Annotated in this window: 47 protein-coding genes and 1 tRNA gene (1 of these 48 only partly in view); 15 read left to right on the forward strand and 33 right to left on the reverse strand. The window is 66.9% G+C overall.

Annotation, left to right across the window (positions count from 1 at the left end; translation table 11 throughout):
* The 3 genes in view from ACOYJQ_RS01435 to ACOYJQ_RS01445 are tightly spaced (at most 3 nt apart) and all read left to right on the forward strand, a layout consistent with a single transcriptional unit that may run on beyond the window.
* Positions 1-827 carry the 3' portion of a flagellar motor protein MotA gene (locus ACOYJQ_RS01435; protein WP_433455806.1) on the forward strand. The gene continues 202 nt to the left of window position 1, outside the view, so only the last 827 of its 1029 coding nucleotides appear in the window; its start codon lies off the left edge, out of view; its stop codon occupies positions 825-827.
* A gap of 3 nt (positions 828-830) precedes the next feature.
* Positions 831-1862 (forward strand): peptidoglycan -binding protein, encoded by a 1032-nt coding sequence (locus ACOYJQ_RS01440; protein WP_433455807.1) that lies wholly within the window; start codon positions 831-833, stop codon positions 1860-1862.
* A gap of 2 nt (positions 1863-1864) precedes the next feature.
* The gene (locus ACOYJQ_RS01445; RefSeq protein ID WP_433455809.1) at positions 1865-2767 is read left to right on the forward strand and encodes an alpha/beta hydrolase; all 903 of its coding nucleotides are present in this window, start codon (positions 1865-1867) and stop codon (positions 2765-2767) included.
* A gap of 110 nt (positions 2768-2877) precedes the next feature.
* Here the strand turns inward: ACOYJQ_RS01445 and repB are convergent, their stop codons facing one another.
* From repB to ACOYJQ_RS01460, 3 genes are all read right to left on the reverse strand, one after another.
* On the reverse strand, positions 2878-3882 hold the full coding sequence (repB, locus tag ACOYJQ_RS01450) for a plasmid partitioning protein RepB (RefSeq protein ID WP_433455811.1): 1005 nt from the start codon (positions 3880-3882) through the stop codon (positions 2878-2880).
* A gap of 70 nt (positions 3883-3952) precedes the next feature.
* Complete coding sequence (gene repA, locus ACOYJQ_RS01455; protein ID WP_433455813.1) at positions 3953-5176, reverse strand: plasmid partitioning protein RepA; 1224 nt, start codon at positions 5174-5176, stop codon at positions 3953-3955.
* 259 nt (positions 5177-5435) lie between these two features.
* On the reverse strand, positions 5436-6428 hold the full coding sequence (locus tag ACOYJQ_RS01460; protein WP_433455815.1) for a hypothetical protein: 993 nt from the start codon (positions 6426-6428) through the stop codon (positions 5436-5438).
* 1295 nt (positions 6429-7723) lie between these two features.
* Between ACOYJQ_RS01460 and irrA the strand changes: the two genes are divergently transcribed.
* From irrA to ACOYJQ_RS01475, 3 genes are read left to right on the forward strand one after another with little or no spacing between them, the layout of a single operon-like run.
* A complete protein-coding gene (gene irrA, locus ACOYJQ_RS01465) occupies positions 7724-8275 on the forward strand; it encodes an iron response transcriptional regulator IrrA (RefSeq protein WP_433455817.1) in 552 nt (183 codons plus the stop codon).
* Positions 8272-8718 (forward strand): energy transducer TonB, encoded by a 447-nt coding sequence (locus tag ACOYJQ_RS01470; RefSeq protein WP_433455818.1) that lies wholly within the window; start codon positions 8272-8274, stop codon positions 8716-8718. Before irrA ends, ACOYJQ_RS01470 begins: the two co-directional genes overlap by 4 nt.
* A 19-nt stretch (positions 8719-8737) precedes the next feature.
* Complete coding sequence (locus ACOYJQ_RS01475) at positions 8738-9031, forward strand: hypothetical protein (protein ID WP_433455820.1); 294 nt, start codon at positions 8738-8740, stop codon at positions 9029-9031.
* 307 nt (positions 9032-9338) lie between these two features.
* Here ACOYJQ_RS01475 and ACOYJQ_RS01480 read toward each other — a convergent pair whose 3' ends face one another.
* The 10 genes from ACOYJQ_RS01480 to ACOYJQ_RS01525 all read right to left on the reverse strand — a co-directional run bounded on the left by ACOYJQ_RS01480 (position 9339) and on the right by ACOYJQ_RS01525 (position 21610).
* The gene (locus ACOYJQ_RS01480; protein WP_433455821.1) at positions 9339-9746 is read right to left on the reverse strand and encodes a PRC-barrel domain-containing protein; all 408 of its coding nucleotides are present in this window, start codon (positions 9744-9746) and stop codon (positions 9339-9341) included.
* A gap of 84 nt (positions 9747-9830) precedes the next feature.
* Entirely contained in the window at positions 9831-10610 is a 780-nt protein-coding gene (locus tag ACOYJQ_RS01485; RefSeq protein ID WP_433455823.1) for a 2,3-dihydro-2,3-dihydroxybenzoate dehydrogenase, read from the reverse strand.
* A gap of 12 nt (positions 10611-10622) precedes the next feature.
* Complete coding sequence (locus ACOYJQ_RS01490) at positions 10623-14567, reverse strand: amino acid adenylation domain-containing protein (RefSeq protein ID WP_433455825.1); 3945 nt, start codon at positions 14565-14567, stop codon at positions 10623-10625.
* Positions 14564-14803 carry a phosphopantetheine-binding protein gene (locus tag ACOYJQ_RS01495; protein ID WP_433455827.1) on the reverse strand — a complete coding sequence of 80 codons (240 nt, stop codon included), beginning with the start codon at positions 14801-14803 and terminating at the stop codon, positions 14564-14566. Before ACOYJQ_RS01495 ends, ACOYJQ_RS01490 begins: the two co-directional genes overlap by 4 nt.
* Positions 14804-14807: 4 nt before the next feature.
* Positions 14808-15440 (reverse strand): isochorismatase family protein, encoded by a 633-nt coding sequence (locus tag ACOYJQ_RS01500; protein ID WP_433455829.1) that lies wholly within the window; start codon positions 15438-15440, stop codon positions 14808-14810.
* A 3-nt stretch (positions 15441-15443) separates the two neighbouring features.
* Positions 15444-17114: a (2,3-dihydroxybenzoyl)adenylate synthase gene (locus ACOYJQ_RS01505; protein WP_433455831.1), complete on the reverse strand. Its 1671-nt coding sequence runs from the start codon at positions 17112-17114 to the stop codon at positions 15444-15446.
* Positions 17115-17224: 110 nt separating this feature from the next.
* On the reverse strand, positions 17225-18394 hold the full coding sequence (locus tag ACOYJQ_RS01510; RefSeq protein ID WP_433455833.1) for an isochorismate synthase: 1170 nt from the start codon (positions 18392-18394) through the stop codon (positions 17225-17227).
* A gap of 20 nt (positions 18395-18414) precedes the next feature.
* Positions 18415-19401, reverse strand: a complete 987-nt coding sequence (locus ACOYJQ_RS01515; protein WP_433455834.1) for an ABC transporter substrate-binding protein — start codon at positions 19399-19401, stop codon at positions 18415-18417.
* Between the two features lie 354 nt (positions 19402-19755).
* Positions 19756-20586, reverse strand: coding sequence for an aspartyl/asparaginyl beta-hydroxylase domain-containing protein (locus ACOYJQ_RS01520; RefSeq protein WP_433455836.1), 831 nt, complete (start codon positions 20584-20586; stop codon positions 19756-19758).
* Between the two features lie 289 nt (positions 20587-20875).
* Positions 20876-21610: a glycoside hydrolase family 25 protein gene (locus ACOYJQ_RS01525; RefSeq protein ID WP_433455837.1), complete on the reverse strand. Its 735-nt coding sequence runs from the start codon at positions 21608-21610 to the stop codon at positions 20876-20878.
* Between the two features lie 804 nt (positions 21611-22414).
* Between ACOYJQ_RS01525 and aqpZ the strand changes: the two genes are divergently transcribed.
* A complete protein-coding gene (gene aqpZ, locus ACOYJQ_RS01530) occupies positions 22415-23116 on the forward strand; it encodes an aquaporin Z (protein ID WP_433456399.1) in 702 nt (233 codons plus the stop codon).
* A 3-nt stretch (positions 23117-23119) separates the two neighbouring features.
* Here the strand turns inward: aqpZ and dgcA are convergent, their stop codons facing one another.
* The 6 genes from dgcA to ACOYJQ_RS01560 form a co-directional block, all read right to left on the reverse strand.
* Positions 23120-24088 carry an N-acetyl-D-Glu racemase DgcA gene (gene dgcA, locus ACOYJQ_RS01535; RefSeq protein ID WP_433456401.1) on the reverse strand — a complete coding sequence of 323 codons (969 nt, stop codon included), beginning with the start codon at positions 24086-24088 and terminating at the stop codon, positions 23120-23122.
* Positions 24088-25065, reverse strand: coding sequence for a pirin family protein (locus ACOYJQ_RS01540; RefSeq protein ID WP_433455839.1), 978 nt, complete (start codon positions 25063-25065; stop codon positions 24088-24090). Before ACOYJQ_RS01540 ends, dgcA begins: the two co-directional genes overlap by 1 nt.
* Before the next feature lie 103 nt (positions 25066-25168).
* Entirely contained in the window at positions 25169-26083 is a 915-nt protein-coding gene (mepA, locus tag ACOYJQ_RS01545; RefSeq protein WP_433455841.1) for a penicillin-insensitive murein endopeptidase, read from the reverse strand.
* Positions 26084-26409: 326 nt separating this feature from the next.
* Positions 26410-26486, reverse strand: a tRNA-His gene (locus ACOYJQ_RS01550).
* 237 nt (positions 26487-26723) lie between these two features.
* Positions 26724-27836 carry a phasin family protein gene (locus tag ACOYJQ_RS01555; RefSeq protein WP_433455843.1) on the reverse strand — a complete coding sequence of 371 codons (1113 nt, stop codon included), beginning with the start codon at positions 27834-27836 and terminating at the stop codon, positions 26724-26726.
* Positions 27837-28265: 429 nt separating this feature from the next.
* Positions 28266-28712 (reverse strand): phasin, encoded by a 447-nt coding sequence (locus ACOYJQ_RS01560; protein ID WP_433455845.1) that lies wholly within the window; start codon positions 28710-28712, stop codon positions 28266-28268.
* A 263-nt stretch (positions 28713-28975) separates the two neighbouring features.
* On the opposite strand from ACOYJQ_RS01560, the gene ACOYJQ_RS01565 reads away from it, so the two are divergent.
* Positions 28976-31825, forward strand: a complete 2850-nt coding sequence (locus ACOYJQ_RS01565; RefSeq protein WP_433455847.1) for an ATP-binding protein — start codon at positions 28976-28978, stop codon at positions 31823-31825.
* Here the strand turns inward: ACOYJQ_RS01565 and ACOYJQ_RS01570 are convergent.
* On the reverse strand, positions 31795-32703 hold the full coding sequence (locus ACOYJQ_RS01570; RefSeq protein WP_433455849.1) for a LysR family transcriptional regulator: 909 nt from the start codon (positions 32701-32703) through the stop codon (positions 31795-31797). The genes ACOYJQ_RS01565 and ACOYJQ_RS01570 overlap by 31 nt on opposite strands.
* 170 nt (positions 32704-32873) lie before the next feature.
* Here ACOYJQ_RS01570 and aceB point away from each other — a divergent pair, with 170 nt between their 5' ends.
* Positions 32874-34481, forward strand: coding sequence for a malate synthase A (gene aceB / locus ACOYJQ_RS01575; protein ID WP_433455851.1), 1608 nt, complete (start codon positions 32874-32876; stop codon positions 34479-34481).
* Between the two features lie 57 nt (positions 34482-34538).
* Here the strand turns inward: aceB and ACOYJQ_RS01580 are convergent, their stop codons facing one another.
* Positions 34539-34985: a nucleoside deaminase gene (locus ACOYJQ_RS01580; protein WP_433455853.1), complete on the reverse strand. Its 447-nt coding sequence runs from the start codon at positions 34983-34985 to the stop codon at positions 34539-34541.
* A gap of 99 nt (positions 34986-35084) precedes the next feature.
* Here ACOYJQ_RS01580 and ACOYJQ_RS01585 point away from each other — a divergent pair, with 99 nt between their 5' ends.
* A complete protein-coding gene (locus tag ACOYJQ_RS01585; RefSeq protein ID WP_433455855.1) occupies positions 35085-37484 on the forward strand; it encodes a pseudouridine synthase in 2400 nt (799 codons plus the stop codon).
* A gap of 25 nt (positions 37485-37509) precedes the next feature.
* Entirely contained in the window at positions 37510-38064 is a 555-nt protein-coding gene (gene rsmD, locus ACOYJQ_RS01590; protein ID WP_433455857.1) for a 16S rRNA (guanine(966)-N(2))-methyltransferase RsmD, read from the forward strand.
* Positions 38065-38136: 72 nt separating this feature from the next.
* On the opposite strand, the gene mutL is transcribed toward rsmD, so the two are convergent.
* The 9 genes from mutL to ACOYJQ_RS01635 form a co-directional block, all read right to left on the reverse strand.
* Complete coding sequence (gene mutL / locus ACOYJQ_RS01595; RefSeq protein WP_433455859.1) at positions 38137-40083, reverse strand: DNA mismatch repair endonuclease MutL; 1947 nt, start codon at positions 40081-40083, stop codon at positions 38137-38139.
* Positions 40084-40118: 35 nt separating this feature from the next.
* Positions 40119-41453, reverse strand: coding sequence for a glucose-6-phosphate isomerase (locus ACOYJQ_RS01600; RefSeq protein ID WP_433455860.1), 1335 nt, complete (start codon positions 41451-41453; stop codon positions 40119-40121).
* A gap of 226 nt (positions 41454-41679) precedes the next feature.
* On the reverse strand, positions 41680-42978 hold the full coding sequence (locus ACOYJQ_RS01605) for a M16 family metallopeptidase (protein ID WP_433455861.1): 1299 nt from the start codon (positions 42976-42978) through the stop codon (positions 41680-41682).
* Between the two features lie 34 nt (positions 42979-43012).
* Positions 43013-44356: a M16 family metallopeptidase gene (locus ACOYJQ_RS01610; protein ID WP_433455863.1), complete on the reverse strand. Its 1344-nt coding sequence runs from the start codon at positions 44354-44356 to the stop codon at positions 43013-43015.
* Positions 44357-44444: 88 nt separating this feature from the next.
* Positions 44445-45134, reverse strand: a complete 690-nt coding sequence (locus tag ACOYJQ_RS01615; protein WP_433455865.1) for a hypothetical protein — start codon at positions 45132-45134, stop codon at positions 44445-44447.
* A gap of 141 nt (positions 45135-45275) precedes the next feature.
* A complete protein-coding gene (gene lspA, locus ACOYJQ_RS01620) occupies positions 45276-45767 on the reverse strand; it encodes a signal peptidase II (RefSeq protein ID WP_433456403.1) in 492 nt (163 codons plus the stop codon).
* A 35-nt stretch (positions 45768-45802) separates the two neighbouring features.
* Positions 45803-48808, reverse strand: a complete 3006-nt coding sequence (ileS, locus tag ACOYJQ_RS01625) for an isoleucine--tRNA ligase (protein WP_433455867.1) — start codon at positions 48806-48808, stop codon at positions 45803-45805.
* 302 nt (positions 48809-49110) lie between these two features.
* Positions 49111-50103: a bifunctional riboflavin kinase/FAD synthetase gene (locus ACOYJQ_RS01630; RefSeq protein ID WP_433455869.1), complete on the reverse strand. Its 993-nt coding sequence runs from the start codon at positions 50101-50103 to the stop codon at positions 49111-49113.
* A gap of 46 nt (positions 50104-50149) precedes the next feature.
* Positions 50150-51052 carry a TIGR01459 family HAD-type hydrolase gene (locus tag ACOYJQ_RS01635; RefSeq protein WP_433455871.1) on the reverse strand — a complete coding sequence of 301 codons (903 nt, stop codon included), beginning with the start codon at positions 51050-51052 and terminating at the stop codon, positions 50150-50152.
* 274 nt (positions 51053-51326) lie between these two features.
* Between ACOYJQ_RS01635 and ACOYJQ_RS01640 the strand changes: the two genes are divergently transcribed.
* A complete protein-coding gene (locus ACOYJQ_RS01640; protein ID WP_433455873.1) occupies positions 51327-52064 on the forward strand; it encodes a DUF2076 domain-containing protein in 738 nt (245 codons plus the stop codon).
* Positions 52065-52191: 127 nt separating this feature from the next.
* Here ACOYJQ_RS01640 and ACOYJQ_RS01645 read toward each other — a convergent pair whose 3' ends face one another.
* Together ACOYJQ_RS01645 and ACOYJQ_RS01650 are read right to left on the reverse strand one after the other, a co-directional pair.
* Entirely contained in the window at positions 52192-53985 is a 1794-nt protein-coding gene (locus tag ACOYJQ_RS01645) for an ABC transporter ATP-binding protein/permease (protein ID WP_433455875.1), read from the reverse strand.
* Between the two features lie 47 nt (positions 53986-54032).
* Positions 54033-54269 carry an Lrp/AsnC ligand binding domain-containing protein gene (locus ACOYJQ_RS01650; protein ID WP_433455877.1) on the reverse strand — a complete coding sequence of 79 codons (237 nt, stop codon included), beginning with the start codon at positions 54267-54269 and terminating at the stop codon, positions 54033-54035.
* 329 nt (positions 54270-54598) lie between these two features.
* On the opposite strand from ACOYJQ_RS01650, the gene ACOYJQ_RS01655 reads away from it, so the two are divergent.
* Positions 54599-54862, forward strand: a complete 264-nt coding sequence (locus ACOYJQ_RS01655; protein ID WP_433455878.1) for a hypothetical protein — start codon at positions 54599-54601, stop codon at positions 54860-54862.
* A 169-nt stretch (positions 54863-55031) separates the two neighbouring features.
* Here the strand turns inward: ACOYJQ_RS01655 and ACOYJQ_RS01660 are convergent, their stop codons facing one another.
* A complete protein-coding gene (locus tag ACOYJQ_RS01660; protein ID WP_433455880.1) occupies positions 55032-55262 on the reverse strand; it encodes a YodC family protein in 231 nt (76 codons plus the stop codon).
* 430 nt (positions 55263-55692) lie between these two features.
* On the opposite strand from ACOYJQ_RS01660, the gene petA reads away from it, so the two are divergent.
* Positions 55693-56271, forward strand: a complete 579-nt coding sequence (gene petA, locus ACOYJQ_RS01665) for a ubiquinol-cytochrome c reductase iron-sulfur subunit (RefSeq protein ID WP_433455881.1) — start codon at positions 55693-55695, stop codon at positions 56269-56271.
* Positions 56272-56345: 74 nt separating this feature from the next.
* A complete protein-coding gene (locus ACOYJQ_RS01670) occupies positions 56346-57605 on the forward strand; it encodes a cytochrome b (protein WP_433455883.1) in 1260 nt (419 codons plus the stop codon).
* Positions 57606-57671: the final 66 nt, after the last annotated feature.

Below are 57671 nucleotides of genomic sequence, written 5' to 3' on the forward strand. Positions count from 1 at the left end.
TGTTCCGTGAGGTGAACTGGGTTAACGCCTCGCAACTCACAGGCGAGGGGGTGGCCATCGCAGCGCCTCCGGTGCTGCTTGCGCCGATGGCCGCCGTCTTCGGCGAGCGTCTGGAACGGGCCTCCGCGCCGGCGCTGACCGTGCGCGCCCTTCTCGATTCGCTGTCGGCACGTCTCGACGAAAGCCGCGAGATCGCCCGTTATCTTGCCGGGCTTCTCGTGTTTCTCGGCCTGCTCGGCACCTTCTGGGGCCTTCTGGAAACGGTCAGCTCCATCGGCGGCGTCATCGGCTCCCTGCGCACCGACGGCGATTCCGCGGTGCTGTTCGACGATCTGAAGACCGGGCTTTCCGCCCCGCTGGCCGGCATGGGCATTTCGTTTTCCTCCTCCCTGTTCGGCCTTGCGGGATCGCTGGTGCTGGGTTTTCTCGACCTGCAAACCGGCCAGGCCCATAACCGCTTCTACACCGAGCTTGAGGACGTGCTCGCCCGATCCGTCATCGACAGCCCGCCGCCGGCGCCTTTCCCCGTCGCGCCAGGCTCCGGTCGCGCCGTGTCAAACGCCGGCATGACGGGCGCCGCGACAGGCTCCATGGAGCTGTCGCAGGCGCTCGACCGCCTGTCGATGCTGGTCAGCGAGAATCAGGGCAATCGCGCCGCAACGCAAGCGCTCGCCAATCTCGCCGAGGGCATCCAGACGCTCGTGCAGCACATGCGCGGCGAGCAGCAGCTCATCCGCGACTGGGTGGAAGCGCAAGCCGAACAGCAGGGCGAGATCAAGCGGCTGCTCGAACGCCTGTCGGCCCCGCCCTCCAACCGGGTGGAGTAGGCCATGGCGCTGTCGCGCGGACGCCGGGAAAGCCGGCGCGTCGACTACTGGCCGGGCTTCGTCGACGCCCTGTCGACCCTCGTCCTCTCCATCGTATTCCTGCTGTCCGTCTTCGTGCTGGGGCAGTTCTACCTCTCGCAGGAGTTGACCGGCAAGGACGAGGCGCTGCGCCGCCTCAACCGGCAGATCGCCGAACTGACCGATCTGCTCGCGCTCGCGCGCTCTGAAAACAGGGACATGCAGGACAACCTTTCCGCGCTGCAATCGACGCTGAAAACGAGCGAGACCGAGCAATCGCGCTTGCAGGGATTGCTGAACGCCGGCACGGATGCCGGCACATCCGCCTCGGCCGAAATCGGGCGCCTTTCCTCGGCGCTGGCCGGTGAGCGGGAAGTTTCAGCGCGGGCGCTGGCGCAGGTGGAACTGCTCAACCAGCAACTGGCCGCCCTGCGCCGGCAACTCGGCGCACTCGAAGATGCGCTTGCCGCTTCCGAAGCGCGCGATCGGGAATCCCAGGCGCGGATCGCCGATCTCGGCAGCCGACTCAACGTCGCGCTGGCGCAGCGCGTCCAGGAACTCGCCCGCTATCGCTCCGACTTCTTCGGCCGGCTGCGGCAGATTCTGGGCGAACGGCAGGATATCCGCATCGTCGGCGACCGCTTCGTCTTCCAGTCTGAAGTGTTTTTCGAGACCGGCGCCGCCGACCTTCTGCCCGAGGGGCAAAGCGAACTCGACAAGGTGGCGCAGGCGCTGCTCGATCTCAACGAGGAAATTCCGCCCGACATCCCGTGGGTGTTGCGCGTGGACGGGCACACCGACCGCCGGCCGCTTTCCGGGACGGGCGCCTTTCGCTCCAACTGGGAACTGTCGTCGGCACGCGCCATCGCCGTCGTGCGCTATCTGCAATCGCGCGGCCTGCCGCCGCAGCGGCTGCTGGCGGCAGGCTTCGCCGAGTATCAGCCGCTGGACACGGGCGACGATGAGGAAGCCTACCGGCGCAACCGGCGCATCGAACTCAAGCTGACAGAACGATAACCTTGGCGACAATTTTGGATGAAACGCCCCGCCCGCTCATTCTCCCGCACGCCGGCACGCGCACCGTCCGCTCGCCCGCGGACGGTTTCGATTATCGCATCTACTGCGCTCTCCCCACGCAACCGCCGCCCGATGCCGGATATCCCGCGATATTCCTGCTCGACGCCAACGCCACCTTTCTCACCACCGTGGAAGCGATGCGCATGCGTGCCGCGCGCCAGGCCTCGACCGGCGTGTCGCCGGCCGTGGTCGTCGGCATCGGCTACGATACGGACGGCCCCTACGATCAAAACCGCCGCATCTACGATTTCAGCCTTCCCCATACGACCGACCGGCCGCGCGCCGGCGGCATGCCGCGCCCCACAGGCGGAGCGCTGGCGCTGGCGCAGTTCATCATCGGCACGGTTCGCCCGCTCATCGCACGCGAGATCCCGCTCGATGCGGAACGGCAGGCGCTGTTCGGACATTCGCTCGGCGCCTATTTCGTGCTGTCGCGGCTGTTGCTCGCTCCTCACGATTTCCAGACCTATGTCGCCATCAGCCCTTCCGTATGGTGGGATGAAGACTGGCTGCATGCCGGCACGCACGGTCTCGACGCCCGCATCGGCGCGGCGATATCGCCGCGCCGCCTGCTGATCGCGGTCGGCGAATATGAACAATGCCTCGCTCCCTGGCAGCAAACGCTGCCCGAACGGGACAGGGTTATCACCCTGCGGCGCGAGCGTGCCATGGTGGATCGCTCGCGGCATATCGCCCGCCGGATCGCAGAGCGCGGACGGGAACGGATCGCCGTGCGTTTCGAGGAGATGCCCGGCGAGGATCACTCTTCCGCCGCGCTGACGGGCATCAGCCGTGGGCTGCGGTTGGCCTTATGGCAGGACGCAGCGGTCCTTCGCAATCTATGAGCGGATCGGCGACGCATATCGCGGAGTTGCGGAAGCAATGGCCGAGATAGCTTCCGTTTGGAGAAGATATGGCTGAAATATCAATATCCTGATCTCGGATGGAAAGGAGATCAATCACCCTTCCCCGCCCGCTGTTGGCGATATCGCGCATAAAGATCGTCGAGTTCTTTTTCGAGAAAGGCGCCGAGTTCCGGCGCACTTGCCTCATCGATGACGAAAAGCGTGCGGTCCTTGCGCATCTCGATGCGGACGGTAGTCCGGCTATCCTGATCGCGCCAGACACGCTCGACCGGCTTGTCCGCCGCCTTCTTCTCGGCCAATGCGGCGAACACCTGCGCGAAACGGGTATTGCTGTCGGCTTCCCGAAACGCCTCGCTTTCCTGCACAGCCTTGAGCTTCCGGCCGGCGCCGGGCTGCTTGAGATTTTCGGCAAGCAGCAGCCACCGCGGACGCCCGACACGATCGGCCGGCCCGATCGCCTGCACGAGATCCTCCGGGACGAGACGCGCCACGGATATATAGCGGCTGAGATCGGCCTTGTCGGTCGCCAGCGCGGCGACGATGGTGGCACGATCGAAACCGGCGTCTTCCAGCCGGCGGGCGAAAAGCGCCTTCTCGATATAGGACAGGTCGCGGCGCTCGATATTCTCCTTGCCCTGCGCCACCACCATCTCAGCGTCGGTCAGCGACCGCACGATGGCTTTGACGGGGATGCCGAGCTGCCGCGCGGCGCGCAAACGCCGGTGGCCATAGGCCACCTGATAGCGGCGCGGCGTCTGGTCCAGCGGGCGCACCAGGATCGGCACCTGCTGACCGCTCTCGCGCATGCTCGCCACCAGCTCGTCGAAGGAGGGGTCGATATCCGTCCGGAGACGATCCGCCACCATGCTGCCGTCGACCAGCGAGGGATCGAGACTGACGACGACGGCGCCCTCGTCGATCTGCTCTTGCAGGCGCGCCGCGTTGCGCGCGCCTTCGGTGAGCTGCTGCAACGACGCGCCCATGGCGGAGATCGCGCCGCTCCTGATGCGGTCGGCATCCGGCGCGGGAGCGGGGGCGGGCGTGACGACCTTCTTCTGCGTGAACAGCGCGGCGATGGTATCCTTGCGGCTCATCGGCGTTCCTCCTTCCCGATTCCGTCATGCGGTGCGCGTTTCCGTTGGGAGCTCCCAACAGCGCCCGCCGTCATGCGCCCCGCCCCCACGCGGCGGCTATCAGCCGCTCGATTTCACCGTTCACCGCATCGAGCGATTCCATCGCCCGGTCATAAGTGGAACGCGTCAGATTTTCGCGACCGACTTCGTAAAGCGTCTGCTTCGTCAATCCCGCGTCGGAAACCGCGGCGGACTTCACCATCGGATTGGTCAGGACATGATCGCCGAACAGATTGCGCAACAGCGCCACCACCTTCGTCTGCGGGCCGTCCTGCGGTTCATAGCGCGTGATCAGATAACGCACGAAGTCGTAATCCAGCGAGGCCCCCACGCCACGCACCACCGTCAGCAGGTCGTGAGTCATCAGCAGAAACTGGCTCATGGACGCGATGTCGAGCATCTGCGGATGCACGGTGATGACCATCGCCGTCGCCGCGCAGAGACCGCTCAGCGTCAGAAATCCGAGATGCGGCGGGCAATCGAGCACCACGACATCGTAACGATCGGCGACATCGTCGAGCGCACGCGCGATACGCGTATAAAAAATGCCGTCCGCACCCTGCGTTCCAGCCGCCAGCGCGCGCGGCGTATCGTGCTCGAACTCCATCAGCTCCAGATTGCCCGGCACAAGATCGAGACCGTCGAAATGCGTGCTGCGCACGATCTCGCGCAAGGAACGGTTTTCACCGTCATAACGGATTGCCGCGTAAAGCGTGTCATTGGCCTTGACATCGAGTTCCGGCATGACGCCCATCAGCGCCGACAGACTGGCCTGCGGGTCGAGATCGATCGCCAGCACCCGGTAGCCGTGCAGGGCCAGATACTGCGCCAGATGCGCGGAGGTCGTCGTCTTGCCCGATCCGCCCTTGAAGTTGGTGACGGCCAGCACCTGCAAATGCTCACCCTCGCGGCGATGCGGCAGCAGCGCCAGCGTGTCCCGGCCGCGCATGCTTCCCGCCAGCAAGTGCCGCAATTCGTTGATCTGCGACAGGGAATACAGCCTGCGCCCATTACCGGAAATCTCCGGCGCAGGTCCCTCGTTCGCCAGGGACAATTTGCGCAGGGTGGAATCGGAAACACCGATCAGACGCGCAACCTCACCCGACGTGAACCGCCGCAACATCTTGCGGGAGGTGGGCGGAAACAATGCATCGCTCAGCGCCTGAAGCTGGCTGCTGAGCAACTCCGCATGCACGCCGATCGTCACGTCGACGGCTGTCCGCGCCGGCGCGGACAAAGGTTCTGTGGCTGTCATATCGATCCCCCGATCACGGATCATATTCAGTATCCGCGACACATCCGTGATGATATCAGATCAGCCGGATAACACAAGATATCGCATGCATCGACAGCAGCACCCCGCTTGCGCACCGGCAACAGCGCGCAAGGGAGGTATGATCCCGGACAAATCGGCATAAACTGCAAGCGCCTGTAACGCTCAAAAACGTGAAAACGCTATCTATGCGTCGCGCGAGGCGGCCTCCGAAAAACGCTCCACCGGGTGGAAGCCGCTGCTATACGGCGAGGGGAAACGGCAGCTCGATCTGCTCCTGCTCGATTCTGCGCGGCAGGGCGTGCTTATAATGGTAGCGGCGGATCTTGCGCTTGCCCGCGCCCAGCAATTCGATCGTCCATTCCTTGAGCCCGCCGGCGCGGATCATGTCATCGAAGGCCTGCCGGCAATCCTTGCGGAATTGGGAGCGGGTCGAGTCGGTCTCACGCTCACCGTAAACCTCGCGATCGACGAGGCTTGCCAGCATGGTTTCGTCGACGAACAGGTGAGTGGGCTTCGAATCGATATACGGCCAGAAGGATTTCGCGTAATCCGATTTCAGGGCGAACTGCACCTCGGCATTGAGGGAAACGAGATTTTTGGTGCGAAAAGCAGCCAGCACACCGCGCCCGAACCTGACCTTGACGCGGCTGTCGAGATTGACGCCATCCCATTCCACGGTGTCGATGATACCCGTGATCATACCGCGGCCACCGAGCCGGCCGCGATGCAGCTTCTCCATGATCTGGTCGGGATTTCCCTCGTAAATGGTGATCACCACCTGACGCAGATCCTGAAAAACCTGTTTCTGGGTGAGCAAATTGTTGACATGCTGCGTCAGGCCCTGCGCCTTGAGCAGTTCACGCCATGTCGTCACGACCTCGATGACCTCGAAATGGCTGGGCACACCATGCAACGTGCCGTTCTGCGGCGCATCGGGATTGGGAATGCGCAGCGTCGTCATCCGCTCCTTGAGACGAAAGAGGGCGTAAATGACATCGCGATGCAAACTGCCCAGTTCACCGCCTCGCACCTGAACCACGGATTGTCCGGGAACGTAAAAAATGCGCTCGATGTTCGAGTCGATAATGCCCCGGCGCTTCGGGGCGAAGGCCGACGTCCGTGTAAGCTTGGCCGGCACCGGCGCGGGATTGCGCCGGCCACGCCGATTCTGGCGAGTACGACGATCCCGTTCGAGCCGCTTGCGCTCAACTTCACTGAGTTCCTCGGCCATCCTGCCCTCCACGCACCGCGCCGCCAGATCACGCCGCGCCCTCAACCACCCAAAACCATTCCCAACCGCGTTCAGGTTTGGCGCTATCCGCCCCACCCGTCAAGCAAACGGGAATAGCGGTCACGGAAAGCCGGGTTTTCAACAGGCACGACAACCCGGAACAGCGGTCACGCCAACCGTAGCGGCAGCCCTGGAAACGGGAACAGCGGTCTCGAAAACGGGAGTCGCGGTCACGGCAAATGGGAACAGCGGTCACGACACCAGCTCATAACCCATTGAAAACATTAAAATCAGACAGAGCGACTCTTTTATAAGGATTCTTTTAAGGATAGCTTTAGAGACACAAGCATCAACGATCCTCCGCCTGAAAAGCACCAAACCACATTTCCCCAATGCGCCATCCACACTCAACCCGCTGCCAGAAAAAACGATCTCGCTCAACAACATCCAACGCCGCCGCAATATCAAACCGAAATAATAACACATTGAAATAACACATGATATTTCGGAATAGCGATCACGGAATCGCCAATGACCAACCGCCACGATTCGCATACAAGCGGAAAAACCAAAAATCGATCCATACTCATTATCACTTTAAATTCAATGACATAACAGGGAATAACAGCCCCGAGATGCATCCGATCAAACCATTCTGAAGAATCCTCGAACGAGCGATGAAGTTCGATATCCACTTCGTTAAAAAAACATTAACAGGATTCCCGAGAAAGCATCAACAAACTGATTTAAAATCATAATTTACGGAACGCCGGTCACGAGTATGGCATTTTCACCATTGGACAGACCCTGATATCCACAACCGCGCCTTGCCTCGGAACCAGAATCGCCCTCCTGTTGCGGACATCGAACACGTTCAACCGCAGCATCCACGGTATTCGACATAAACATACACGCTCATCGCAATTTACCCCCGACCATAACGAACTGCGGGAACGGCAGTCACGAAACCGCGCGCGCACGCATAGGAAAGAATCCGTCAACCGACTGGATTATAAGAATGATTCCGCCAGCTTACGCGGGAATGACGGTCACGAAACCGGCGTTTTGATCGGCAGGAAACAATCTGCGAGCGCGACTCGCGATCCGTTGTCCCACACGCCGACCATGGCATCCCCATAAGCAAACAGTCCTTCTGGGTCAGGAACAGAAAAGAATGGAATTATTATAATATAACAATAGCTTATTATTATTTACATTTTCCGCTTGAAGGCGCAATAGATATTGCTTGTTCCTGCTTTATGTGTCGCGAGACACCAGAATGTCGAGGATATGCCATGTCCAGTCCCTTCCGCGCCATGATGCTGCGCGGCGTTCCGGTTCAGACCGATCCGCGCGCTCTCGTGCAGAGTGTCAACAGTCCCGTCAAGACAGGTTGCGGTTTCCACGATGTACGTGAAATCCTGCGCTCGGCCGGTTTGCGGCCGACACGCCAGCGCATCATGCTCGGATGGCTGTTGTTCGGACGTGGGCATCGTCATTTGACGGCGGAAATTCTGTATGATGAGGCATGCGAGGCAAAGATCAGCGTTTCTCTCGCGACGGTCTATAATACACTGCATCAGTTTCGTGAGGCTGGCCTGCTGCGCCAACTCGCCGTCGATGGCACCAAGAGCTATTTCGACACCAACGTAACGGAACACCATCACTTCTTTATCGAGGAAGATCAGACTCTCGTGGACGTGCCCGAGGGGCTGATTTCCGTGACCGGCGTTCCCGAGGCTCCCGAGGGAACGGAAGTCGCGTGCGTCGAAGTCATCGTCAGGTTGCGGCGCAAGGGATCGAAGCCCCAGACGCCTGCGATCGCCCGTGAATGTCTTGATGCATGATGCGTCATACTTCTCATTTGACGCGTATTCTCGCCGTCAGCGGCGTCGCCGTGATCCTGGCGATCTCCGCCGCGGGGATGCTGCGCGCGCAAACGCCCGGCGGTACGGAACATGCTTCAGGCGACTTCATTCCGCCAAGGCCGTATCCCGGCGACGTTATGAAACACTGGCCGGCGTATCCTGAAGATGCCCGCGCAGCCGGCCAGGAAGGAACCGTGCTTGTTAAATTGCGCGTTACGGCGGCGGGCGAGCCCGTGGATATCGCCGTCGAACGTACCAGTTCGTTCGTCGCGCTGGATTTGGCCGCTGTTCTTGCCGTGAGTCGCTGGAAGTTCACGCCCGCCACCCGTAACGGAACGCCGGTCGATGCGAGCGTCACGCTGCCGATCCGCTTCACATTGGCGGGCAATGCATCGGCCGGGGAAGACGCGACGTCTCCGTGAGGCGATGAAGAATCGGTAAATGGTGCCGGAGAAGACTTCCGGCGTCATCCCTTCTTCGGCGCTTTTGACGATGACGGAATGGCGGTCACGAAATCGAATTTCGCTTCCTGTGATTTTACCCGCCCCTTGCCCTGATAACCAGCGATGCTCGCTCTGGCGCGGGAATAACGGTAACGGAAAGTCATCGTGGGTCGGTATGCGTTCTACCCGCGCCGGATATGAAATCCCGCTTGATGCGCAACCCGAACCGATCAAGGGCGTGCGGATAAATGACACGGACCCCACGGGCAAGTCCGATGTCATCACGCCGTGAGGTATTTTTCGATCGTCCGGGACATCGAAAACGTGACTGCCGTTCCCGGAGGATCAGAACGTTCGTTCATCCGGTCACGGTGTTGGGAGCTCCCAACACGATGCTGCCGTGATGGGAGCCGACACCCGTTTCGATCATATCACCGTCAGGAAATGCGGCCAGACGGTCGACGCTTCGGCGGTCACGATCGGGTGTCCAATCGTGACCGCCATTCCGTATTTCGTGATCGCCATTCCCGTGTCCTCGCGGCGCTCGACCCGACGATACGGAGATCGTCGATCACATCGGGGAAGCGTCCGCAGGCCGATCAGGACCGCCACTTCCCTTCATACTTGAAAGCCGGAGCCGCTTTCAGCTCGTCGGTCGTGGCGTTGATGCGCGCCTCCCACCGCTTGTCCGTCTCGTTGTAGGAGACGGCGATCGTGGAAGGGTCGATGACGACATAATGCTCGCCGAGCCCCAGGAAACCGCCGACAGAGACGACGACGCCGGTCAGTACGTTTCCGGTGCCGAGCACGAGATCCTTGATCTCGCCGACGGTTTCGTTGCCGGCGTTGACAACGGAAAGGCCGGTCAGATTCGAACTCAGAACGCTTGCGGCGGGCACGGGCGTAACAGCCGGAGGCGCTACCGGCGTCGGCGCGGTTTGCGCGAGAGCGGGGGCGGCGAATGCGACGGAAGACAGAAGCAAAGTGCCGATAAGAAGATGACGCATGATATTCTCCCTGTCAGATAACGACATGGAAAGAACAATGCGGGGCGCGATTGGTTCCCTGAGCGATGCGACGCGCCGGAAAAATCAGGCGCGCTGGGTCGCGCCGCCGTCCACGTAAAGATCGGCCATGGTGATGTGGCGCGCCCGGTCCGACGCGAGAAAGACCACGGCGTCGGCGATATCCTCCGGCGTGGCGATGCGGCCGAGCGGAATGCCAGTGCGAAAAATCTCCGGCGCGCCGGAGATCACCCGGGCCGGGCCGTTGGCGTCGGTCCACATCGCTTCCTGCATGGGCGTCAGTGTCGAGCCGGGCGCGACGATGTTGCAGCGGATGCCGTGCGGCGCCAGCTCCAGCCCCAGGGAGCGCGTGAATATCGTCGACGCCGCTTTCGATGCCGCGTAGGCCGCCATGCCGTGGCGAGGAATGCCGGCGGCGTTGGAACTCACGGTGACGATGGCGCCGCGCCGGCGTGTCTGCATGCGAGCGGCCACTGCTTTCGAGACCAGAAACACGCCGGTGGCGTTGACGGCGAACACGCGCTGCCATTCCGCGAGGTCCGTGTCGGCCACGAGACCCGTCGCGAGCACACCGGCGACATTGGCGAGAATATCGATCGGACCGGTTTGCGATTCCACCGCCGCCACCACGCGTTCGATATCGGCGGCCTGCGTGACATCGAGGGGCGAAGTGACGAGCCTGGGCGATGCAACGGCATCCGCAAGACGGATGAGTGCGCCGCCGTCGTTGTCGGTAGCCGCGACGATCGCGCCCTCGTCGAGGAGGGCGCGGACGACCGCTGCGCCGATACCGCCGGATGCTCCGGTGACGAAGGCGATTCTTCCGGCGATGCCGCTCTCACGCATGACCCGTTTTCCTCAACTTGCAGAAAAATGATGTAGCTGCGCCGCGATCGCCGGCGCGATGTGGCCGATGGCTTTCGTGCCGGTCAGGTGTGCGTGAAGCGAAGGCACCTCGCGCACGTCGAGCGCGCCGGCGTAAGGGGCCCATAACCGGGGCGCGAGCCCGGTGCCGGCGTGATCGAGAGCGGCGCGGAAATAGAGTATGTCGCCGGGATAGAGCCTGTGCCAGTGGTCGCGCACCAGCCGGTTGTTCGCGGCCACCACCTGCACCACGCCGCTCAGCGCCCTGTCGGACAGCAGCCCGAGCGGGTTGCCGATCGCGCGCAGATAGGCCACTACCCTATCGCGCGTCAGCGGAGCGTCGCCGAGTTCCGAAACGTCGTGGCCGGCGATCTGGACGAGCGCCTTCAGCGACACGTCTTCGGAAGGATCGGATTGTTCGCGCCAGCTGTCGCTCGGATAGGCGTCGAGCAGGGCGAGCAGTCCCGGCGGCGTTCCTGCTTCGGCGAGCTGCACCGCCATCGCATGAGCGATGATACCGCCGACCGACCAGCCCGCAAGATGAAGCGGTCCTTCCGGCACGATGGCGCGTATGCGCGCGATGTAATCCGCCGCGAGCGCATCGATGCTCGCCGGTGCGGGCGTTTCCCCGTCGAGACCACGCGCTTGCAGTCCGTAGACGGCATGATCGGGCAGCGCGCGCGCCAGTCCCGCGTAGCACCAGGCGATACCGCCGGCCGGATGGATGCAGAACAGCGGCGCGCCCCGCCCGTCGTTGAGGCGGATGAGCGGCGCAAGGCCCTCGTTTTCGGTCGCGGAAAAAACCCTGCCGGGCGCACAAACGGCATCGATCCGCGCCGCGAGCCGCGCCACCGTGGGATCGGTGAACACGACGCCGAGCCCCAGCGTATTGTCGCCGAGCCCCTCCGCCCACGCTTCGCGCACCTGCTGCATGAGCTTCGCCGCGAGCAGGGAATGCCCGCCGAGGCCGAAGAAATCATCGTCCGCCGAGATCGTGCTTTCGTCACGTCCGAGGCATCGGGCAAACAGGGTTGCGACCTGCCGTTCGGTCGCGGTGGCGGGCGGGCGGCCTGCCTGCGGGGCGAAGGCGGGTTCCGGCAGTGCCTTGCGGTCGAGCTTGCCGTTGGTGGACAGCGGCAGACGATCCAGCGTGATGAAGGCAGCCGGCACCATGTAATCCGGCACGCGCGCGGCGATCGCGGCGCGCAGCCGTTCCGCATCGATGATGCGGCCGGGTTTCGCCGTGACGTAAGCGACGAGCCGCTTGCCGCCCGCGCCGTCGCCGCGCGCATCGACAACCGCCTGCGCCACCGCGCCGTCGGCGAGCGCCGCCGTCTCGATCTCGCCAAGCTCGATGCGCAAGCCCCGCAGCTTCACCTGATGGTCGGTGCGGCCGAGGAAGACGATGGCGCCGTCCTCGCGCGCCAGCGCCAGATCGCCGGTGCGGTACATGCGCTCGCCGGGAAAGAACGGATCGGCGACGAAGCGCTCGCGGGTAAGTTCGGGCTGGCCGAGATAGCCGCGCGCGAGTTGCCGCCCGGCAAGATAAAGCTCGCCGATGCTGTCCGCCGGCAGCGGGCGAAGGCGCGCATCCAGCACATAAAGCCGCGTGTTCCAGACGGGAAAACCGATGGGCACCGGCCGGCTGCGATCGTCCTTCGCGGCGTTCCAGTAGCTCACGTCCACCGCCGCCTCTGTCGGGCCGTAGAGATTGTGAAGCTCCCCGGCGATGACGGTGTGGAACCTGTCGCGCAGCGCCGACGGCAGTTCCTCGCCCGAGACGAAGACGCGGCGCACGGCAAGCCCGCGCGCCGTCGGCTCGTCGAGAAACAGCGCCAGCATGGAGGGCACGAAATGCATCGCGGTGATGGCATGCGTGCGCACCAGTCCGGCCAGCGCGGCGGGGTCCTTGTGCGCGTCCGGCGGCGCGACGACGAGCGTGGCGCCGGCGATGAGCGGCAGGAAAAATTCCCACACGGAGACATCGAAAGTGGCGGGCGTCTTTTGCAGGATGCGGTCGCCGGGGCCGATGCCGTAATGCGCCGCCATCCACAGCAGGCGGTTGACGATGGCGCGGTGCTCCACCACGACGCCCTTGGGCATGCCGGTCGAGCCCGAGGTGTAGATGACATAGGCGGCGTCGGGCGGCGCGGGATCGTGGAACGGATCGTCGCCGTTATCCGGCGTTGCATCGTGATCGATGATGAGCAGCGGCGTGTCGGCCGGCAGACGGTCGCGCAGGCTCGCCAGCGTGACGACGACGCGCGGTTTGGCCGATTGCAGGATGCGCGCCAGCCGCTCGCCGGGATGGTCGGCATCGAGCGGCAGATAGGCCGCGCCGATGCGCAGGCACGCCAGCAGCGTCAGCACGAGGCGGTGCGAGCGTGGCAGCGCCACTGCTACCACATCGCCGGCGCGCGCGCCGGCTGCGCGCAGCCGGCGCGCGACAGCTACCGTCTCCCGCTCCAGTTCGGCATAGGTCCAGCGCCTGTCGCCGTCGACCAGCGCCGTGGTATCCGGCGTTGCCCGCACCGCCCGCGCCAGCAGCGCGGCGAGCGTCGTGTCTTCCACCGGATGCGCGCTTGCCCGCTGCGCGGCAAGCCATCGCCCGGTTTCGTCGGGGGAGAGCGTCGGCACGTCCGCAAGCCGCCCGGCTCGCGCCGCCGCTTGCACGAAGGCCGCGAAACGCAGCGCCAGCGCGCGCGTCCGCTCCGCCGTATAGAGCGCGGGGTTGGCGTCCAGCTCAAGGCGGATATGCCGGCCCGCCGGGTCCGCGCGCAGCGTGAAGGTCAGGTCGTCGACCGCGCCCGCGCAAGGCACCTCGATGTCCGCGGCGATGCCGGAAAGGCCGAGCGGCGCGTCGAAGGGCAGGATGTTGGCGAGCGGGCCGTAAAGCCGGCGCTCCCTGCCGAGCAGGCCGAGATCGCGGCGCAACTGCTCGCTGCGATAGCGGCCGTGGCGGCGCGCCCGCGTCAGCGCGCGGGCGGCGGCGGCGGCGAGTTCGCCGGGCGGCGCGTCCTCGTCGAGACGCAGGCGCAGCGGCAGCACGTTCATCACCATGGCCGGCAGCCGCGCCGCCGCCGAGCCGAAACGGCCCATGTGCGGCACACCGACAATCGCTTCCTCGCTCCCCGCATGCCGCGCGACGAAGGCGCCGGTGAGCGCGGTCAACCAATCCGGCCAGGCGACGCCCGCTTGTGCCGCCGCTTCCGTCACCGCACGCGCGGCGTCGTCCGGCAGGGCGAGCATGAAACGGTGGAAGCTGCGCCCGGTCGCCGCCTCGCCCTGCGCCATGCCGGCAACCTGCGGTCTGTCGTTGAAAAGTTCGTGCCAGAACGCCCTGTCGGCAGCTTCCCGCGCACTGCCGACATAGACGGCGTCTTCCACAAAGAAGTCGTAAAATAAAGATAATTCAGTATCTTGCGCCGGAATGCCGGTCGCGGCTTCATTGTAGAGCGCAGCGATGCGGCGGTTGAGCAGGGCGGTGCCGTAGCCGTCGATCACAAGATGGTGAATATTTTGATACCACACATGATGCGCCGGGCCGAGGATGAGCAATTGCTCCGTGACGAGCGGATCGCATGTGGGGTCGCGCGGGCGCGCCATGTCGCGGTCGATATGGGCGCGGGCAGCGGCGGCCGGATCGGCCTCGTTGCCGAAATCATGGACGGTAAGCGTGGCGGGCGCCCTGCCGATCACCTGCTCCGGCCGGTCGCGCCCGTCGATGAAGCGGGCGGCCAGCAACGGCGCTTCCCGCAAGGCGCGGTCGACGGCGTTGGCGAAGGCGGCGCGGTCGAGCGGGCCGTGCAGCGTCGCGATCTGGCTGGTGTTGAAGATCGGGTTTTCGGGGTCGAGCCGCTGGGCGAACCAGATGCCCTCCTGCGCTTGCAGGAGGGGTCGGCTGCCGGCGTCATCGGCGGCATGCGGAACGGCGGTCATGATTGGCCCGCATGCGGACTGGCGAGCGCCCACCATTGCGCCAGCGTCGGTTTTTCGGCAAGCCGCGCGAAGTCGAGCGGCAGGCCCCGCTCGCGCCAGTGCTGCACCAGCATCATGGCGCGAATCGAATCGAGGCCGAGATCGATCAGGCTGTCGTCGTCGCCGATGTCGGCCGGGTCTTCGCCGATGACGCGCGCGATGTCGGCGCGCATGGTCTCTCGCGTGAAGGCGCTCATCGGTTCACAGGCTCTCCAGCAGGCGGTCGGTGAGGGTGGCGACGGCGCAGCGTTCCGCCGCGTAGCTCACGGCGAGATCGTGCTTTTCCCGCGAGAAATCCGCCACGGCGTCGGCGACGAAGAAGGGTTCGATATCGCGCTGAAAGGCTTCCGCCGCGGTCATCAGACAGCCGATGTGGGCATAGATGCCGGTGATGATGAGCTGGTCGCGGTTGCGCGCCCGCATCAGCGATTCGAGGTTGGAGCGCTGGAACGCGCTGTAGCGCCATTTGTGCAGCACGAAGTCGCCGTCGCGCGGCGCCAGCACGGCGTGAATATCCTGATGCTCCGGCCGCGTGCTCATGCCCGGTCCCCAGAAATCGCGCTGAAGGCCGCGGTCGCGCGGGTCCTGATCGCCTTCCTGCGCCGTGTAGAACACCGGGATGCCGAGCAGGCGGGCGTGGTGGCGCAGCCGGTCGATGTTGGCGATCGCATCGCGGATCGGCGCGGCGCCGGCGTCGAAGGGGGCCAGAAAGTAATTCTGCATGTCGTGGATGAGCAGCGCCACCCGGTCGCGGCTCGCCTTCCACGGCACGCGCGGCGCGGGCAGGGCGCGCGCGTCGGGCAGCGCATAGGGGCTGATGCTCGGCAATGCCATGGTTCACTCCTTTTCCGCCGGTGCGCCGGCCGCTTCAGCCGCATCGGCCGCCAGCAATTGTTGGCGCAGCGAGGCGCGCAGATCCTTGCGGCTGATCTTGCCGACGGCGGTGGTGTGGAAGCTGTCGACGAAAATCACCCTGTCCGGCACCTTGAAGGCGGCGAGCCCGCGCTCTCGCACCCAGGCCTTCAGCGTCAGCGGCTTCAGCGCGGCGCCTTCCGGCACGGCGCGGCGCGGAATGACGAAGGCGCAGGAGCGCTCGCCGAGGTAGGCGTCGGGAATGGACACCACCGCCGCGTCGAACACGCCGGGATGCGCGAGGAGATGATCCTCGATCTCCTCCGCCGATACCTTCTCGCCGCCGCGGTTGATCTGGTCCTTGGCGCGGCCCTGCACCACGAGATTGCCGTCCGGGCGCACCAGCACGATGTCGCCGGTGCGGTAGAAGCCCTCCGCCGTGAACGACCGGGCGTTCGCCTCGGGCTCGTTGAAATACTGGCGGATGGTGTAGGGGCCGCGCGTCAGCAGGTTGCCGGGCGTGCCGGGCGGCACGGGCCGGTCCTCGTCGTCCACGATCAGCAACTCGTCGTCCGGGCTGATGGGCCGGCCTTGCGTTTCGGTGACGACTTCCTCGCCGTCGTCGGGGCGCGTGTAGTTGACGAGCCCCTCGGCCATGCCGAAAACCTGCTGGAGCACAGGCCCGAAGACGGCGCGGATGCGCCGCGCCACTTCCGGCGTCAGCTTCGCGCCGCCGGCTTGCAGCATCCCGAGGCTTGTCAGGTCGTGCGTCGTGGTGCGCGCGGCGTCCGCCCACACCAGCGCCAGCGGCGGCACGAGGCCGGTGATCGTCACCTTCTCCCGCTCGATCAGCGGAAACGCCACATCCGGCGCGGGGGAGGGGCTCAACACCACCTTTCCGCCGCCGTAGAGCGTGCCGAAAGTGCCGGGCGAACTCATGGGGTAGTTATGGGCGATGGGCAGCGCGGCGAGGTAGACGCTGTCCTCGTCCATGCGGCAGATCTCGTTGCTGCCGCGCAGGCTGTAGATGTAGTCGTCGTGCGTGCGCGGGATGAGCTTGGAGAGGCCCGTGCTGCCGCCGGATATCTGGAGGAAGGCCACGTCGGAGGGCGCGGGGCCGTCCGGCAGCGGGCCGTCGTGCCGCTCCACGGCCGCCAGCGGCGTGAACGGCCCGGCATCGCCGGCGGCGACGATGACGTGTTCGAGCCCGGGCACGTTCGCCTTCACCTCCGCCGCGAGGGTGCGGTAGTCGAAGCCGTCGAACGTGTCGGCGATCACATAGCCGCGCGCCTGCGTGCGCGTGAGGAAATGGGTGATCTCGGTGGAGCGATGCGCGGGCAGCGCGAAGACGGGCAGGATGCCGGCGCGGAACAGCCCGAAGACCACGCTGAAGAAAGGCGCGATGTTCGGCAATTGCACCACGACCCGCTCGCCGGGGCGAAAGCCCAGCGCGGAAAAGCCGCGCGCCACCGCGTCCGCGCGAGCGTCGAGCTCGGCATAGGTCCAGCGCGTTTCACCCGCGACGATGGCCGTGCGGCCGGCGAAGCGCCCGGCCCGATCGCGCAGGACGGCGCCGAAGGTTTCGCCGCGCCAGTAGCCCGCCGCCCGGTAGCGCGCGGCCAGTTCATCGGGCCATTTCTGGATAGCCGGGATCACGTTGCGTCCTCCTCATGCCGATTTTTCGGGCGTTTGCCGCCGGCGCGATTCAACACGACCGGAAGGGGCTTTGGCAAATTCCGTTTTGCCGGTCCGGTTCCGGTCACGCTTCAGCGCGGCCCGCCCGTCTCGTCGATTCCCAGCGCGGCGAGCAGCGCCGTGAACTTGGCCGAGGTTTCGGCCACCTCCGCCGCGGGATCGGAGCCGGGAACGATGCCGGCGCCCGCATAAAGGCGCGCCGTGTTGCCGGCGATCTCGGCGCAGCGGATGGCCACCATCCACCGGCCGTCGCCCGCGCGGTCGGCCCAGCCTACCGCACCGGCGTAGAAGCCGCGATCGAAATTCTCCAGCTCTCCGATGGCGTCGCGCGCCGTCCTTCGCGGCAGCCCGCAGACCGCCGGCGTGGGGTGCAGCGCCGCCGCCAGCTCCACCGCCGACACGTCCGCATCCTTCAGCCGGCCGTCGATGCGCGTTCCCAGATGCCACATCGACGCCGTCGAGACCAGCGAGGGCTTCGCGGGCGCGGCGAGCGCGCCGCAATAGGGCGTCAACGTATCGAGAATCGCCTCGATGACGAACGCATGCTCGCGCAGGTCCTTGTCCGATTGCAGCAGGCTGTCGGCTGCGGCCCGGTCGGCGGCGGTGTCGGCCTGACGGCGGGCGGAGCCCGCCAGCGGCAGCGAGCGCACGGCATCGCCGCGCTTGTCCACCAGCAGCTCCGGGCTCGCGCCGACGAGCGTGCGCGATACGCCCGGAGCGGCCGCGGGCAGCGGCACCGCGTAGGTGGTCACGGCGGGATCGCGCGCGAGGCGCGCCAGCACGGCATTGACGTCGATGGTCCGGGGCGCTGCGACGAGCAGGCTGCGGGCCAGCACCACCTTGCGCAGATCCGCCGCGCCGCCGTTCAGCAACGCCAGCGCGCGCGCCACGCTGTCGGCGTAGACCGCGGCAGAGGGTTCGGCGGTGCTGCTCCAGCCGCCGCCGGCATATACGCCTGCGACCTGGCGCGCCGGCGAATCCTGCGGGCCGGATCGGACGTCGCGCGGCGCGAAAAGATGCGCCGGCGCGGCGCGGTCGAAGGGCAGGGCGCCCACGATCAGCGCGGCGTCATCGGCCGTGCGCCAGAACGTATCGACGGCGCCGGCGAGATCGTCCGCCGGCGTCGGCGGCACGATGCTGTGCGCGCCGTGACAGACGAGCGTTTCTTCCGCTCCGCTGAGCACGAACGGGGCAAGCGCGTCGGTCTCCCCGATGCGCCGGCTTTCGACGGTTTCACGCATTGCGACAGTTGCCATTCCATTCACTCGGATGATCGGCCGCCCTGCTCGCGCAGGTCGATCCAGTTGGTGCCCGTCAGCGGAACGGCGAGAAAACGCGCGTTCAGTTCCGCCACCGTCGCATCCGGGTCCACGTCGGCGAAAAGGTCGGGATGGATCCAGCGGGCGAGGCGTTCGGCGGCGAGAATGTCGAGCGGCGAGTTCAGCAGTTGATGCGCCAGCCCGTGCACCTCGCCCCTTTCCACGGGCGCGAGGGAAGCGATGCCGGGGCGGGCGGCCATGCGCGCCAGCGAATCCCGCGCCTGCTGCGGCGTGAATTCCGGCCCGATGACGAAACCGCCTGCCTTGGCGGTGTGCGGGCCGCCGGTGGCGATGTAGATCTCCGGCTCCGCGCTGAGAATGTATTCGATGCCGAGTCTGCCCGATGCGCCCGGCAGCACGTCCGCGCCGATGTTGTGGCCGCCGGCGAGCACGATGTAGTTGCCGACATTGCCGCGCCCCGGCGAGTTGCAGCATTCCGTCAGGCCCGCATGCACCTCCAGGAACACGCGGGGCCGCACGAGGCCGGGCGTTGCGGCGATCCGCTCGGTGATGCGCCTCAGGTGCCCGTCGCGAAAATCGGCGAACGCTTGCGCCCGCTCCGGCGCGCCGATCAACGTGCCGAGGATCAGCAGGCTTTTCTCGAGATTTTCGAGCGGCTGCGAAAAGAAGTCGATGAAGACGACGGGAATGCCCGCCGCCTCGATCTGGCGGATCTGCTCCGCGTTGGGTCCGAGTCCTTCGCGAAAGATCGCCGCGTCGGGGGCGACGTCGATCACCTGTTCGACGGAGAGAGAATCCGCCGAAGCGGCGATGCGCGGCTTGTTGGCGATGGTGGGGAAGCGGGCGCGATAGGCGTCGTAGGCGGCGGTGCCGAGCCGGTGCACGTCGTGAGGCCACGCGGCGACGAGCGACACGGGATCGTCCGCGATCAGCGACAGCGCGGTCAGATACCGCCCGTCATCGATCAAAAGCCGCCGCGCCGGTCTGGGCAGCGTGACGGTCCTGCCGCTAATATCCGTGACGGTGACGGGATCGGAGGAAGGAATATCGCCGGCACGGGAGATGCCTGCCCCAGAATTAAGAACGATTATAAAAGAAATCAGCAGTGCAGAAAGAACCATGGACACGGAATAAGGCACGTGTCGATACGCGGCTCTCAGCTTGGAATGATTATACTTATAATTCATCTACATGACTTCTCACGGTTCGCACGACAAGGCTATGTGCCCACATGCACCGTAAGTCAATATCTCGCACGATCTGCGCGGGCGAAGCGGCTTCGGGCGGAACCGGCGCCGGACCGCTCGCCATCCGGTGGCCGGCTACCGGCGGTTACGCAGCGCTTCGGCCTCCGCGTAGAAGCGCTTTTCCCATTCCTTGTGGTTGTCGAGACCCTCGCGGATGAACGGGGTGAAGACGGCGATGTTCAGCAGCAGCCAGTTCACCAGACTGGCGGGGAAACGCAGCGGCTTCACGAAATCGACGAACAGCACCACGCGGGTCTTGTCGGTGTGATTCCACGCCTCATGATTGTAGGCGTCGTCGAACACCAGCGCCTTGCCTTCCTCCCAGTGCAGCACCTGGCTGTCGACGCGGATGGCGAGTTTGTCGCGCGGCTCGGGCACGATCAGCCCCAGATGCAGCCGCAGAACGCCGTTGTAGGGGCCGCGGTGGGGCGGCAGGTGCTTGCCAGGCTCGAAGATGGAGAACATGGCCGTCTTGAGACCGGGAATTTTCTGCACGATGCGCCACGTCTGCGGGCAGGCGGCGATATTGTGCGCCGATTCGACGCCGTAACCGGCGAGGAAGAAGGTTTTCCAGCGCGTGTCGGTGCTGATGGTCTTCACGTCCGACGAGATGTCCTGAAAACTCGGCAGCTCGCTCTGGCGCGTGAGCACCGCGTCCAGCTCCTTGCGAATCAGCGGCCATTCGCGTTCGATCTCCGCGACCCACGGAAAAGTGGCGTTGTCGTACACGGGCGGATTGCCGACGCGGGAATGCTTCAGGTTCAGCTTTTCCGCCCAGGCCACGATCGCCATCAGGGTGCGCGTCACCAGACTCGGACGCGAGAGAGGCGCGATGCCCTCCGTTCCGAAGGTCTGCTGCGCATCCGGCGCATCGTCTGGCGGCGTCTTCTCGGTGTCGGAAACCACGGCGGAACTCCTGCGCGAAAGAACGACCGCGGGAGCGCGCCCGTATGCACTCGCGCCGGCATGGCGCCGGCCGCTGCGCGCGATCCCGTCCGCGGGCGGGCATCGCGATGACACGATGCTCACCCCTATTTCTGGCCTTCTTGCTAAAGCCAAAGAAGCCCCCGCGCAAGTGGATCCGCTCGACAGAGGATGCCGCGTGCTGTTATGCGACTGTCATTTTATAATCGATAAAAGTAACGCCCGATATTGTTCGCGGTTTATTTCTTCGTTGGCGCACCGCGCCGCGCCGCTACAGATCTCCCGCCTGGAACCGTTCCCACATATGCGCCGTGCCGAAGAACGCGTTGCGGTCCACGGGGCCCTTGATGCCGGGGATGCTTCCCTTGGCCGTGTACTGCCAGAAGTACCAGCGGCGGCTGTCGAAGCGGGGCGTGGGATAGCGGGGAATGCTGCGCACCCACAGCGGATAGCGTTCGAACTCGCCCTGCATGACGTCGGTGAAGAACGTGATGTCCGTGTAGATCACCGGACGCTTGCCGTAATGCCGTTCCATGGCGTCCAGCAGAATCTGCATTTCGGCGATGGCTTTCGCGCGCGGAACCTTGCGCGGGCAGGTCTTGGAATGGCCATTCCATTCCACGTCGAGCACCGGCGGCAGCGCGTCGGGGTCGACGGGCACGTTCCGAATGATCCAGGCGGCCTGTTCGATGGCCGGCCGGCACCAGTAGGTGAAGTGATAGGCGCCGCGCGGCACGTTCGCTGCCCTGGCCGCATACCAGTTATCGAGAAATTTCGGGTCGAGGTGATCGCCGCCTTCCGTCGCCTTGATCCAGGCAAAGGCCACGCCGCTGCGCCGCACCGCGACCCAGTCGATCTCACCTTGCCAGCGCGACACGTCGATGCCGTGGATCGGATAGTCGGAAGGCACCGGCTCGCGCCGCTCCGAGGCGCAGGCGGCGACGAGAGCAGTGAGCAAAACCGCTATCAGCGGCTTCAGGAACCGGCCGGGCATGGACGCAGACATCGTGAATCGATCCGCTGGAGCAGTTTGCGTTCAAGCCGATCTATCGATTTGAACGCAAGTTGCGACAAACATGGAATTCAGAGCATCAAGCCGGAAAGTGCGCGCACTTTCCGGGAAAACCTGATGCGTCGACAGGTGGATGGAGCGACGGCGCGATTCGGCTTGAACGTCCGCCACTCCAAAGGGAACTTTCGGGCGCGGATCCCGGCAAGGTCCGTCGATGCATGCAGCAGCGACGGGTACCGGCATCGCCGACCGCTGCGCCATCATGACTCACGGCCGGTTAAGACGATGTAAACCGCCGGGCGGCGAGCCCGATCGCCGTCTCTTTCCTCGCTCGTTGGCGGCCGTCGTGTCGACTTTCCGGCTATGTCGACTTTTCTGTTTATACGACAGTGAATTATATACCTGATACAGCAAGCGAATGTATATTGCCTTGGGTCAGCTTTTCGAGGTGCGCGCATGACGCGTGCCATCGGTCGGTTGTCACCGGAGTGCCTTCCGATTAAACGAAATCGTTTAATCGATCAGAATTCGCTCGAAATCAAAAGCTTGGACCGCGTCCCCGTTTCATTGAAACAGGAATACGGTCGAGAACTGCTTGCGTTCAATTCGATGAATCGAATTGAACGCAAGTTGCGGTAAAATACAGAATTTAGAGCGGCGTGACGATTCCAATTGAATGCACGCCGCTCTAGCGTCAGATTTCGACAAGAATCCGTGCCTGTTCTGTCGATCTGATGCAGTCGTTGATTATCGGAACCGATTAAACGGGAGACTGTCATGAGCGATCGTTTTTCCGGCTTGGGCAAGGCCCTCGCCGCGGAGTTTCTTGGCACGTTCTGGCTGGTGCTTGGCGGCGCGGGCAGCGCCGTGCTTGCGGCGGGCGTGCCGGATGTCGGCATCGGCTATGCGGGCGTCTCGCTGGCGTTCGGCCTCACGGTGCTCACCGGCGCCTATGCGCTGGGCGCCATTTCCGGCGGGCACTTCAACCCCGCTGTGACGGTGGGGCTCTTCGCCGGCGGCCGTTTTCCGGCCTCGAACATCCTGCCTTATATCGTGGCGCAGGTTGTGGGCGCCATCGCGGCGGCTTTCGTGCTTTATATCATCGCTTCCGGCAAGGCCGGCTTCGATGCGTCGGCGAGCGGCTTCGCATCCAACGGCTTCGGCGAGCATTCGCCCGGAGGCTATTCGATCGGCGCCGCGATCGTAGCTGAATTCGTGCTCACCGCGTTCTTCCTCATCGTCATTTTCGGCGCCACGGACGCGCGTGCGCCGGCGGGCTTCGCTCCGATCGCCATCGGTCTGGCGCTCACCCTCATTCACCTGATCAGCATTCCCGTCACCAACACTTCGGTCAACCCGGCGCGCAGCACCGGCGTCGCGCTGTTCCAAGGCGGCTGGGCGATTGCGCAGCTCTGGCTGTTCTGGGTGGTGCCGCTGCTCGGCGGTGCCGCGGGCGGCCTGATCTACAAGTATCTGCTGTCCTCGAACGATCAGCGCTGATCGTCACGCCCATGGCGGTATGAGGGTGCTGCCCTCATACCGCAGGCCTCCGTCGCGATCGCGCGCAAGCAGCAGCGGGCCATCGAGGTCGACGTAATCCGCCCCGCCGGCGACGATGAGCGCCGGCGTCATGCCGAGCGACGTGCCGACCATGCAGCCCACCATGATGCCGAGCCCGCGCGCCGACGCCTCCCGCCGCAGGCGCAGCGCGTCGGTCAGGCCGCCTGTCTTGTCCAGCTTGATGTTGACGGCGTTGTACCAGGCGGGCAGCCGCGCGAGCGAAGCCGCGTCATGAACGCTCTCGTCGGCGCAGATCGCCACCGGGGCGTCGGCGCGGGCAAGCGCTTCGTCGCCGCCGGCCGGCAGCGGTTGCTCGACGAGTTCCACGCCTGCCCGTGCGCAGGCCGCGAGGTTGGCGCGCAGGTTTTCCGCGCGCCAGCTCTCATTTGCATCCACGATCAGGCGCGCGTGCGGCGCGCCTTCCCGCACGGCGGCGATCCGCTCCGGGTCGCCCTCTCCGCCGAGCTTGACCTTGAGCAGCGGCCGTTCCGCCGCCTGCCGCGCCGCCGCTTGCATGGCCTCCGGCGTGCCGAGGCTCAACGTATAGGCGGTGAGCATCGGCGCCGGCGTCGGCACGCCCGCGAGCGCGGGAAGCGGCAGACCGGCCGCGGTGGCCTCCAGATCCCAGAGCGCGCAGTCGATGGCGTTGCGCGCCGCTCCCGGCGGCAGCAGATGTGTCAATTCGTCGCGTGTCAGGCCCTGGGCAACCGCTTCCCGCAGGCCGTCGAGCTGGGCCTTCACGCTGTCGACGCTTTCGCCATAACGGGCGTAGGGCACGCATTCGCCGCGTCCCGCATGCGCACCCGCGCGCACCGTCGCCACGACGACGACGGCCTCCGTGCGGCTGCCGCGCGCGATGGTGAAATGGCCGGCGATCGGCCAGCGTTCGACGGCGATCTCCAGTGCGGTCATCATGCGTTTGCCGCGCCATCGGTCGCGGCTTGCACCCGCACCGGTTCCGGTAGCGGAATGAACTCGTCGCGGTCGCCGGCGGGCAACTCGAAAAGCCCGCTTCCCCATTGCTGCGCCTTCCATGCTTCCTTCGCCGCGGTGATGCGTTCATGGGAAGATGCGACGAAATTCCACCAGATGTAGCGCGGGCCGTTCAGCGTCGCTCCGCCGAGGAGCATCAGGCGCGCGCCTTGCTCGCCGGCGGCTATGGTGATCGCGTCGCCGGGACGGAACACCATCATGCGCCCGGCCTCAAAGGTCTGGCCGGCGATGGAGACGCTGCCGGTCGACACATAGATGCCCCGGTCCTCGTGATCGTCGGGCAGGGGAAAGCGTGCGCCGGCTTTCAGCAGCACATCGGCGTAGAACGTATCGGAATAGATGGTGGCGGGCGCCGTTTCGCCGTAGGCCCTGCCGAGAATGAGCGTCAGCCGGACGCCCTCGTTTTCGATGACGGGAAGGGCATGCGCCCCGTGGTGCTCGAACAGGGGCGCGGCGTCCTCCGCTTCCTCGGGCAGCGCGACCCATGTCTGGATGCCGAACAGGCTGTGCGGTCCCCTGCGGGCGGTGGCGCTCGTGCGCTCGGAGTGGGTCACGCCGCGTCCCGCCACCATCCAGTTCAGCTCGCCGGGGCGAATGATCTGATCGCTGCCGATGCTGTCCCGGTGATGAAAATCGCCACGGTAGAGATAGGTGACGGTGGCGAGCCCGATATGCGGATGCGGGCGCACGTCGATGCCCTCGCCGGTGAGAAACTCCGCCGGCCCCGCCTGATCGAAGAAGACGAACGGCCCGACCATCTGGCGGCGGGGGGCGGGCAGGGCGCGGCGCACCTCGAAGCCGCCGAGGTCGCGCGTGCGGGGAACGATCAGCGTCTCGATGGCGTCGACGCCGATGTCGTCGGGGCAACCGGGATCGAGGGCGGGATTCCAGCTCATGATGCGTCCTCCGGCGTCGCGGCCGTTTCCGTCGCCGTCTGGAATCACTATAGCATCACGCGGCCGCGAGAGCATCGCTTTCCGAGCGGCCGGCGGCGACGCGTCATTGCGCCTTCAACACGGCGCCGCATTGAGGCGGCAGATCGGCGAGCCGCAGCGGCGGAGGCGGCGGCGTGCGGCGCGGCCGCCGCGCTTCCTCCGAGAACCACCAGTCGAGATCCTTGCCGCAGCCGTCATTGGCCGGCGGCGGTTCCTGATTGCGGCAGCCGGCGTTGCCGCGCGGACAGGAGAGGCGGATATGGAAATGATAATTGTGGCCCGCGGCCGGGCGAACTTTCGAGAGCCAGCGCCGGCTGCCGTCCGCCTCGCGGCATAACGCCTTCTTGATGGCGGGGTTGACGAAAATGCGCGCAACCTCCGGCTGGCTCGCGACGTAGCGCAGAAGCCGGTGATGCGAGGGCGTCCAGCGGGCGGGATCGACATCGTTCGAGTCGCCGGCGACGACGTTGGTGGCGGAGAGATTGTCCCGTTCGCCGACGGCGAGGCGGCGCGCGGGTGAGGGGGTGAGCCAGATATCCGCGTCTATTCCCGTCTGGTGCGAGGCATGGCCGGTCAGCATCGGCCCGCCGCGCGGCTGGCCGATGTCGCCGACGAGCAGGCCCGGCCACCCGGCGGCGGCCGGTGCGCCCGCCGCAATCCGCTCGATGAAGCCGATCAGGGCCGGGTGCCCGAAGGCGCGGTTGCGGGAGGGGCGCATGACCTGCCAGGTCGGTCCGTCGGCCGCCAGTTCGACCGCGCCGGCCACACATCCCTTCGAGTAGAAGCCGTAGACCTGCGCGGGCGCGGGAGAGGGCGTCCCCGCCTGCCCGAACAGACGGCGCGCGGCGTCCTGCGGCAGCGTTTTCAGCACGGCCTGCCGGCGGGCGGCTTCTTCCCGGGCATTGTCCTGCGCCCGAAGGGTGCCGGAAAAGCCGCACGATACCAGCGCGGCCAGCAGAAGAGCGATGTATACGCGCATGGATCAGCATCCGCAGAAAAGGCACGCCGTTCGACAGCGCGGTTTCGATTGCGCCGGACGCTCCGGCCAGTTCGAGAATAAAGCAATTTCAGCGGGAATGGACACCGCTTTTGTGCCCGAAATTGCGTCAGGATTAAAGAGATGGAACATTTCGTCGCTTCGACGAAACGTGGAAAAGCCTCCGGCAACCGCGGAACATACACAATCGGGGAGTGCGATCCCGGAATGTTTTTCGGAGTGGAACGGCGGTCTGGAAGGGAGATAAAAATCGTCGGATATCTACTGAGCCGAAAAGCGATCGACACCGCGCGATTCATCAATCCGAATGGTACAGCTGGCCCGGTTCGAACGGGCGACCTCTTGATCCACAATCAAGCGCTCTAACCAACTGAGCTACAGCTGCACATCTCTGGCGGAGATAAGACACCGCAACACATCAACTCCAAATCTCCCGCAGGCGGAAACCGCATGCGAGATCACCGAAGAATCAGATGTCACTTCATAACGCCTTCATGCCGCCGATGCAAGAACTTCGGCGGCTCGCCAATTCGCCGACGAGCCGGCGCCGAACAGGGAGGGAGGCAGACGCAATCGCGTCTGCGCCGTCGCTTCACCGCTGCCGACGGACCGGCGGCGTTTCTCAGGCCTGATCGTCGCTCTTCGACTGCCGGGTCTGGATGCGGCTGAAAGTCTCGCTCAACAGCCTGTTCGACGTTTGCGCGATATCCTTCAACTGGTGCGACGTCGATTCGAACTGACGACGAAGCTCGCGCGTTTGCACTTCCACGGCTTCGGCGAGCGAGGTGACTTTCAGAAGCTGCCGCCAGAGATCGAGCGTGCCGTCGGTCTGGCTGCGGACCAGATCGAAAACCTTGCCGTTCAGTTCCGTCACGCCGCGAGACGCCACGGAGAGCGTGGACGAAAAGCCCTTGGTCCACAATTCGCTCTGTTCGTGCAGGGCCGCGTAGCTTTGGCGCGCGTAACCCAGGCCCGCATGCGCGATGTCGGAAGGCTTTTCGGTATCCCGATGGGTGAAGGATTCCGTCGTTGCCAAGGCGATCGACAGCACAGCTTCCGGTGCGGCCTCCGCAGGTGCCGCAGCCTCCTCTGGCGCGGTTTCCTCGGATGCGGCCTCCTCCGGCGCGGTTTCCACGGCGGCGATCGGCGCCTCGGTTTCGGCAGGCGCTTCGCTCACGGCAAATGTTTCGCTCACGGCAAATGTTTCGCTCACGGCAGGCGCTTCGCTCACGGCAAATGTTTCACTCACGGCAGGCGTCTCGCTTGCCGCAGGTGCGGCGGGTGCGTCGAAAAGGCTCGGGGTCGCGGAAACGGCAGCCTTCGGCGCACTCGCCTCTGCCGGCTGCACGGCTTTCTCGGCCGTTTCTTCGACTGCGGTCTCTTCCCCGGGCGCCACGGCGGGGGCCTCCGGCTCAACTTCCGCCGCCGGTTCGGCAACGGGCGCGGCGTCGGAAACCGGAGCCGTTTCGGCCGCTTCGGGCTGCCGGGAGTCTACGGCTTCCGCCTCGACGGGCGTCGCTTCAGCGGGCGGAATATCGGCGGGCGTCACAGTGGGCTTTACCTCGGGGGCTTCCGTTTCGGAAACTTCAGGTGTGGATGGCGTGGCGGCGAGGGGTGCTTCCGCCAGCGGAGCGGCTGTCCGGCTCTCGCCCGCAATCGCGGCGGCGTCGCCGGTGGCGATCTCGGCGGCCTGATCCGTAACGCCCGCGTCCGTGGCCGTCGTCGAGCTCTTCACGGAAGTCGTCCTTCTTCTTCCGCGTGCTGTGGGGCTGCCGGGTGCCTTGCGCGTCGTCATGGAATTTCCGCTCCGTCTTTAAAAAATCTATACTGGGCCTGATATCCGAAACCGATCTTGCCCGATCATGAGAGCATCCGCCGGGCAGCGCGGCAACGCCGGCCCATAGATGCGCAGGCACGATCAAACGACGAAACAGCCGGTTCGTCTCCGGCGGTTGCCGACCCGCGCCTTTTGCCGGCTGCACGACCAAAACCTGGCGCGGCGCTGGAGGCTTTCCGGCATTGCGGCGAAAGGCCATAATGACGGCGATAACGCAACTCTCGCCGTCCGTGTCCGGTCGCAGCCAACATGACGTCGCCCGACCGGGGCCGCCGGATAACCGGCCATGTCGAACCGGCCACGTCGCCGTGGCCGGTTCCGCGTGCATTACGCGTTGGTCTTGACAGCGTCCTTCGCGGCGTCGGTCGCGGTCTGGGTCGCTTCCTTCACGGCGTTCTGAACCTGCTGCGTGGCTTCCGTGGCCGTCTTCTGCACCGTGGCGCCGAAGTCGCGGGCCTGCTCCTGGAGCGCGGCGAACTGGTTCTTCAGGTACTCGCTCTGGTGCTGCGTCACTTCGCGCAGGTCCTTGGCGCGAACGAGCTTCTCGGCGAGGTCGAAAGCCGCGGCGATGTTGCTCTCGGCATACGAAAGCGTGCGGCGGGCGACTTCGTGCGAGTTGAAGGGCACGGCCGTCGTCTGGTTCTCGAAGGTGGCGATGGCCTTGTGGGCAGCGCCCAGGAAGCCGTCGAACGCCTTGCGGGCCTGGTCGACGCTCTTCTCGGCGAACTCGCGCAGCTCAGCGGGGATCTCGTAGGTCGGAAGGGTGTTGCTCATCGTAGTCTCCTTGGGAAACGCTGGACAAAAGGGAGTGTACACCAACGGTTTGTGCGCTGCAATGCATATATGCTGCACCGCAACAATGCAAGAGGCACATCCCGCGGCGCATTCATTTTTGTCGTTCTGACGCAACGTTAACGTTGATGCCGGAATGCGACGGCAATCTACGCAGATTCCGTGACGCTCTGAGGACAAAGGTATATTAACATTTTATTAGTCATATGTCGCGGCCCTAATGTGACAGGAGACGGGTGATTCGCATGTCCAGGCGACCGGGCGCATCGAAAACAGGCATCTGGGGGGATCCGGCGCTCGCCGCGCTCGTGGAGCACGAGGTCGCGGCGGTGTTGTGGTCGCTCGACGGCAGCCGGGTCGTCGGCGCCTCGGTGGGCACAGCCGGCCTTGCGCCGGCGCTGCGGGCGGCGGGGGGCGAAAGCCTGCGCGGCCGGTTGCGCCGCATTGCGGCCGCGCTTTCCGCCGATGGGGGCGTGCGGCTGGAGCGCATCGCGCTGCCGCAGGGCTACGGCGTGGCACGTCTGCTGCTCGAGTGCCATCGCGTCGCCACGGCGGAAGGGGAGTATCTGCTCACCATCCTGCGCGGCCCGCTGCCCCGCCTGCCGCGCGTCGTGGGGGAAGATTTCGCCCGGTCCGAGACGGGCGATGGCGTTGCGCCGCACGACGGGACCGGCCGCCATGCCGAACCGCGAGACGATTCTTTCACCGATGATGCGCCGGCCGCTTCCGGGCCGTCCGCGGTGGATCGTCTGCTGGCCTATGCGGGCAACCGGCCGACCGTGCGCTTCATCTGGGAAACGGACGCCGAAGGGCGCTTCACCCGCGTTTCTCAGGAATTGTCGGGACTTGTGGGGCGCCGATCCGGTGGCATCGAAGGCGGGCGCTGGCAGGATCTCGTCGCGGAGGGCGCGGTGCGCGATCCGGCCGGCGCGGCCGGAATCGCGGCGGTGTTGTCGCAACAGAATACATGGAGCGGACGGGAAGTCCTGTGGCGGGTGGGAGACGGCGGTGGCGCGTGGCTGCCGGTGGAACTCGCCGGCATCCCGGTCCACGACCCCGATCGCCGTTTTCTGGGCTTTCGCGGCTTCGGACTTTGCCGCGTCAACCGGCTGCGTGTCGCGGAGGGCGACGCTCCCGCGCCCGCCGCGGAACCGGCGCAGCCGACAGCCGTTTCGGTCGAATCGCCACGCTCCCGGCTCAGCGACAGCGAGAAGCAGGCGTTTCGCGATATCGCCCGCGCGCTGGGCGTTGCCCGTCCCCGCGACATCATGCCGCACGCCGAATCGACGCCGGATGAGGCGGATGCCGGCGACGACGCCGTGCGCGGCGCCCTGACGTCGGAGCCGGAGGCGCTATTGCCGGACCCGGCGCCGGAATTGTTGCGGGAATCGCTGCAACAATTCCGGCGGGAAGCGCCGCAACAACCTCGGCGGGAATCGCCGCCCGAGCTGCCGCCGGCGCTGCCGGCGTCCCCGCCTTCGCTGCTCCCTCCCGTTCAGGCGGCGGATGCGCCCGCCGCGCGTGATGAACGGCAGGAGCCGTCGGGGGACGCGGGGCACGAGGCGGCCGCCGTTTTCAGGCGCATCGCCGATCGCCTGCCGCTCGGGTTGCTGGTGACGCGGGGCAGCAAGGTGCTGTTCGCGAGCCGCGGTTTGCTCGATCTTCTCGGCTATGCCGATGCGGACGCCTTCGCGACCGCCGGCGGGTTGCAGGCTTTGTTCACCAATGCGCCCGGCGGCGGGGATGCGCCGCTGGCGTTGCGCACCGCGCAGGGCACGCCTCTTTCGGCTGATGCGCGCATGGTCAGCGTGCCGTGGGAGGGCGGCCCGGCGACGCTGATGGCGTTCCGCCGCGCGCTCGAACCCCGGATGGAAGCGCACCTGCGCGATCTCGAACGCGAACTGCGCTATCAGGAAGCCCGCGTGCGGGCGCTCGACACCATTCTCGACACGGCGACGGATGGCGTCGTCACCCTCGACGGCGCTGGCCGCCTGCTGTCGCTCAACCGCTCGGCCGAGGCGCTGTTCGGGCGCGAGGAAACCGATGTGGTCGGCACGTCGCTCTGGCGTCTGCTGACGGCCGACAGCGTGCCGGGTGCGAAAGCCTATTTCGAGGGGTTGCGCGAGGGCGGCCTCGCCAGCGTGCTCAACGACGGCCTGCGGGTGACGGCGCGCGCGCGCGGCGGCGGCGAGATCGCGCTGACGATGGTCATGGGCCGGCTGGCCCCGGACGGCGCGAGGGCGGCGGGCAGTTCGGAAGCCGGGGAGGCCGCGTCGCGCGGCGGCGAGCGCTTTTTCGCCATCCTGCGCGATGTCAGCGGCGCGTCCCGCCCCGAGGTCCCGGCCGCCGGCGACGGCGCGCGGCAGGGAGGGCAGGCGGAGTTCCTGGCCCGCGTCAGCCACGAGATCCGCACGCCGCTCAACGCCATCATCGGCTTTGCCGAAATCATGCTGGAGGAGCGTTTCGGTCCTGTCGGCGCCGAGCGGTACCGCGAATACCTGCGCGATATTCACGCCTCGGGCGGGCAGGTGATCAGCCTCGTCAACGATCTGCTCGATCTGGCGCGCATCGAGGCGGGGCGGCTGGAACTCGCGCCCTCGCTCGTCGGCCTCAATGACGTGGTGTCGGGTTGCGTCGGCCTGCTGATGCCGGAGGCCGCCCGTCAGCGGGTGGTGCTGCGGACCAGCCTGTCGTCGGCGCTGCCGCCGGTCAGCATCGACGAGCGCGCCTTGCAGCAGATCATTCTCAACCTGTTGTCGAACGCGGTGAAGTTCACGGATGCCGGCGGGCAGGTGATCGTGTCCACGGCGCGCGCGGACGACGGCGGCGCGACGCTGCGCATTCGCGACACCGGCGTCGGCATGACGCGGGCGCAGGTCTCGGCGGCGCTGGAGCCTTTCGCCCAGCTCACCACGACACGGCTCGGCCATGGCGCGGGCACCGGCCTCGGCCTGCCGCTGACGCGCGCGCTGGTGGAGGCGAGCGGCGGGCGCTTCCATGTGTCCAGCGCGCCGCGCGAGGGCACCATGGTGGAGATCGCCTTTCCGGCCGCCGCGCCGGCCGGTCAGGAAAGGGCGAGGCCCTCGTCCCAGTAGGGCGTCGGCCCAAAGAGCCCGGCGAGATAGTCCACGAAGACGCGCACCTTCTGTTCCAGGTGCCGCCGGCTCGGATAGACCGCATGCACCGCCACCCGGCGGGAGGCGCCGAGGCCCGGCAGCACGGCGCGCAACTGGCCGCTTCGCAACTCCGGGCCGACATCCCACGTGGAGCGCAGCGCTATCCCCAGGCCCGCGATCACGGCCTCGCGCACCACCTCGCTGGAATTGGTGCGCAGCGGCGCGTCGATGCGCACGACATGGGTGCCCTGCGGTCCCTCCAGCCGCCAGTGATCGCTGTTGTGGGCGATGAGCGTGTGGCGCGGCAGGTCGTCGACGGTTTCCGGCACGCCGGCGCGCTCCAGATAGCCGGGGGCCGCCACGAGCAGGCGGTGGTTGGGCGCGAGCCGGCGGGCGATGAGGCTGGAATCGCCCAGATCGGCGATGCGCACGCCGATGTCGAAACCTTCTCCCACGAGGTCGACGAATTCGTCCGACAGGTTGAGATCGACGGTCAGGTTGGGGTGCCGCTCCAGAAACGGCAGCAGGCGCGGAGCGATGTGCAGGCGGCCGAAGGAGGTGGGCGCCGAAACCCGCAGCACGCCGCGCACCACGGCCGCGCCGCGCGCCACCCACGCCTCCGCCTCCTCGACGCTGGCGAGGATGGACACGGCGCGCTCGTAAAAGCCCTGGCCCGCGCCGGTGAGCGTGATCTGCCGCGTGGTGCGCTGCAACAGGCGCACCCCGAGCCGCTCCTCCAGCCGGCGGATGCGCTTGGAGACGACGGCCGTCGACAGGCCAAGCTCCCGCCCCGCCGCGGACATGCTGCGCGCCGTCACCACCCGCGCGAAGATATCGAGATCGCCCATCCTGTCCATGGCGGGAAGTATGGCGGATTGTTTCCTTCACGGCAACAGTGTTGGTCCATATGCGGGGTTTATGGCAACAGCGGTTTGGCGCATGATGACTCCCGCAAACAGTCTCGCGCACATGATCTCGCGCGAACGGTTTTGGATGCGTTTCCCGCAACCGGACAAGGGAGGTTACGATGTCTTCGACGAACCAGACGACGGGCGCCCAGGGCGTGACGATCGCCGGCGCCGCAGGTGAGCGCCATGACGAGATCCTGACGCCGGCCGCGCTCGGCTTCCTGGCCGATCTGCACCGGCGCTACAACGCGACGCGCAAGCGCCTGCTGTCGCTGCGCGCAGAGCGGCAGAAGAAGTTCGACGCCGGCGAGCTGCCCGGCTTCCTGGAGGAGACCCGCCACGTCCGCGAGGGCGACTGGAAGGTGGCGCCCATTCCCGCCGATCTGCTGGACCGCCGCGTCGAGATCACCGGCCCGGTCGACCGCAAGATGATCATCAACGCGCTCAACTCCGGCGCGAAGGTGTTCATGGCCGATTTCGAGGACGCCTCCGCGCCGACATGGGCGAACATGATCGAGGGCCAGGTCAACCTGAAGGACCGCTGGCAGGGCGACATTTCCTTCACCGATCCCGACAGCGGCAAGACCTATGCGCTGGGCGCGAAGCCGGCGGTGCTGCTGGTGCGTCCGCGCGGCTGGCATCTGCTGGAGGAGCATGTCGCCGTCGACGGCGAGCCGATTTCGGGCGCGCTGTTCGATTTCGGCCTCTACGTGTTCCACAATGCGCGCGCCATCGTGGCGGCGGGGTCCACGCCCGCCTTCTACCTGCCGAAGCTCGAGAGCCATCTCGAGGCGCGCCTGTGGGATGACGTCTTCTCCCATGCCGAGGAGACGGTCGGCCTGCCGAAGGGCACGCTCAAGGCGACGATCCTGATCGAGACGGTGCCGGCGGCCTTCGAGATGGACGAGATCCTCTACGAGATGCGCGAGCACATCGTCGGCCTCAACTGCGGGCGGTGGGACTACATCTTCTCCTACATCAAGCGGCTCGGCAAGAACCCGCGCTTCCTCACGCCCGACCGCTCCGCGATGGTGATGGGCAAGGCGTTCCTCTCCGCCTATTCGCTGAAGCTGATCCAGACCACCCACCGGCGCGGCGCGTTCGCGATGGGCGGCATGGCGGCGCAGATCCCGGTGAAGAACGACGACGCGGCCAACGAGGCGGCCTTCGCCAAGGTGCGCGCCGACAAGGAACGCGAGGCCGGCAACGGCCATGACGGCACCTGGGTGGCGCATCCGGCGCTCGTGCCCGTGGCTCTGGAAGTGTTCGACCGGCTGATGCCGCAGCCCAACCAGCTCGACAAGCTGCGCGAGGACATCGCGATCACCGTCGAAGACCTGCTGCAAGTGCATGAGGGCGTGCGCACGGAAGCGGGCCTGCGCGAGAACATCCGCGTCGGCGTGCAGTACATCGAGGCGTGGCTGCGCGGGCGCGGCGCGGTGCCGCTGTACAACCTGATGGAAGATGCGGCGACGGCCGAGATCTCCCGCGCGCAGATCTGGCAATGGCTCTATCACGGCGCGACCCTGGACGACGGCCGCAAGGTGACGCCGGAGCTGTTCCGCGAGACGCTGGACGACGAAATGGCGAAGGTGCGCGCGGCGCTCGGCGCCGACGTCTATGACGCCGGCCGTTTCCCGGAGGCGATCAAGCTGTTCGCCGACATGTCGCTTGCGCCGGAGTTCGAGGAGTTCCTGACGCTGCCGGCCTATCAGCTGATCAGGTAAGCGTCCGGGTCACGCACGAAACGGGAGGGGAAAGGCCGGCATGCCGGCCTTTCCTGTTCATCGCCGGTCGCGAAAGAAGGCGCGCAGCAGTTGCGCCGCCTCTTCGGCCCGGATGCCGCCGTAGACGTCGGGCGCGTGATGGCAGGTTTGCGCATGGAAGAACCGCACGCCGTTGTCCACCGCGCCGCCCTTCGGGTCTTCGGCGCCATAATAGAGCCGGCGGATGCGGGCGAAGGAGATGGCCGCCGCACACATGGGGCACGGTTCGAGCGTCACATAGAGGTCGCAGCCCGGCAGGCGGTCGCTGCCGAGCCGGCGGCAGGCATCGCGGATGGCGAGCACTTCGGCATGCGCGGTGGGATCGCGGTCGGCGCGCGTGCGGTTGCCGGCGCGGGCGATGATCGCGCCCTCATGCACCAGCGCCGCGCCGACAGGCACCTCGCCGGCCAGCGCGGCACGGCGCGCCTCCTCGAAGGCGGCTGACATCGGATCGTGTTGCGTCATGGCGAAGGGCAGTCCGGCATTGAAATAATTCGCGCGAAAAGCCGGATATTATGGCCTGATGCCCTCGCGTCAATGCCGCCGTTCTGATATGTGCAGCCGATGACCGACAGATCGAAAGACGAGCGCCGCCCCGCTCGACGGCCCGGCGACGATGCCGCGCGCCCGTCAAAGGGCGTCAGGAAATTTGGTGGGCCGCGCCCGTTCGCCGGAGCGAAGGACGCGGGCGACCGCACGCGCGGCGAGCCCGCGCGACATGACAAGCCGTCGCGACATGGTGAGGAACGGCCGCGCGCGGGGCAGGCCAAGCCGCGTTTCGACAAGCCGCGCTTCGACAAGAACCCGCGCGCCGACAAGCCGCGCTTCGGCGGCGAGGGCAGAAGCGGCGAGAACAGGGGCGGCGACCGGCGCGAAGGCGCGGGGCGTCCCGATCGTCCGGCGCGCCGCTTCGATGGCGCGGAGGGCGCCCGCCCGGAAGGCAGGCGTTTCGACAGGCCCCCGCGTCATGACAAGCCGGGTTTCGACAAACCGCGCTTCGGCAAGCGCCCTTCCGACGCCCGGCGCCTCGATGGCGCCGGCGGCGATGCGGGCCGGTTCCGCAAACCGCAGACCGATGAGCGGCCGGAAGCGCCCGCCGCCGGCCCCGAGCGCATCGCCAAGGTGATGGCGCGCGCCGGCGTCGCCTCGCGCCGGGATGCCGAGGTCATGATCGCCGAAGGGCGCGTGGCGGTGAACGGCAAGGTCATCGACACCCCGGCGACGCTGGTCACGGCCGGCGACCGGGTGCTGATCGACGGCGCGCCGATGCCGCAGAAGGAACGCACGCGCCTGTGGCTGTTTCACAAGCCGCGCGGCCTCGTCACCACCGCGCGCGATCCCGAAGGTCGCCCGACGGTGTTCGACGATTTGCCGGCCGATCTGCCGCGCGTCGTCACTGTCGGCCGCCTCGATATCAACACCGAAGGGCTGCTGCTGCTCACCAACGACGGCGGCCTCGCGCGGGTGCTGGCGCTTCCCGACACCGGCTGGCTGCGCCGCTATCGCGTGCGGGCCTATGGCGCGGTGGATCAGGCGCAGCTCGATGCGCTGCGCGACGGCATCACCATCGACGACATGCACTATGGCCCGGTCGAGGCGCAGATCCAGCGCACGCAGGGCGACAACGTGTGGCTGACGCTCGGGCTGCGCGAGGGCAAGAACCGCGAGGTGAAGCGCATCCTCGAACATCTCGGCCTGCGGGTGAACCGGCTGATCCGCGTTTCCTTCGGCCCCTTCCAGCTCGGCGATCTGGGCGAGGGGGCGCTGGAAGAGGTGCGCACCCGCATCCTCAAGGACCAGCTCGGCGAGGCGCTGGCGCGCGAGGCGGGCGTGGATTTCGATGCCGGCATCGCCGAGCCCGATCCGGTGCGCGCGGCGCCCGCGCCGCGCAATCCGCTTCGCGAGGGCCGCTATCGCTCGAAGGAGGATTTTCAGGCCCGCGCCCCGCGTCAGTCGGCGGAGGCCGCGCCGGCTCGCACCCGCGAGGCTTACGAGCAGCGCTCGCAAGAGCGCGCCGTCTGGCGCGACGAGGAAACGGAAGCCAAGCGCCCCAGAGGCAAGCGCGTGCCGCGTCGCGGGGCCGACGCCCGCGAGGCGCGCGCGCAGAGCGGCGCGCGCGATCACATGCGCGCCGCCTCGGTTACCGATCCCGGCGGACGCACGGTCAAGGTCGAGCGTCTCGTCTCCGCCCCCGCGCTCGCCGAGCGGCCCGTCAGGACGCCCCGGCGTCCAGCGCCCGAAGAGGCGCGCGGCGACAGGCCGGCGGGTGGTCGCTCATTCGAAAAACGCGGCGCGGACGGTTTCGCGGGTGAGCGCCCGTCGCGCCCCTTCCGGCGCGACGATGGCGGCGAGCGTCGCGGTTTTTCGGATCGCAAGGAGCGCGGCGGCGAAGGCTTCCGGCGGGACGATCGTCCGCGCGGCGCGCGGCCCGACTTCAAGGCGCGCGGCGACAGGCCGGCGGGTGGTCGCTCTTTCGAAAAGCGCGGCGCGGACGGTTTCGCGGGCGAGCGCCCGTCGCGCCCCTTCCGGCGCGACGATGGCGGCGAGCGTCGCGGTTTGTCGGATCGCAAGGATCGCGGCGGCGAGGGCTTCCGGCGGGACGATCGTCCGCGTGGCGATCGTCCCGACTTCAAGGCGCGCGGCGACAGACCCGCCGGTGAGCGCGCTTTCGGGGAGAAGCGCCCCGATGACAGACGGGAAGGGCGGTCATTCGCCGGCAAATCTCATGATGGAAGGCCGTTCGACAAGAAGCCGTTCCGGGAGCGTCCGGCAGACGGGCGGACTGGCGGGGACAAGCAATTCAGGGGCGACAAGCGACCCGATGATCGCAAGGCCGGCGGTCGATTTGCCGGCAAGTCATCGTCACATCAATCTTTCGCCGGCAAAAGACCGGATTCCCGTCCGTCAGGCTCCCGGCCCGGCGGATCGCGTCCGGGCGGGCCACGGCCGCCGCGGCGGCCCTGAGCCGCTGGGCTGACGGAGGCAGCGAATGCGGATCGTCGCGGGTCGTTTCAAGGGGCACACGCTGGCGGCGCCGAAGTCGGACGCGATCCGTCCGACTTCGGATCGTCTGCGTGAAACCATCTTCAACGTGCTGGCGCATGCCTATGACGATCCGGTGGTCGGCGCGCGGGTGCTGGACCTGTTCGCGGGCACGGGCGCGATGGCGCTGGAGGCCGTATCGCGTGGTGCTGCCTTCGCGCTGATGGTGGATGACGGGGCGGAGGCGCGGGCGCTCATCCGCACCAACACCGACAGCCTCGGCGTCGGCGGCTTGACGCGCATCTTCCGGCGCGATGCGACGAAGCTCGGCCCGGCGAAGCCGCTGGAACCGTTCTCGCTGGTCTTCTGCGATCCGCCTTACGGCAAGGGGCTGGCGGAAAAGGCGCTTGTCGCGGCACGTGACGGCGGCTGGCTCACCGACGATGCGTTGATCCTGGTGGAGGAGGCGGTGGATGCCGCTTTCGCTTTTCCCGCCGGCTTTACGGCGTTGGAGAGCCGCGATTACGGCGATACGCGCCTGTGCATCGGCCACGTTTCATAAATACGCTCCAGATTTCTTTGTTTTGAGCGAATTCCTGATCGATTAAATGATTCGATTTGAACGCAAACCGCTCTAGGTACGCCCGAACAGGCGCTCGATGTCGGACAGCTTGAGTTCGACATAGGTCGGGCGGCCGTGGTTGCACTGGCCGGAGAACGGCGTCGCCTCCATCTCGCGCAGCAATGCGTTCATTTCCTCCGGGCGCAGCCGCCGCCCGGCGCGCACCGAGCCGTGGCAGGCGATGGTGGCGAGCAGGTGATCGAGCCGCTCGTCGAGCGCGCGGGCGTCGCCCCATTCGGTCAGCGAATCGGCCACATCCCGCACCAGCGCGCGGATGTCGCCGCCGGCGAGCGCCGCCGGCACTTCCTGCACCGCGACCGCTCCCGCGCCAAAACCTTCCACGACGAGGCCCAGCGTCGCGAGCGCCGGCGCGTGGGCGAGCAGGCGGTCGGCCTCGGCCGGATCGAGTTCCACGATTTCGGGAATCAGCATCAATTGCCGCGCGATCCCGCTGGCGGCGCGCTCGCGCTTCAGCCGCTCGTACACCAGCCGTTCATGCGCGGCGTGCTGATCCACGATGACGACGCCGTCGCGCGTCTGGCTGATGATGTAGTTCTCATGCACCTGCGCGCGCGCCGCGCCCAACGGTTGCTCCACGGCATCGGGCGCAGGCGGGGCTGCGCCGGCGCGCGCATCGGCCGATGGCGGGGCGAAGGCAGCGAATGCCGCCTGCGGCAATTCGCCAAAAGAACCCTGTGCCGCCTGCGGCAATTCGCCAAAAGAACCCTGTGCCGCCTGCGGCGACTCGCTCGCATATGCCGTGGCATGTGATGGTTCGTGGAACCCCGCCGGGGCCTGCCAGCCCGTAAAGCCGGGCGGTGCGGGCTGCTCCCGCATGTCGCCGGGAGAAAAGGCGGATCGGCCGCTATGCACGCGCCAATCCGGTTGAGCGCCGTCGCGCGGCAGGGTTTGCGGCCGAAGCGCCGCGAGCGTGCGCGTGCCGCCGGTGGTGGTGGCGCGGTGGCCGGCGCCGGCGAGCGCGTGCTTCAGCGCGCCGACGATCAGCCCGCGCACGAGGCCGGGATCGCGAAAACGCACTTCGGATTTCGCCGGATGCACGTTCACGTCCACGAGGCGCGGATCGCAGGCTATGCGCAGCATGAGCGCCGGATGGCGGTCCGCCGGCAGGAAATCCATGTAGGCGGCGCGTACCGCGCCCAATATCTGCTTGTCGCGCACCGGGCGGCCGTTCACCGTCGCGTGGATGTGGGCGGAGGTGCCGCGATGATAGGTCGGCAGGCCGGCGAAGCCCGTCAACTCCACGCCCTCCCGTGCGGCGTCGAGCGGGATGGCGTTGGCCGCGAATTCCGCCCCCAGCAGGCGGGTGAGGCGGCGCAACAGCGCGGCATCGTCGTCGCCTTCCGCCGGCAGATCGATGGTGGAGAGGTGCTCGCCCGCCACCGTGAAGCGCACCTGCGGATGCGCGAGCGCCAGCCGTTTCACCGCTTCCGCGGCGGCCTGCGCCTCGGCGCGGTCGGACTTGAGGAACTTGAGGCGCGCGGGCGTCGCCGAGAAGAGATCCGTCACCTCGATGCGCGTGCCCCGGCCCGACGGCGCCGGGCGCACCGCTTCCTTGCGTCCGCCGTCCACCACGATGGCCCAGCCGTTGGCGTCCTCGCCGTTGCGGGTGACGATGGAAAGCCGCGCCACCGCGCCGATGGAGGGCAGCGCCTCGCCCCGGAAGCCGAGCGAGCGGATGTCGAAAAGGTCGCCCGCCGGCAGCTTCGACGTGGCGTGACGGTCGACGGCCAGTTCGAGATCGGCCGCCGACATGCCGCAGCCGTCGTCGGTGACGCGGATCAGGCGCTTGCCGCCGGCGTCCACCACCACCTCGACGGCGCGCGCGCCGGCGTCGAGCGCGTTCTCGACCAGTTCCTTGATGGCTGCGGCCGGACGCTCGATCACCTCGCCCGCCGCGATGCGGTCGATCAGCACGGGTTCGAGACGACGCACGGCCACGGTTGTCAACTCCGGTAATCGGTCCACCAGCCGCGTCAGCCCCGGCCCTCGGCCAGATACTGCTTGGCGAGCAGCTTCGCTTCCTCCACGGCCGGCTGGTCGAACGGATCGATGCCGAGCGCGTAGCCGGCAAGGATCGTCTCGATCATGAAATGCGCCAGCAGCGCGCCGAGCGCGTATTCGTCGAGGCGCGGCAGGTGAATCCGGCGCACGGGGCGGCCGTTGCGTGCGAATGTGTCGATCATCGCCAGCCCCTGGGCGGCGACGAAATCGCCGACCTGCCGGCCGGCAAGCGCCGCCTGGCCGGCGCGCTCCGCCAGCGCGGCGTCGATGAGCGTGCCGCTGCCCTTCACTTCGAGCGTGACGACGGTGAACACCTTGTCGCGCGGGCCGTCGAGATAGAGCTGCTGCTGGCTGTGCTGGTCCACCGGGCCCAGCGCGCCCACCGGCTGCGAACCGTGCCCGCCCTTGCCGAGGCTTTCCGCCCAGAGCTGGATCCACCATTTGGTGAAGCGTTCCAGCCGGTCGGTGTAGCTCATCAGCACCGCGATGCCCTTGCCTTCCAGATGTGCGGCGACATTGAACGCCGCACCCGCCGCCGCCGGCACGTCCCGCACGTTCTCCCGCTTCAGGGAGGCGACGACATCGCGCGCGCCGGCACGGATGGCGTCGATATCGAGGCCGAGCAGCGCGGCGGGCAGCAGCCCGACATTGGTGAGCGCGGAGTAACGGCCGCCGACGCCGGTGTGATGGTCGAGGAAGGTAACGCCCTCCGGCTCCAGCAGGTCGCGCAGCGGATGCGCCGCCCCCGGCTTGCGCGGCTCGGAGAGGCCGATGAAGATGTCCCGCACCTTTTCCCGCAGGCCAGCCGCATGCAGCTTCGACAGCAGGGCGATGGTCTGGATGAGCGTTTCGCCGGTGCCGCCGGATTTCGACACGGCGAGCACCCGCGTGGTCTCCAGCGGCAGCCGCTCCAGCGTCAGGGCGAAAGTGACGGGATCGAGGTTGTCGAAAAAATGAAAACGTGGCCCGTCGATGCGGCCGAGGCCCGGCACGGCATGGAACGCGAGTTGCGCCAGCGTCTGCGCGCCGAGGCTGGAACCGCCCGTGCCGAGCACGACGATATCGCTGACCGTGCTCCCGGCGAAGCGGGCCGCCGCCGCGCGGATGGCGGTCAGGTCGTCGCTCGCGCCCGCCACCGCGATGAGCGGCAGCCGCCCCTCATCGGCTTCGGCGTTCAGCCGCGCGAGCGCCTTTTCGACGACGGTGAAGGCGGCGTCGATCGCGGTATCCGGCAGGCCGTTGCCGCCGATGCGGGAGGCAAGCGCGAGATCGATGGACTGCTCAAATGCGATGGTTTCCGTTGCCATGAATGCCTCGCTCGACTTGAAGTGCCTGACGGATTGGAGTGCCTGACGAAACCTCGCGGGGCGGTTATCGGTCCAGGACCGAAAGCTCTCGCCATCCTTGATCGTGAGGCTTCGTCAGGCACTTTTACTGCATCGGATCAGACGACGGGTATCATTCTTTGGATGAAGCCGATGCAAAAACAAGGAAAGCGAAGGCAAATCGGAAACATGTCGCCGCTCGCGCGGATCAGCTCAACCGTTCGGGCCGTCCCGCGGCGACGACCAGCAACTGGCTCGTTCCGAAGAGCCTTTCGCCGACTCGCCGCACATCGGCGAGCGTCACCGTTTCTATAAGGCCCTTCCGGCGGTCGATATAGTCGATACCAAGCTCGTCGAGCGCGATTTGCAGTAATTGCCGCGCGATTTTGGCCGAGTTGTCGAATTGCAGCGGATAGGAGCCGATAAGATATTGCTTCGCCTTGGCCAGTTCGTCCTCGTCGGGCCCTTCTGCCGCGAGGCGGGCGATCTCCGCGCGGATGACGGCGAGCGATTCGGCCGCCCGCTCGTTCTTCGTCGCCGTGCCGCCCACCAGCAGCCCCCCGGCGCGCAGCGGCACGAGCGAGGTCGAGACGCCGTAGGCGAGGCCGCGCTTCTCGCGCACCTCCTGAAACAGCCGCGAGGTGAACGCGCCGCCGCCGAGGATGTGGTTGAAGACGATCGCCGCCATGAAATCGGGATCGCGGCGCAGGAGGCCCGGCACCGCGAAGCGCAGCGAGGTCTGGGGCACGTCGACGTCGATGATGTCGAGCCCGCCGGAGGCGCGCGGAATGGCTGGCGCGACGGCAGTGGCCGAGGAAACCGCGGGCAGACCGCCGAACACGGCGTCGAGCCGGGCTGCGAGAGTCGCGGCGTCGATCGCGCCGACCACGCTCACGACGAGATTGCCGCGCGCCAGCGCCGCGGGCCTGATGGGAAGCAGGATGTCGCGCGAAAGCCCGTTCACCGTCTCCACCGTGCCCTTGACCGGCTGGCCGTAGGGATGGCCGGAAAAGGCGTCGGCGAACAGGGCACGACCGGCGAGCGCGTCGGGATCGTTCGCCTCGTGGCGGAGACCGGCGAGGATCTGCTCGCGCACGCGGGAAACGGCGTCGTCGTCGAAGCGCGGTTCGGTGAGCGCAAGCCGCAGCAGCTCGAAGGCGCGGTCGGCGTGGCGCGCCAGCGTCTTCAGCGAGCCCCGCCACGTGTCGCGGTCGGCGGAGAAATCGAGTTCGATGGCGTGTTCCGCAAGCTGCTCGTGGAAAGCATCCGAATCATAGGGGCCGGCTCCTTCGTCCAGCAGGCCGGCGAACAGCCGCGCCGCGCCCGCATGCTGTGCGGGATCGAGCGACGCCCCGCCCCGGAACGCGAATTCCACCGCGATGAGCGGGACGGCATGTTCCTCGACGAGCCACGCCTCGACGCCGCCGGGCGAAACGACGCGCTGCACGGCGCGCGGCGCGTTCGACTGGCTGGAAACATTCGTGGAACCCGGCTCGACAAGCGACATGCGACAACCTCAAATGGACCGAAAAGCGAATAAGTCAGGCGGGCAACAGGAAGCCGGCGGTATGGGGCCGGCTCAGGAAACGCCGCGCCGCCTCGCGGACGGCCTCGGCGTCGACGGCCTCGATGCGCGCCGTCCATTGCTGCACGTCCGCCACCGTCTCACCGATGGCGAGCGCCGACCCGTAGATATGGGCCATATGCACCTGGCTGTCCTGCGCGTAGATCATCTCGGCGATGAAACGCGTGCGGGCGCGCGCGAGTTCCGGCGCGCTCACGCCGTTATCGACGAGATGGGCGATCACCTGGCCCACCGCCGCGTCGAGCGCCTCCAGCGTCACGCCGGGCGCCGGCACGGCATAGACGTCGAAACGGGAATCGTCGAGCATGGTCGCGTGATAGCTTGCGCCGGCATTCACCGCCACGCCCTGATCGAGCACCAGATGCCGGTAGAGCAGGGACGTCTGGCCGCCGCCCAGAATCTCCGCCAGCAGTTCCAGCGCGTAGGCTTCCGCGCCGGCCTGCGTGCGCACGGAAGGCGCCAGCCACGCCCGTTGCAGGTAGGGCTGCTCCACCCGCGCGTCGGCGATCGAGACGCGCTTCGACGCCACCGGCAGGGGTTCCCGCGCCCGCTCGCGCCGGGGCCGTTCGCCGCGGGCGGGAATGCGGCCGTATGTCTCCTGCGCCAGCGCAACCACCTCGTCCGCCCCGACGTCGCCGGCAACGACGAGAATGGCGTTCTCCGGCGTGTAGAAGCGCCCGTAGTAGGCGAGCGCGTCGTGGCGGTCGAGGGTTTCGATCTCGTGCTGCCAGCCGATGATCGGCGTGCCGTAGGGATTGTGCGTATAAAGCGCCGCGGCGAGCGCCTCCGACAGTTGCGCCGCCGGATCGGTGTCGGTGCGCATGCGCCGCTCCTCCAACACCACGAGGCGCTCGGGATCGACGGCGGAATCGTCGAGCACGAGGCCCGTCATGCGGTCGGCCTCGAAGGCCATCATCGTGCCGAGATGCTCTCTCGCGATGCGCTGGTAATAGGCGGTGTAGTCGTAGGAGGTGAAGGCGTTTTCCTGCCCGCCGAGGCTTGCGACGAGATGCGAGAACGTGCCGGCCGGATGCTTCTCCGTGCCCTTGAACATCAGGTGTTCGAGAAAATGCGCGATTCCCGACTTGCGCAGCGGATCGTCGCCCGAGCCGTTGCGATACCACACCATATGCGTGACCACCGGCACGCGCCGGTCGGGAATCACGACGATGTCGAGACCGTTGTCGAGCGTCGTCGTATGCACGTCCGGCCCCCGCCTGCCGCTCCCTCCTTCGCTCCGGCCATCGGCGGCTGCGGCGCCGGGAAGGGAACAGCTCGAAACGGAATGGGAATGCATCATGCGACTCGCTGGGTGAAACGGATAAGGACTATGCTGCCGCCGCCATGGACGCGGCGCGATCGCCCGCGCCGCGACGGATGGATATGCATCAATTATTGGATCTGTTGTTACGATTGAAGAATTCGTAAGGGCTGGCCGTGTCCCTGCGCTCCACCGGCCCGCTGGCGGTGTCCGGCACCGGCGCGTCGGTCGGCAGGCGATAGCCGCGCGGCGGCTGGGTGAGGGAGGAGCGTTCCGGCTCCTGCCCGCGCACCAGCACCGGCGCGCGTTCCTGCTGCCGGGTCGCCCGCAGCGCGCGCGGATCGAGCGGGCGGGCGCTGCACGAATCGCCGTAGCAACCTTCCGCCGGAGGGCCGCTGCGGCCGCCGCCGCCTGCCCGCCGTCCGGCGCGGATTTCATCGACGGACAGGGGGCGGGCGGATTCCCTGTCGCGGTTGTTCGGCGCAGGCGCGTTCGCGGCCTCGATCGCTTTCTGGCGCGCGACGACATCGGGATCCAGCGGCCAGTTGGGATGACCGCCGCCCGCCGTTCCCGCCGTGCGCGGCGGCGGCAGCGCGCCGCTGCCGGGCGGCAGCACGAGCGGCGCGCGCTCGCTGTAATCGATGTTGGGGGCCTCGCCCTCGATGATGCCGAGCTTGCCGAGCAGATCCCTCATGAAGACGCCGGAAGTATCCTCCTGCGCCCGCGCGGCCGGCGCTCCGCCCGTGAGGCCGAGCGCCAGCGCGGCGCACACGGCGCCGATGACAAGTCCGGTATTCTTCAGATCAACGCGCGTCATGTCCTGTTCCGTTCTGCTGGTGCGCCGGCCCGTCTCGCGCGGGCTGCGATATCGCCGCCCCGTGTTCGCGCAAGTTCCGGCCAGTCCCGGAGGCGACGCCGCCATCGTCACGATCGTCTGCGGCGATAGTGGGGCGAAAGCTCAATTTTCGCCCGGCGTATCCTGCCGTCGCTCGACAACGAATGAATCATACAGAAGTCCGGCGACCCCGGCAACAATGGCGGCATCGGCCACGTTGAATACGTACCAGCTGAAGCCGGCGGCGTGGAAGTGCAGAAAGTCGAGCACCGCGCCGTAGATGCTGCGGTCGACGGCGTTGCCGGCCGCGCCGCCCACGATCAGCCCGAGCGAGACGCTCGCCAGCAACGTTCGCGCCCGCCAGGCCCAGACGGCGAGGACGATCGCCGCGATCACCGACAGGCCCACCAGCAGCCAGCGGCCCAACGCGCCGTCCTGCTGGAACAGGCCGTAGGACACGCCCCTGTTCCAGACCAGCACGATGTTGAAGAACGGCGTCACTTCCACCACACCGCGGGCGGCGATATCGAAGATGTGATAGACCCACAGCTTCGTCGCCTGGTCGACGACGAGCGTCGCCAGCGCCGCGATGACGCCGGCGCGCTGCGGCGTGATGGTCGGTGCCTTCCGGTCCTTGCCGCTCGCGGTGCTCATGGCGTTCCTGCCGCTGGCGTTCCGGCCGTTCCGGCGGGATGCGCGGCATCCCATTCCCGCAGCGCCGCCGCGTCGCGCGGCGTGACGTCCGGGTAGTCGGGATCGGAACCGACGTCCGGCGAGATCTTCCAGGAGCGGGCGCATTTGCGCCCTTCCGCGCGGGCGAACACGACGGCGACGCCCGGCACGTCGGCCAGGCGGAAGGCGTCGGCCGGGCCGTCGCCGGCTTCGACATGAATGCCGGATGTGATGCAGATGTCGGCGAAGGGCAGGGCGTGCAGAACGTCGCGCAGCGCCGCGTCGGCGACGAAGACGTGCGGCGCCGCTTCGAGGCTCGATCCGATGCGTTTTGCGGCACGCTCGATTTCCAGCGCCCCCGTGACGACGCGGCGCGCATCGCGCACCTTCTCCCAGCGCGCCCCCAGCTTGTCGTTGCGCCAGGTCGACGGAATCTCCGGAAACAGCTCCAGATGAACCGAGCCCGCCTCTGACGGAAAACGCGACAGCCACGCTTCCTCGGCGGTGAAGGCGAGGATCGGCGCAAGCCACACCGTCACCGTGCGGAACACCTGATCGACGACCGTGAGCGCCGCCAGCCGCGTTGCCGAGGACGACGGATCGCAGTAGAGCGTGTCCTTGCGGATATCGAAGTAGAACGCCGACAGATCCGTGTTCAGGAAAGCCGACAGCGCCGCGACGACGCGCTTGTAGTCGAACGCCGCGTAGGCCGTGCGCACTTCCTCGTCGAGTTCCGCGAGGCGGTGCAGGATGAGCTGCTCCAGCTCGGGCAGCGCCTCGTAGGGAACGAGGCGGCTGCCGTCGAAATGGTGCAGCGAGCCCAGCATCCAGCGCAGCGTGTTGCGCAGCTTGCGGTAGGTCTCGGCGAAGGTCTTCACGATCTCCGGGCCGATGCGCAGGTCGTCCGCATAGTCGGAGGCCGCGATCCACAGCCGCAGGATATCGGCGCCCGAGGTCTTGATGACATCTTGCGGGGCGGTGACGTTGCCCTTCGACTTCGACATCTTCTCGCCGCGCTCGTCGAGCACGAAGCCGTGGGTGAGCACGGCGTCGTAGGGCGCGCGCCCGCGCGTGCCGCAGCTTTCCAGCAGCGAGGAATGGAACCAGCCGCGATGCTGGTCCGAGCCCTCCAGATACATCACCCGATCCGGCCCGCCGTCGATGACGCGGCTGGTCTTGAGGTCGCCGCGCACCTCCAGCGTGAAGGCGTGCGTGGAGCCGGAATCGAACCACACGTCGAGAATGTCGTTGACCGGCGTCCACGACGACGGATCGTCCACGAGCCCTTCCAGAAAGCGGCGCGGATCGGCGCTGAACCAGGCGTCGGCGCCCCCGGCCTCGAAGGCGTCGGCAATGCGCTTCGCCAGCTCTTCGTTATGCGCGAAGCCCTCGCCGGGAGCGAGCGCGGCGACGTTGCCCGCCGCATCCTCGCGCACGAAGACGGTGATCGGCACGCCCCAGGCGCGCTGGCGCGACACCACCCAGTCCGGCCGGTTGGCGATCATGCCGGTGATGCGGTTCTCGCCCGAGGCCGGCACCCATTGCGTCTGCGTGATGGCCTTCAGCGCGCGCTCGCGCAGCGTCGCGCCGTTTCCACCGATGGGCCTGTCCATGGCGATGAACCATTGCGGCGTGTTGCGGTAGATGACCGGGGCCTTGGACCGCCATGAATGCGGATATTGATGCTTGATGCGGTTGCGCGCGATGAGCGCGTCCGCCTCGCGCAGCGCCGCGATGACGCGCTCGTTGGCGTCGCCTTCCTTGCCCTTGTCGTCCATCACGCGCGCGCCGGCGAAGAGCGGCACATGCGGATAATACGCGCCGTCCGGCCCCACGGTGTGCGGCAGCTCGTCCGTGCCGGCGGCGGCGAAGCGGGCGCGGTTGGCGAGGAAGGCGTTGTAGTCGTCCGCGCCGTGGCCGGGCGCCGTATGGACGAAGCCGGTGCCGGCATCGTCGGTCACGTAATCGGTGGCGACGAGCGGCACGTCGAAGTCGTAGCCCTTGCCGGGATCCTTGCCGCGCAGCGGGTGCGCCGCCGTGCGCACGCGCGTGGGATCGACGGCGCGCAGCTTGCGGAAATCCTCGACGCGGGCGGCCTTGAACAGGCCCTCCGCCAGCTTGTCCGCCACCAGCAGCTTCGCGCCGGTGCGCACCCAGTTGTCCGCCGGAGCCTGCGTCACTTCATAGAGGCCGTACGCGATATCGGCGGAATAGGCGATGGCGCGGTTGGCCGGAATGGTCCACGGCGTCGTCGTCCAGATCACGACGCGCGCGTCGGCGAGGTCGGCGTCGTCCGCTTCCACGATCGGGAAGGCGACGAAGATGCTCTGCGACGTGTGTTCGTGATACTCGACTTCCGCTTCCGCCAGCGCGGTGCGTTCCACCACCGACCACATCACCGGCTTGGAGCCGCGGTAAAGCTGGCCGGAGGCGGCGAATTTCATGATCTCGCGCGCGATCTGCGCTTCGGCCGGCAGCGCCATGGTGAGATAGGGATTGTCCCAGTCGCCGGTGACGCCGAGGCGTTTGAACTCCTCGCGCTGCACATCGACCCAATGCTCCGCGAAGGCGCGGCACTCGCGGCGGAACTCGACCACCGGCACCTCGTCCTTGTCGCGGCCCTTGGCGCGGTATTGCTCCTCGATCTTCCACTCGATCGGCAGGCCGTGGCAGTCCCAGCCGGGCACGTAATTGGCGTCGTGCCCCAGCATGGACTGGGCGCGCACGATCATGTCCTTCAGCACTTTATTGAGGGCATGGCCGATGTGGATGTTGCCGTTGGCATAGGGCGGGCCATCGTGCAGCACGAAGCGGCTCTTGCCCGCGCCCGCAGCGCGCAACTGGCGGTAGAGATCGTTCTTTCGCCAGCGTTCGAGGATTTCCGGCTCGCGCTGCGGCAGCCCGGCGCGCATGGGAAAATCCGTTTTCGGCAGGAACAGGGTTTGCGTGTAGTCGCGGGTAACGGCGTTGTCGGAACTGGTCATGACGGATGAAATCTCGGCGGATGCAATCTTGGAACGGCAAACGGCTTGCGGCTGCAAGCGGCGGTCATCGGCTCCCGGACCCGGCCCGTATCGCCGGCATGCGCGGCGACAGGTTCACCGGGGCCGGGCCGTTAATTCGCCCGCGGCCGTTCCGGCGCTCCGTGGCCACGGGCGCGCCGGGGCCACGATATGTCATGACGCGAAAATGTCTCATGACCGGACTTCTAGCAGCCGGAGCACGCCGACGCAAAGAGAATACGCCCCGCGAGAATACGCTCCGGGGGAATGCGCGCCTGCCGGCTTCAGCCGAGAAGCGAGGGCGGGCAACGCACGTTCGCCTGTGTCGCGATGGCGCGGGCCCCGGCGCTGTCGCGGTCCATCTGCGCCACCAGCGCGTCGATGCCGTCGAACTTGAGCTCCGGCCGCAGCCATTCCAGAAACTCGATGGCCGGCCGCTTGCCGTAGAGATCGCCGGCGAAATCGAACAGGTGGGTTTCGAGCAGCGGCGCGCCGTCGTCGAATGTGGGGCGGCGGCCGAAGCTCGCGACGCCCGCATGCACCACGCCGTCGACCCGCATCCGCACGGCGTAGATGCCGTGGCGCAGGCCGCAGGCGGGATCGAGGCGCATGTTGGCGGTCGGATAGCCGAGCACGCGCCCGCGGGCGTCGCCATGCACCACTTCCGCCTGCACGATCCAGCGGTAGCCGAGAAGACGGCCCGCCGCTGCGATGTCGCCGGCCGACAGCGCCTCGCGGATGGCGCTCGACGAAACCGGGTTTTCCGCCTCCCGCACGGGCTCCACCACCGTCACCGGCAGGCCCCGGTTGCCGGCATGGGTGCACAGGAAGGCGGGCGAGCCCTCCCGGCCCTTGCCGAAATGAAAATCGTGTCCCACGACGACGCCGGACGCCGCATAGAGTTCGACGAGCAGGTCGTGGAGGAACTGTCCCGCCGTCAGCCCGGCGAAGGCGGCGTCGAAGGTGAAGGCGATCACCGCGTCCACGCCGAACGCTTGCAGGATGGCGGCCTTGAGCGGCGGCGGCGTGATGCGGAACATCGGCCTGGAGGGCGCGAAGAAGCTGCGCGGGTGCGGCTCGAAAGTCAGCGCGATCGCGGGCCGGCCGAGATCGCGGGCGAGCGCCGCCGCCGCGCCGATCACGCGCTGGTGGCCCCTGTGCACGCCGTCGAAATTGCCGATGGCGAGCACCGGCCGCGCCAGTTCCCCGGGCAGCGGCGTGAAGCCCGGCAGGACGCGCGGGGCGGAAAGGGGCAGATGCGGCGCGGATGCGGTCATGCTCGGTTCGATGCGGTTGCGCGTAGGAAGATATTGCGCCGTTTCTCTACCAGACCAGCCGCTCGATCGCCACCGTCGGCGTGAGCGGCTGGTCCGCGAGCCAGGCCGACAGGCGGCGCTCTTCCAGCCGGCCCTCGCCGTCGAGCGCCTCGGCGGCGTGAATGCCGCGCGCGACGAAGAGCGAATCAAAGCCGGCTTGCCGTGCGCCCGCGATATCGGTGCGCAGGGCGTCGCCGATGGCGAGCACACGCCGGGTATCTGGCGCCGCGCCGCGCACGGCGGCCGCGCTTTCGACTGCGCGCGTATAGATCGGCCCGTAGGGCTTGCCGGCATAGATCGTCCGCCCGCCGGCGGCTTCATAGGCGGCGGCGAGCGATCCGGCGCAATAGATCAGGTCGCTGCCCCGCTCCACCACGAGGTCGGGGTTGGCGCACACCATCGTCATGCGGCGTTCCGCCATGATGTCCAGCCGCCCGGCGTAGTCGGCCGGCGTCTCGCGGTCGTCGTCGAAGAGGCCGGTGCAGACCACATAGGCGGCGTCATCGAGCGTCGACAGCGAGACGTCGAGGCCGTCGAAAACCGGCAGGTCCCGGTCGGGACCGAGATGCCACACGGGCAGGCCGCGCCGCGCGGCGATCTCGCCGCGCGTAACGTCGCCGGAGGTGACGATGGCGTCGAAGGCATCGGGGCGGGCTCTCAGCCGTTCCAGCATGACGCGCACTTCGCCGTGCGGGCGCGGCGCGTTGGTGATGAGCACCACCGTGCCTCCCTGCGCGCGAAACCGCGCCAGCGCATCGCCCGCTTCCGGGAATGCGGTGAGGCCGTCGTGCAGCACACCCCAGACGTCGCACAGCAGCACGTCGTAGCGATCCGTAACAGCTTGCAAGCCGGAAATCACCGCGACGGCGCCGTCGCCGGCGGAAGGCGCGGACGAAGAAATGTCGGACAAGGGGCCGCTCCTCGATCGCGGGGCCGTGAGACTTTCCGCCTGCACGGCGTCGCCGCTGCTGATGCTGTCCCACTGGCGCTACAGGTCATCGCCCCCTTCTGTCAAGGCCGGCGCGCCGGCCCTCGCCGGTCCGGGCATCCGGCCGGATGCGTTCACGAATTTGTTATTGCGCGCTCCCCATTGGCGAACCGGCGCGGGCTTCCTACCTCTGCGGCATCCGGCGGCCCGCGAGGGGGCGCCGGCAACCGGAATCGTGCTTCAAGAGGGCCATGCAATGAATCCGCAGGAACGTGACGTCATCAATGGAATTTTCGACCGGCTGAAGCAGGCCGAAGGCCAGCCGCGTGACCCTGAAGCAGACGCGCTGATCCAGAACCGCCTCGCCGCCCAGCCGGGCGCCGCCTATCTGCTGGCGCAGATCGTGCATGTGCAGGAGCAGGCGCTCACAAGCCTCAACGATCGTGTGAACGCGCTCGAGACCGAGGTGGCGGAGGCGCGGGAGGCCGCGGCGGCTGCGCCCGCCGCCGGCGGCGGTTTCCTGTCCAGCCTGTTCGGCGCTTCCACGCCGCCGGCCCGGCAGGCGCAACCCGCTCCCCGTCCCGCCGCCCGGCAGCAGGCGGGCGGGCAGCAGGCAGGCGGACCTTGGGGGCGTCAGGGCGGCGCGCAGGGCGGTCCCTGGGCCGGACAGGGCGCGCAGCCGGGCCCCTGGGGCAACCAGGGCGGTGGCGGCGGCTTCCTCGCCTCCGCCATGACGACGGCTGTCGGCGTTGCGGGCGGTCTGGTGCTGGGCAACGTGCTCGCCAACGCCTTCGGCCTCAACGGCGGTTCGGCCGAGGCCGCGTCCGATCCGGCATCGGCCGCCGCGGAGGAGCCCGCCACGCAGGACACGGCCGACGCCGGCGAGTTCGAAACCGGGCACGACGACGCGACCTATCAGGATGCGAGCTACGACGAGAGCCTCGACGGCGGCTTCGACGATTTTAGCGATGGCGGCGGCGACGATTGGGCCTGATGCACCGGACCGGGCATGCGCTCGTTCCTTGATCGCGAGCGAATTCCTGTCGATCGGATGATTCCATGATCGGCGGGCGCTCCGGCCCGCCTTGCGACGCTCCGGCCTGCGCCGGGGCGTTGTCGTTTCAGGAATGCGTCAGGGCGGCGTCCTTGCCGACGCCGGTGGCCACGAGCTCGATGCGCCGGTCATGGAAGGCGTCGAGCGTCGAGCGATGCCCGATGGAGACGACCGTCGTCTGCGGCAGTTTCTCCCGCAGGAGGGTGTAGATCGCCGCCTCTGTCGGTTCGTCGAGCGCGGCCGTGGCCTCGTCGAGCAGCAGCCAGTCGGGCTTCGCCAGCAGGGCGCGCGCGATGGCGACGCGCTGCTGTTCCCCCAGCGACAGCGTGAGCCCCCACAGGCCCTCATCGTCCAGATGGGGTATGAGATGGCCGAGGTGCACCGCTTCCAGCGCCCGCGCCACCTCGTCCGTGGAATAGAGATCGCCGGTGGCCGGATAGGCGGCGGCGGCGCGCAGCGTGCCGATGGGAATATAGGGCCGCTGCGGCAGCAGCATCACCCGCGCGCCTTCCGGCAGGGCGACGGTGCCGGCGCCGAACGGCCAGATACCCGCGACGGCGCGAAACAGCGTCGATTTGCCGATGCCCGAGCGGCCCGTGACGAGGGCGCGCTCGCCCCGGTTCAGCACTAGGGAGGGGATCGACAGCACGGTGCGGCCCGACGGCACGCGCAGATCCACATTCGAGATGACGATGCCGTCATGCGGCGAGGCGGGCCGTTCCGGCTGGTCGAGCGCGGGGCGCGGACCCGGCTCCCGCTCCCGCCGGCGCGTCGCCTCGATCGCCTGCTCGAAGCTGGACAGGCGGTCGACCACGGCCTTGTAATCCGCAACCGTGGAATAAGCGGAAACGAAGAACGTCAAGGCGTCCTGCACGCGCGAAAAAGCGTCGACGGTCTGCATCATCTGCCCCAGCGTCACCTTTCTGGCGAAGAGGTAAGGCGCCACGAACAGATAGGGGATCACGACGCTGGCCTGAAAGAACGACGCGGTAAACAGCGTCAGCTTCTTCTGCCGGCTGAGAATCGCCATGTAATTGTCGATCACGCGGCGGAACTTTCCGCCGAGCTGCTCCCGCTCCGCGTTCTCGCCCGAGAGCAGGGCGACCTGCTCGCCATATTCGCGCAGCCGCGCCAGCGAAAAGCGGAAATCCGCCTCGTAGCGCTGCTGGGCGAAGTTGAGCCCGATCAGCCGGCGGCCGATGACGTGCGTGAGCCAGGTGCCGAGCACCGCATAGATCAGCGCCACCCACAGCAGCAGCCCCGGCACGGCGATATCGGTGCCCGGCAGGGTGAAATTGACGGACAGCGACCACAGGATCGCCGCAAACGAGGCGAGCGTCGCCACCTGCGTCAGCAGCCCGAGGCTCAGGCTGCGCGTGCCGACGATGAAGAGATTGATGTCTTCCGCGATGCGCTGGTCGGGGTTATCGGCATCTACGCCGGAAAGCTGCATCTTGTAGTGCGCGCCGCCGGCGAGCCAGTTGTCGATGTAACGGCGCGTCAACCACGCGCGCCAGCGGATATCGAAGATGTACTGGACGACGATGCTGAGGATCGCGACGCCGATCCATACGGCGGCGAGCGGTGAGAAGACGAGCAGAAGCTGATGCCAGAAAGCGCCGGCGTCCATCTCCTGCAAGGCATTGTAGAGATCGCGCGAGAAGTAGCTCAGGCGGACGTTGAGCCCGACCTGAAACAGGCTGATCAGGATGAGCGAGATGAAAAGCCCGATGCCGATCCAGCGCTCCTGCATGCGGATGCGCCCGATGAGCGGAACGGTCAGCTCGCCCGTCTCGCGCGCCGTCACATATGGCAGGATCAGCCGCCAGATCGCCGCCAGGGCGCGCTTCAGTCCGTGCATGGGCGAAAACACTCTCGGGGGATGTCTCTCGGAAAAAACGGCAGGGGTCAGAAAGCCTTGAAGGTGATCACGGTGCGCGTGTCGGCGATGCCGTCGATGGTTTGCACCTTCTCGCCCACGAAGTGCCCGATATCGACGCCCGCGTCGACGTGGAACTTGGCGAGGATGTCGAAATCGCCGGCGATGGAATAGATCTCGGACGCGATCTCCCGATCGGCCAGCGCGCTCGCCACGTCATACGTCTTGCCCAACCGGCATTTGATCTCGACAAAAAAGGTCTGCATCGCCTCAATCTCTCCCCGATGAACCGCCGTGCGCCGGAGCCGCCGGATACGCCGCGACAAGCATGCCACAAACAGCGATATGTAAGAAATATGACGCTGGGGAGGCCCGATTCGCAAGGCCCGCCAAGCATCCGCGCCGTCCTGTCGCGGCGGGTTATGCGCCAGTAACGGGCGGCAATGCAAGCGCCGCCGGATATTTCCTTCCCGGTGCGGCAATCGTGTCGGGAATAAAATAATATCGCAAGTTCTGCGCGGGTATCGTCAAGTCTTTCGCGGGCCGCTACAGTCGCGAGGTTGTCAGGATCCGCCTGACTCGCAGGGAATCAACGATGGTCAGCAACGTCTATCTCCCCGTCCAGATCGTCCGGCGTCTCGCTTCACGGCGCGATGCGATCGCCCGGCAGCGCGATGCGGCCGGCGCCCTCTGTTTCTGGCGAGAAACTTACATTCTGCCACGCGAGAAGGCGCGCATGAAAGCACGCGAATGGATGGAGCGCCCGAGGCGGTCCGCTTATGTGACCGAGGTCGAAAACTGGCGCGAGCTGGGGGATGGGCGAATCGAATTCACGATCCGCCGCGTGCCAGCCGATTGACGGCTCGCGGCCCGCGTCCGAATCTGAAGCCCCGCGCCTGCGGGTTGCGCCTGACGGCGGGCAAAGGCCGGGAATCAGGGGAAGCGAATGCCGCTTCGCCTGCCCGGAGCTGTTCCGGAAAGGCCGCACGGGGTTTCCCGTGCGGTCCGACGCAATGATGCGGGGTGGCTCAGGCCACGTCTTCCTCGTCGTCTTCGTCTTCCTCGTCGTCTTCCTCCAGATCGACGTCATCTTCGTCGTCGAACAGGATGAGCGATTCGGGCGGGAGGACGGTGGTGCGGAAATTGTCCTCGCTGTCGGCGTACCAGACAACGGAAATGCCGTTGTCGCCGACTTCGGTCACAGTCAGTGCGGGGCCGCCCGATTTAAGCATGACAACATCGCCAACAGTGAAACTCATGATTGCCTCCTCCCGCGGGGTGACAGTGGGAACCGATAAACCATACGCCGCGGACCGGGCCGACAGCCCGCCCGCGAAGCGCGGCGAAACGCAAACCGGGCATATTTCCGATTATACGAAACCGGAAAACACTTTAGCAGGCGCATGTGACAGGTTTACGGCTGACGCTGCAAGAGGAATGTGCAACCCTGTTTCCGCGGCGCGACGGGACGATTTAGCGCAGGCTGGACCGTGGCGAATTGCCGTTGCTTTTTAAGACTGTTGTAGTGTAATTCTGGACAGGCTTTTGGAACCATGCCAAAGAGCAGGGGCGGGAAGTCGCGGGCAGATTGAATGCTGTCCGTCCAGGCGGCGCGCCCTTCCAGGCGGCAGGTGCCTTGAGAGCGGGCATTCCGTGCGACTGCCGGGGCAGGCAGCGGCGCGGCTCAGAATGATTGGGGGGCATAACGTGGCCGAGACTGCGACCGTCGAGCCGACACGGCGAGACTTTCTCTATATCGCGACGGGTGCGGTGGGCGCCGTGGGCGTCGGCGCGCTGGTGTGGCCGTTCGTCGACCAGATGAACCCCGATGCCTCGACGCTGGCGCTGAGTTCCGTGGAAGTGGACGTCGGGCAGGTCGCCGAGGGGCAGAGCATCACGGTGAAATGGCGCGGCAAGCCCGTCTTCATCCGTCACCGCACGCCCAAGGAGATCGAGGAGGCGAAGGCCGTCGAGGTGAGCCAGCTCGTCGATCCGCTGGCCCGCAACGGCAACCTGCCCACCGACGCGCCTGCGACCGATGCCAACCGCGCCGCCGAGGGCAAGGAAGCCTGGCTCGTCATGGTCGGTATCTGCACGCATCTCGGCTGCGTGCCGCTCGGCAGCCAGGGCGATTACGACGGCTGGTTCTGCCCGTGTCATGGCTCGCACTATGATTCGGCCGGCCGCATCCGGCGGGGTCCCGCGCCGGAGAACATGCACATTCCCGCGTATCAGTTCCTTTCCGACACGACCATTCGCATCGGTTGACATCCGTCCCGGCTGGGACGGGCAGATCGCAGCCGGATCGAAAGCCCCCTGACGCGCCGAAGCCGAGAAGAGCCATGCACGGACATTCGACCTACGTTCCCCAGACCGGCCTGACGAAATGGCTGGAAAGCCGGCTGCCGATCATCAGCCTCCTGCATTCGTCTTTCGTCGCCTTCCCGACGCCGCGAAACCTGAACTACCTGTGGACGTTCGGCGCAATCCTGTCTTTCATGCTGGTGGCGCAGATCCTCACCGGCGTCGTGCTCGTGATGCATTACACGCCGCACGTCACGCTGGCGTTCTCGTCGGTCGAGCACATCATGCGCGACGTGAACTTCGGCTGGCTGCTGCGCTACCTGCACGCCAACGGCGCCTCGATGTTCTTCATCGCGGTCTACATCCACATCTTCCGCGGGCTCTACTACGGCTCCTACAAGGCGCCGCGCGAGGTGCTGTGGATTCTGGGCGTCGTGATCTTCCTGCTGATGATGGCGACCGCCTTCATGGGTTACGTGCTGCCGTGGGGCCAGATGAGCTTCTGGGGCGCGACGGTGATCACCAACCTGTTCTCGGCGCTGCCCTTCGTCGGCGATCCGATCGTGACGTGGCTGTGGGGCGGCTTCTCGGTCGACAACCCGACGCTGAACCGCTTCTTCTCGCTGCATTACCTGCTGCCCTTCATGATCGCGGGCGTCGTCGTCCTGCACATCTGGGCGCTGCACCATGTGGGCCAGAACAACCCGACCGGCGTGGAGATCAAGGACATCCGCAAGGACTCGGTGCCGTTCACGCCGCACGCGACGATCAAGGATATGTTCGGCGTCATCGTGTTCTTCATCTTCTTCTCGTGGTTCGTGTTCTATACGCCCAACTTCCTCGGCCACGCGGACAACTACATCGAGGCGAATCCGCTGGTGACGCCCGCGCATATCGTGCCCGAATGGTACTTCCTGCCGTTCTACGCCATCCTGCGCGCCATCCCGTCCAAGCTCGGCGGCGTCATCGCGATGTTCGGCTCCATCGCGGTCCTCGCTTTCCTGCCCTGGCTCGACACCTCGAAGGTGCGCTCGGCGGTCTACCGTCCGATCTATCGTCAGCTTTTCTGGGTGTTCGCGCTCGTGGCGATCGGTCTCGGCTATCTCGGCGCCATGCCGGCCGAGGGCGGCTACGTCATCGCGAGCCGCATCCTGACCGCCTATTACTTCGCTCACTTCCTGATCATCCTGCCGCTGCTGGGGCTTCTGGAGAAGACGAAGCCGTTACCGAACTCGATCGCCGAGGCGGTGTTGAGCGAACATGCGAAGCCGGCCACCGCCACCGGCGGCAACGGTTGAAGCGGGGGCGACAATGGTGGCTTTCCAGATCGATGAACGTTGCCCGGTTGTGCGGGGGGAGCAGGA

The sequence above is a fragment of the Pseudochelatococcus sp. genome, from assembly GCF_050946405.1.
Classification (GTDB): Bacteria; Pseudomonadota; Alphaproteobacteria; order Rhizobiales; family Beijerinckiaceae; genus Pseudochelatococcus.

Excerpts from the sequence above, each read along its gene's own strand:
- ACOYJQ_RS01495 (WP_433455827.1), bottom strand. The coding sequence starts at position 14,803 with ATGAGCGCCTTCACGCGAGAGACCATGCGCGCCGACATCGCGCGCGTC.
- ACOYJQ_RS01490 (WP_433455825.1), bottom strand. The coding sequence starts at position 14,567 with ATGACCGCCGTTCCGCATGCCGCCGATGACGCCGGCAGCCGACCCCTC.
- repB (WP_433455811.1), bottom strand. The coding sequence starts at position 3,882 with ATGAGCCGCAAGGATACCATCGCCGCGCTGTTCACGCAGAAGAAGGTC.
- ACOYJQ_RS01540 (WP_433455839.1), bottom strand. The coding sequence starts at position 25,065 with ATGAGCTGGAATCCCGCCCTCGATCCCGGTTGCCCCGACGACATCGGC.
- ACOYJQ_RS01670 (WP_433455883.1), top strand. The coding sequence starts at position 56,346 with ATGCACGGACATTCGACCTACGTTCCCCAGACCGGCCTGACGAAATGG.
- rsmD (WP_433455857.1), top strand. The coding sequence starts at position 37,510 with ATGCGGATCGTCGCGGGTCGTTTCAAGGGGCACACGCTGGCGGCGCCG.
- ileS (WP_433455867.1), bottom strand. The coding sequence starts at position 48,808 with ATGACCAGTTCCGACAACGCCGTTACCCGCGACTACACGCAAACCCTG.
- dgcA (WP_433456401.1), bottom strand. The coding sequence starts at position 24,088 with ATGACCGCACTGGAGATCGCCGTCGAACGCTGGCCGATCGCCGGCCAT.
- ACOYJQ_RS01610 (WP_433455863.1), bottom strand. The coding sequence starts at position 44,356 with ATGATGCATTCCCATTCCGTTTCGAGCTGTTCCCTTCCCGGCGCCGCA.
- ACOYJQ_RS01660 (WP_433455880.1), bottom strand. The coding sequence starts at position 55,262 with ATGAGTTTCACTGTTGGCGATGTTGTCATGCTTAAATCGGGCGGCCCC.
- ACOYJQ_RS01440 (WP_433455807.1), top strand. The coding sequence starts at position 831 with ATGGCGCTGTCGCGCGGACGCCGGGAAAGCCGGCGCGTCGACTACTGG.
- ACOYJQ_RS01650 (WP_433455877.1), bottom strand. The coding sequence starts at position 54,269 with ATGCAGACCTTTTTTGTCGAGATCAAATGCCGGTTGGGCAAGACGTAT.
- ACOYJQ_RS01460 (WP_433455815.1), bottom strand. The coding sequence starts at position 6,428 with ATGGCCGAGGAACTCAGTGAAGTTGAGCGCAAGCGGCTCGAACGGGAT.
- ACOYJQ_RS01605 (WP_433455861.1), bottom strand. The coding sequence starts at position 42,978 with ATGTCGCTTGTCGAGCCGGGTTCCACGAATGTTTCCAGCCAGTCGAAC.
- repA (WP_433455813.1), bottom strand. The coding sequence starts at position 5,176 with ATGACAGCCACAGAACCTTTGTCCGCGCCGGCGCGGACAGCCGTCGAC.
- ACOYJQ_RS01645 (WP_433455875.1), bottom strand. The coding sequence starts at position 53,985 with ATGCACGGACTGAAGCGCGCCCTGGCGGCGATCTGGCGGCTGATCCTG.
- ACOYJQ_RS01580 (WP_433455853.1), bottom strand. The coding sequence starts at position 34,985 with ATGACGCAACACGATCCGATGTCAGCCGCCTTCGAGGAGGCGCGCCGT.
- aceB (WP_433455851.1), top strand. The coding sequence starts at position 32,874 with ATGTCTTCGACGAACCAGACGACGGGCGCCCAGGGCGTGACGATCGCC.
- ACOYJQ_RS01560 (WP_433455845.1), bottom strand. The coding sequence starts at position 28,712 with ATGAGCAACACCCTTCCGACCTACGAGATCCCCGCTGAGCTGCGCGAG.
- petA (WP_433455881.1), top strand. The coding sequence starts at position 55,693 with ATGATTGGGGGGCATAACGTGGCCGAGACTGCGACCGTCGAGCCGACA.
- ACOYJQ_RS01565 (WP_433455847.1), top strand. The coding sequence starts at position 28,976 with ATGTCCAGGCGACCGGGCGCATCGAAAACAGGCATCTGGGGGGATCCG.
- ACOYJQ_RS01475 (WP_433455820.1), top strand. The coding sequence starts at position 8,738 with ATGGTGCCGGAGAAGACTTCCGGCGTCATCCCTTCTTCGGCGCTTTTG.
- ACOYJQ_RS01655 (WP_433455878.1), top strand. The coding sequence starts at position 54,599 with ATGGTCAGCAACGTCTATCTCCCCGTCCAGATCGTCCGGCGTCTCGCT.
- ACOYJQ_RS01640 (WP_433455873.1), top strand. The coding sequence starts at position 51,327 with ATGAATCCGCAGGAACGTGACGTCATCAATGGAATTTTCGACCGGCTG.
- ACOYJQ_RS01485 (WP_433455823.1), bottom strand. The coding sequence starts at position 10,610 with ATGCGTGAGAGCGGCATCGCCGGAAGAATCGCCTTCGTCACCGGAGCA.
- ACOYJQ_RS01500 (WP_433455829.1), bottom strand. The coding sequence starts at position 15,440 with ATGGCATTGCCGAGCATCAGCCCCTATGCGCTGCCCGACGCGCGCGCC.
- irrA (WP_433455817.1), top strand. The coding sequence starts at position 7,724 with ATGTCCAGTCCCTTCCGCGCCATGATGCTGCGCGGCGTTCCGGTTCAG.
- mepA (WP_433455841.1), bottom strand. The coding sequence starts at position 26,083 with ATGCGCGTATACATCGCTCTTCTGCTGGCCGCGCTGGTATCGTGCGGC.
- ACOYJQ_RS01470 (WP_433455818.1), top strand. The coding sequence starts at position 8,272 with ATGATGCGTCATACTTCTCATTTGACGCGTATTCTCGCCGTCAGCGGC.
- ACOYJQ_RS01585 (WP_433455855.1), top strand. The coding sequence starts at position 35,085 with ATGACCGACAGATCGAAAGACGAGCGCCGCCCCGCTCGACGGCCCGGC.
- ACOYJQ_RS01510 (WP_433455833.1), bottom strand. The coding sequence starts at position 18,394 with ATGCGTGAAACCGTCGAAAGCCGGCGCATCGGGGAGACCGACGCGCTT.
- ACOYJQ_RS01525 (WP_433455837.1), bottom strand. The coding sequence starts at position 21,610 with ATGTCTGCGTCCATGCCCGGCCGGTTCCTGAAGCCGCTGATAGCGGTT.
- ACOYJQ_RS01600 (WP_433455860.1), bottom strand. The coding sequence starts at position 41,453 with ATGGCAACGGAAACCATCGCATTTGAGCAGTCCATCGATCTCGCGCTT.
- ACOYJQ_RS01570 (WP_433455849.1), bottom strand. The coding sequence starts at position 32,703 with ATGGACAGGATGGGCGATCTCGATATCTTCGCGCGGGTGGTGACGGCG.
- ACOYJQ_RS01615 (WP_433455865.1), bottom strand. The coding sequence starts at position 45,134 with ATGACGCGCGTTGATCTGAAGAATACCGGACTTGTCATCGGCGCCGTG.
- ACOYJQ_RS01480 (WP_433455821.1), bottom strand. The coding sequence starts at position 9,746 with ATGCGTCATCTTCTTATCGGCACTTTGCTTCTGTCTTCCGTCGCATTC.
- ACOYJQ_RS01630 (WP_433455869.1), bottom strand. The coding sequence starts at position 50,103 with ATGACCGCATCCGCGCCGCATCTGCCCCTTTCCGCCCCGCGCGTCCTG.